Annotated in this window: 55 protein-coding genes (2 of these 55 cut by a window edge); 40 read left to right on the top strand and 15 right to left on the bottom strand. The window is 64.0% G+C overall.

The features are described from left to right. A protein-coding gene (locus tag L6639_RS17675) for a LysR family transcriptional regulator (RefSeq protein ID WP_237862999.1) crosses the window boundary here: on the bottom strand, nt 1–627 show its 5' portion. Its footprint begins 297 nt before the window's first position; 627 of the gene's 924 nt are visible here — the first part of the coding sequence; it begins with the start codon at nt 625–627; the stop codon falls past the left edge of the window. A 116-nt stretch (nt 628–743) separates the two neighbouring features. Between L6639_RS17675 and L6639_RS17670 the strand changes: the two genes are divergently transcribed. The 4 genes from L6639_RS17670 (at nt 744) to L6639_RS17655 (ending at nt 5,586) form a co-directional block, all read left to right on the top strand. Then, nucleotides 744–2,102 (top strand): MFS transporter, encoded by a 1,359-nt coding sequence (locus L6639_RS17670; protein ID WP_237862998.1) that lies wholly within the window; start codon nt 744–746, stop codon nt 2,100–2,102. Further along, the gene (locus L6639_RS17665; RefSeq protein WP_237862997.1) at nt 2,099–2,596 is read left to right on the top strand and encodes a GAF domain-containing protein; all 498 of its coding nucleotides are present in this window, start codon (nt 2,099–2,101) and stop codon (nt 2,594–2,596) included. The genes L6639_RS17670 and L6639_RS17665 overlap by 4 nt, the downstream gene beginning before the upstream one ends. A 14-nt stretch (nt 2,597–2,610) precedes the next feature. After that, nucleotides 2,611–3,858, top strand: a complete 1,248-nt coding sequence (locus L6639_RS17660) for a metal-dependent hydrolase family protein (protein ID WP_237862996.1) — start codon at nt 2,611–2,613, stop codon at nt 3,856–3,858. Nucleotides 3,859–3,993: 135 nt separating this feature from the next. Beyond that, nucleotides 3,994–5,586 (top strand): ABC-F family ATP-binding cassette domain-containing protein, encoded by a 1,593-nt coding sequence (locus L6639_RS17655; RefSeq protein WP_237862995.1) that lies wholly within the window; start codon nt 3,994–3,996, stop codon nt 5,584–5,586. A 238-nt stretch (nt 5,587–5,824) separates the two neighbouring features. Here the strand turns inward: L6639_RS17655 and L6639_RS17650 are convergent, their stop codons facing one another. Further along, nucleotides 5,825–7,153, bottom strand: coding sequence for a dicarboxylate/amino acid:cation symporter (locus tag L6639_RS17650; protein WP_237862994.1), 1,329 nt, complete (start codon nt 7,151–7,153; stop codon nt 5,825–5,827). Between the two features lie 124 nt (nt 7,154–7,277). Between L6639_RS17650 and L6639_RS17645 the strand changes: the two genes are divergently transcribed. Then, nucleotides 7,278–8,432 carry a solute carrier family 23 protein gene (locus L6639_RS17645; protein ID WP_237862993.1) on the top strand — a complete coding sequence of 385 codons (1,155 nt, stop codon included), beginning with the start codon at nt 7,278–7,280 and terminating at the stop codon, nt 8,430–8,432. A gap of 73 nt (nt 8,433–8,505) precedes the next feature. Beyond that, nucleotides 8,506–9,342: an SDR family oxidoreductase gene (locus L6639_RS17640; protein ID WP_237862992.1), complete on the top strand. Its 837-nt coding sequence runs from the start codon at nt 8,506–8,508 to the stop codon at nt 9,340–9,342. A gap of 52 nt (nt 9,343–9,394) precedes the next feature. Here the strand turns inward: L6639_RS17640 and L6639_RS17635 are convergent, their stop codons facing one another. Continuing rightward, nucleotides 9,395–9,655: a DUF1488 family protein gene (locus L6639_RS17635; RefSeq protein ID WP_237862991.1), complete on the bottom strand. Its 261-nt coding sequence runs from the start codon at nt 9,653–9,655 to the stop codon at nt 9,395–9,397. A gap of 434 nt (nt 9,656–10,089) precedes the next feature. On the opposite strand from L6639_RS17635, the gene L6639_RS17630 reads away from it, so the two are divergent. The 5 genes from L6639_RS17630 to L6639_RS17610 all read left to right on the top strand — a co-directional run bounded on the left by L6639_RS17630 (nt 10,090) and on the right by L6639_RS17610 (nt 16,130). Beyond that, nucleotides 10,090–10,869 (top strand): sensor histidine kinase, encoded by a 780-nt coding sequence (locus tag L6639_RS17630; protein ID WP_237862990.1) that lies wholly within the window; start codon nt 10,090–10,092, stop codon nt 10,867–10,869. Nucleotides 10,870–10,921: 52 nt separating this feature from the next. Then, nucleotides 10,922–11,326, top strand: a complete 405-nt coding sequence (locus L6639_RS17625) for a hypothetical protein (RefSeq protein WP_237862989.1) — start codon at nt 10,922–10,924, stop codon at nt 11,324–11,326. 86 nt (nt 11,327–11,412) lie between these two features. Then, nucleotides 11,413–12,234: an NAD-dependent protein deacetylase gene (locus L6639_RS17620; RefSeq protein WP_237862988.1), complete on the top strand. Its 822-nt coding sequence runs from the start codon at nt 11,413–11,415 to the stop codon at nt 12,232–12,234. 141 nt (nt 12,235–12,375) lie between these two features. Further along, a complete protein-coding gene (locus tag L6639_RS17615) occupies nt 12,376–14,469 on the top strand; it encodes a hydantoinase/oxoprolinase family protein (protein ID WP_237862987.1) in 2,094 nt (697 codons plus the stop codon). A gap of 2 nt (nt 14,470–14,471) precedes the next feature. Continuing rightward, nucleotides 14,472–16,130 (top strand): hydantoinase B/oxoprolinase family protein, encoded by a 1,659-nt coding sequence (locus L6639_RS17610; protein ID WP_237862986.1) that lies wholly within the window; start codon nt 14,472–14,474, stop codon nt 16,128–16,130. Between the two features lie 59 nt (nt 16,131–16,189). Here L6639_RS17610 and L6639_RS17605 read toward each other — a convergent pair whose 3' ends face one another. Continuing rightward, the gene (locus L6639_RS17605) at nt 16,190–16,834 is read right to left on the bottom strand and encodes a glutathione binding-like protein (RefSeq protein ID WP_237862985.1); all 645 of its coding nucleotides are present in this window, start codon (nt 16,832–16,834) and stop codon (nt 16,190–16,192) included. A 107-nt stretch (nt 16,835–16,941) separates the two neighbouring features. Between L6639_RS17605 and L6639_RS17600 the strand changes: the two genes are divergently transcribed. Next, the gene (locus L6639_RS17600; RefSeq protein WP_237862984.1) at nt 16,942–17,604 is read left to right on the top strand and encodes a TetR/AcrR family transcriptional regulator; all 663 of its coding nucleotides are present in this window, start codon (nt 16,942–16,944) and stop codon (nt 17,602–17,604) included. A gap of 5 nt (nt 17,605–17,609) precedes the next feature. Here the strand turns inward: L6639_RS17600 and L6639_RS17595 are convergent, their stop codons facing one another. Next, nucleotides 17,610–19,577 carry a methyl-accepting chemotaxis protein gene (locus L6639_RS17595; RefSeq protein WP_237862983.1) on the bottom strand — a complete coding sequence of 656 codons (1,968 nt, stop codon included), beginning with the start codon at nt 19,575–19,577 and terminating at the stop codon, nt 17,610–17,612. A 142-nt stretch (nt 19,578–19,719) separates the two neighbouring features. Further along, nucleotides 19,720–20,637: a LysR family transcriptional regulator gene (locus L6639_RS17590; RefSeq protein WP_237862982.1), complete on the bottom strand. Its 918-nt coding sequence runs from the start codon at nt 20,635–20,637 to the stop codon at nt 19,720–19,722. A gap of 125 nt (nt 20,638–20,762) precedes the next feature. Between L6639_RS17590 and L6639_RS17585 the strand changes: the two genes are divergently transcribed. The 4 genes from L6639_RS17585 to L6639_RS17570 are packed head-to-tail and all read left to right on the top strand — an operon-like array spanning nt 20,763 to nt 24,784. Then, on the top strand, nt 20,763–22,139 hold the full coding sequence (locus L6639_RS17585; RefSeq protein ID WP_237862981.1) for an MFS transporter: 1,377 nt from the start codon (nt 20,763–20,765) through the stop codon (nt 22,137–22,139). A 31-nt stretch (nt 22,140–22,170) separates the two neighbouring features. Continuing rightward, on the top strand, nt 22,171–23,277 hold the full coding sequence (locus tag L6639_RS17580; RefSeq protein ID WP_237862980.1) for an amidohydrolase family protein: 1,107 nt from the start codon (nt 22,171–22,173) through the stop codon (nt 23,275–23,277). Continuing rightward, entirely contained in the window at nt 23,274–24,374 is a 1,101-nt protein-coding gene (locus L6639_RS17575) for an amidohydrolase family protein (RefSeq protein WP_237862979.1), read from the top strand. Before L6639_RS17580 ends, L6639_RS17575 begins: the two co-directional genes overlap by 4 nt. Further along, nucleotides 24,371–24,784 carry a Rieske (2Fe-2S) protein gene (locus L6639_RS17570; protein ID WP_237862978.1) on the top strand — a complete coding sequence of 138 codons (414 nt, stop codon included), beginning with the start codon at nt 24,371–24,373 and terminating at the stop codon, nt 24,782–24,784. Before L6639_RS17575 ends, L6639_RS17570 begins: the two co-directional genes overlap by 4 nt. A 21-nt stretch (nt 24,785–24,805) precedes the next feature. Here L6639_RS17570 and L6639_RS17565 read toward each other — a convergent pair whose 3' ends face one another. Then, entirely contained in the window at nt 24,806–25,771 is a 966-nt protein-coding gene (locus L6639_RS17565; protein ID WP_237862977.1) for a 2-hydroxyacid dehydrogenase, read from the bottom strand. A gap of 144 nt (nt 25,772–25,915) precedes the next feature. Between L6639_RS17565 and L6639_RS17560 the strand changes: the two genes are divergently transcribed. From L6639_RS17560 to L6639_RS17545, 4 genes are all read left to right on the top strand, one after another. Continuing rightward, the gene (locus tag L6639_RS17560) at nt 25,916–26,284 is read left to right on the top strand and encodes a YciI family protein (RefSeq protein WP_057759198.1); all 369 of its coding nucleotides are present in this window, start codon (nt 25,916–25,918) and stop codon (nt 26,282–26,284) included. After that, a complete protein-coding gene (locus L6639_RS17555) occupies nt 26,281–27,576 on the top strand; it encodes an RNA polymerase sigma factor (protein WP_237862976.1) in 1,296 nt (431 codons plus the stop codon). The genes L6639_RS17560 and L6639_RS17555 overlap by 4 nt, the downstream gene beginning before the upstream one ends. A 164-nt stretch (nt 27,577–27,740) precedes the next feature. Beyond that, on the top strand, nt 27,741–28,277 hold the full coding sequence (locus L6639_RS17550; RefSeq protein WP_237862975.1) for an SRPBCC family protein: 537 nt from the start codon (nt 27,741–27,743) through the stop codon (nt 28,275–28,277). Nucleotides 28,278–28,337: 60 nt separating this feature from the next. Beyond that, complete coding sequence (locus L6639_RS17545; protein WP_237862974.1) at nt 28,338–28,757, top strand: VOC family protein; 420 nt, start codon at nt 28,338–28,340, stop codon at nt 28,755–28,757. A 70-nt stretch (nt 28,758–28,827) separates the two neighbouring features. Here the strand turns inward: L6639_RS17545 and L6639_RS43470 are convergent, their stop codons facing one another. The 4 genes from L6639_RS43470 to L6639_RS17525 all read right to left on the bottom strand — a co-directional run bounded on the left by L6639_RS43470 (nt 28,828) and on the right by L6639_RS17525 (nt 32,902). Further along, on the bottom strand, nt 28,828–28,983 hold the full coding sequence (locus L6639_RS43470; protein ID WP_377818748.1) for a hypothetical protein: 156 nt from the start codon (nt 28,981–28,983) through the stop codon (nt 28,828–28,830). 670 nt (nt 28,984–29,653) lie between these two features. Further along, complete coding sequence (locus L6639_RS17535) at nt 29,654–30,091, bottom strand: hypothetical protein (RefSeq protein ID WP_237862972.1); 438 nt, start codon at nt 30,089–30,091, stop codon at nt 29,654–29,656. Nucleotides 30,092–30,215: 124 nt separating this feature from the next. Then, nucleotides 30,216–31,004, bottom strand: a complete 789-nt coding sequence (locus L6639_RS17530; RefSeq protein WP_237862971.1) for an SDR family NAD(P)-dependent oxidoreductase — start codon at nt 31,002–31,004, stop codon at nt 30,216–30,218. Nucleotides 31,005–31,237: 233 nt separating this feature from the next. Beyond that, the gene (locus tag L6639_RS17525) at nt 31,238–32,902 is read right to left on the bottom strand and encodes a methyl-accepting chemotaxis protein (protein WP_237862970.1); all 1,665 of its coding nucleotides are present in this window, start codon (nt 32,900–32,902) and stop codon (nt 31,238–31,240) included. Nucleotides 32,903–33,317: 415 nt separating this feature from the next. On the opposite strand from L6639_RS17525, the gene L6639_RS17520 reads away from it, so the two are divergent. The 19 genes from L6639_RS17520 to L6639_RS17430 all read left to right on the top strand — a co-directional run bounded on the left by L6639_RS17520 (nt 33,318) and on the right by L6639_RS17430 (nt 51,183). Then, on the top strand, nt 33,318–33,722 hold the full coding sequence (locus L6639_RS17520) for a YciI family protein (RefSeq protein WP_237862969.1): 405 nt from the start codon (nt 33,318–33,320) through the stop codon (nt 33,720–33,722). A 51-nt stretch (nt 33,723–33,773) separates the two neighbouring features. Further along, a complete protein-coding gene (locus L6639_RS17515) occupies nt 33,774–34,136 on the top strand; it encodes a hypothetical protein (protein ID WP_237862968.1) in 363 nt (120 codons plus the stop codon). A gap of 96 nt (nt 34,137–34,232) precedes the next feature. After that, complete coding sequence (locus L6639_RS17510) at nt 34,233–34,973, top strand: TetR/AcrR family transcriptional regulator (protein ID WP_237862967.1); 741 nt, start codon at nt 34,233–34,235, stop codon at nt 34,971–34,973. Between the two features lie 120 nt (nt 34,974–35,093). Next, on the top strand, nt 35,094–35,588 hold the full coding sequence (locus L6639_RS17505) for a DUF2852 domain-containing protein (RefSeq protein WP_237862966.1): 495 nt from the start codon (nt 35,094–35,096) through the stop codon (nt 35,586–35,588). 144 nt (nt 35,589–35,732) lie between these two features. After that, entirely contained in the window at nt 35,733–35,903 is a 171-nt protein-coding gene (locus L6639_RS17500) for a hypothetical protein (RefSeq protein WP_237862965.1), read from the top strand. 63 nt (nt 35,904–35,966) lie between these two features. After that, a complete protein-coding gene (locus L6639_RS17495) occupies nt 35,967–36,224 on the top strand; it encodes a hypothetical protein (RefSeq protein WP_237862964.1) in 258 nt (85 codons plus the stop codon). 193 nt (nt 36,225–36,417) lie between these two features. Continuing rightward, nucleotides 36,418–37,185, top strand: a complete 768-nt coding sequence (locus L6639_RS17490; protein ID WP_237862963.1) for a serine acetyltransferase domain-containing protein — start codon at nt 36,418–36,420, stop codon at nt 37,183–37,185. Between the two features lie 160 nt (nt 37,186–37,345). Continuing rightward, complete coding sequence (locus tag L6639_RS17485; RefSeq protein ID WP_237862962.1) at nt 37,346–37,864, top strand: flavodoxin family protein; 519 nt, start codon at nt 37,346–37,348, stop codon at nt 37,862–37,864. 506 nt (nt 37,865–38,370) lie between these two features. Next, nucleotides 38,371–39,087 (top strand): protein TolQ, encoded by a 717-nt coding sequence (gene tolQ, locus L6639_RS17480; protein ID WP_027532430.1) that lies wholly within the window; start codon nt 38,371–38,373, stop codon nt 39,085–39,087. A gap of 43 nt (nt 39,088–39,130) precedes the next feature. Continuing rightward, on the top strand, nt 39,131–39,583 hold the full coding sequence (tolR, locus tag L6639_RS17475; RefSeq protein ID WP_237862961.1) for a protein TolR: 453 nt from the start codon (nt 39,131–39,133) through the stop codon (nt 39,581–39,583). A gap of 4 nt (nt 39,584–39,587) precedes the next feature. After that, nucleotides 39,588–40,553 carry a protein TolA gene (locus L6639_RS17470; RefSeq protein ID WP_237862960.1) on the top strand — a complete coding sequence of 322 codons (966 nt, stop codon included), beginning with the start codon at nt 39,588–39,590 and terminating at the stop codon, nt 40,551–40,553. A 41-nt stretch (nt 40,554–40,594) separates the two neighbouring features. Continuing rightward, complete coding sequence (gene tolB, locus L6639_RS17465; protein WP_237863346.1) at nt 40,595–41,947, top strand: Tol-Pal system beta propeller repeat protein TolB; 1,353 nt, start codon at nt 40,595–40,597, stop codon at nt 41,945–41,947. A gap of 245 nt (nt 41,948–42,192) precedes the next feature. Next, nucleotides 42,193–44,520 carry a putative bifunctional diguanylate cyclase/phosphodiesterase gene (locus tag L6639_RS17460; protein WP_237862959.1) on the top strand — a complete coding sequence of 776 codons (2,328 nt, stop codon included), beginning with the start codon at nt 42,193–42,195 and terminating at the stop codon, nt 44,518–44,520. 170 nt (nt 44,521–44,690) lie between these two features. After that, nucleotides 44,691–45,431 (top strand): N-acyl amino acid synthase FeeM domain-containing protein, encoded by a 741-nt coding sequence (locus L6639_RS17455; RefSeq protein ID WP_377802947.1) that lies wholly within the window; start codon nt 44,691–44,693, stop codon nt 45,429–45,431. 266 nt (nt 45,432–45,697) lie between these two features. Further along, entirely contained in the window at nt 45,698–46,186 is a 489-nt protein-coding gene (gene pal, locus L6639_RS17450; RefSeq protein ID WP_237862958.1) for a peptidoglycan-associated lipoprotein Pal, read from the top strand. 184 nt (nt 46,187–46,370) lie between these two features. Then, entirely contained in the window at nt 46,371–47,405 is a 1,035-nt protein-coding gene (ybgF, locus tag L6639_RS17445) for a tol-pal system protein YbgF (RefSeq protein WP_237862957.1), read from the top strand. Nucleotides 47,406–47,486: 81 nt separating this feature from the next. Then, nucleotides 47,487–48,584 (top strand): tRNA lysidine(34) synthetase TilS, encoded by a 1,098-nt coding sequence (gene tilS, locus L6639_RS17440; protein WP_237862956.1) that lies wholly within the window; start codon nt 47,487–47,489, stop codon nt 48,582–48,584. Nucleotides 48,585–48,839: 255 nt separating this feature from the next. Further along, nucleotides 48,840–50,762: an ATP-dependent zinc metalloprotease FtsH gene (gene ftsH, locus L6639_RS17435; protein WP_237862955.1), complete on the top strand. Its 1,923-nt coding sequence runs from the start codon at nt 48,840–48,842 to the stop codon at nt 50,760–50,762. A 10-nt stretch (nt 50,763–50,772) separates the two neighbouring features. Further along, a complete protein-coding gene (locus L6639_RS17430) occupies nt 50,773–51,183 on the top strand; it encodes a DUF3052 domain-containing protein (RefSeq protein ID WP_237862954.1) in 411 nt (136 codons plus the stop codon). A gap of 144 nt (nt 51,184–51,327) precedes the next feature. Here the strand turns inward: L6639_RS17430 and L6639_RS17425 are convergent, their stop codons facing one another. The 3 genes from L6639_RS17425 to L6639_RS17415 form a co-directional block, all read right to left on the bottom strand. Beyond that, nucleotides 51,328–51,651: a hypothetical protein gene (locus L6639_RS17425; protein WP_237862953.1), complete on the bottom strand. Its 324-nt coding sequence runs from the start codon at nt 51,649–51,651 to the stop codon at nt 51,328–51,330. 282 nt (nt 51,652–51,933) lie between these two features. Then, nucleotides 51,934–53,739 (bottom strand): hypothetical protein, encoded by a 1,806-nt coding sequence (locus L6639_RS17420; protein WP_237862952.1) that lies wholly within the window; start codon nt 53,737–53,739, stop codon nt 51,934–51,936. Nucleotides 53,740–53,750: 11 nt separating this feature from the next. Beyond that, nucleotides 53,751–55,250 (bottom strand): hypothetical protein, encoded by a 1,500-nt coding sequence (locus tag L6639_RS17415; RefSeq protein ID WP_237862951.1) that lies wholly within the window; start codon nt 55,248–55,250, stop codon nt 53,751–53,753. Between the two features lie 307 nt (nt 55,251–55,557). Here L6639_RS17415 and L6639_RS17410 point away from each other — a divergent pair, with 307 nt between their 5' ends. After that, complete coding sequence (locus L6639_RS17410; RefSeq protein WP_057757281.1) at nt 55,558–55,722, top strand: Flp family type IVb pilin; 165 nt, start codon at nt 55,558–55,560, stop codon at nt 55,720–55,722. A 335-nt stretch (nt 55,723–56,057) separates the two neighbouring features. On the opposite strand, the gene L6639_RS17405 is transcribed toward L6639_RS17410, so the two are convergent. Beyond that, a protein-coding gene (locus L6639_RS17405; RefSeq protein WP_237862950.1) for a phosphatase PAP2 family protein crosses the window boundary here: on the bottom strand, nt 56,058–56,255 show its 3' portion. Its footprint extends 786 nt past the window's final position; the window shows 198 of its 984 coding nt (coding positions 787–984); its start codon lies beyond the right edge, outside the window; its stop codon occupies nt 56,058–56,060.

The raw sequence follows: 56,255 nt of genomic DNA, 5'->3' as shown, positions 1-56,255 counted from the left end.
CTTCCCCGCCAAGGTCACGTCGACATGCCCGGCGTTCAGGAAGGCGCGCGTGCTCAGCCGCTTCTGAGCCGCGAGCGGGTGGCCGCGCCGCATGAAGCAGGCATAATCGACGGTCCAAAGCGAGCGTGAGCGAATGGCCGTCGGTTGCTGCGCTTCGTTGACGTAGACGCTCAGTACGCAATCGACCCGGTTGCCCTCGAGCTGATCGGCGATCTCCAGGATGGTATTGGGCACGGTGTGGACCCGTGCCTTGGGTGCGACCTCGCCAAGATGGTTCAGCAGATTCGGCATCACCAGCGAGGCGACGTAGTCCGACATCGACAGGGTGAATTCGGTCTGCGCGCGGGCGGGGTCGAACACCTGCTCATCGAGTGCCCCCCGGACGCTTTCCAGTGCCTCGCCGATCGGCTCCCAGAGCACGACGGCGCGCTGGGTCGGGCGGATCCCGGTGCCGGACCGCACGAACAAGGGATCGCCGAGCGCGTCGCGCAGGCGTGCGAGCGCGTTGCTGACGGCGGGCTGGGTCATCGTCAGCGCGCTCGCCGCGCGCGTGACGCTGCCCTCGGTCATCAACGCCTCGAAGACTTTCAGCAGGTTGAGGTCGAGCGCGCGGAAGGACAAGAACATTCACCGTAGTGATGTATTAGATCATCATTATAAATTATGACGATAACGTCATTCTGTCTATGATTTCCTCCCGAACGACAAGCGGGTGCCGGCCCGCGGGGATCGAGGGGGTATTCATGTCGATGATATCGGCGCGCATTGAGCGCCTTCCGTTTGCACGCTTCCACATGCATCTGCTGCTGATGGGCGGGCTCGGCTACATGTTCGACGCGATGGACGCCGCGGTGCTGGCCTTCATTCTGCCGGTGCTGCGCACGGCGTGGAATCTGTCGAGCGTCCACATCGGCGTGCTCGGCAGCAGCACCTATATCGGCTTCCTGTTCGGCGCCCTGTTCGCCGGCACGCTCGGTGATCTCATCGGGCGCCGCGCGGTGATGATGTCGGCGCTGGCGTTGTATTGCGCGGCATCCATCGTCAGCGCGATGGTCGATACCTGGTCGGCCTTCTTCGTCGCCCGCATCGTCGCCGGCATGGGCACCGGCGCGGAGAGCGCGATCATCGCGCCCTATCTTGCGGAGTTCGTGGCGCGACGTTACCGCGGCAGTTTCACCGGCGCGCTCGCAGGCTTCTTCTCGTTCGGCTTCGTGGCCGCGGCCTTGCTCGGGTACTTCATCGTTCCCTCCTACGACAATGGCTGGCGCATCGTGCTTGTGATCACGGCGGTGCCTGTCGTCATGCTGCTGTGGTGGCGGCGGGCTCTGCCGGAATCGCCGCGCTGGCTGGAGAGCCGCGGACGGGAGAAGGAAGCAGCAGCCGTGCTCGACAAGATCGAGGCGGTCTTTGCGCAGGAGGGTCGTGTGCTGCCGCCGCCGGTGGTCGAAGCCGCCCCGCCCACCGGTACCGGTGGAACGCTGCTGACCAATTTCGCGGCGCTTCTGGCGGCGCGCCAGGCGCGCATCACCATCATGACCTGGATCATGTGGCTTGCGATCACCTTCAGCTACTATTCCTTCTTCGTCTGGATCCCCGGCCTCCTGGTCCAGAACGGCATGAGCATCACCAAGAGCTTTGGCTATTCGATCGCGATCTATTGCGCCCAGATACCCGGTTATTTCAGCGCCGCGTATTTCAACGAGCGCATCGGCCGGCAGGCGACGATTGCGACCTACATGGTGCTCGGCGGCGTCAGCGCGCTCGGCCTTGCCTTCGCGCAGACGGACCAACACATCATACTGGCGGGCATTCTGCTGTCGCTGTTCATGAACGGCACCTATGCCGGCGTCTATGCCTACACCGCTGAGGTGTTCCCGACGCCGATCAGGACCACCGGTGCCGGGCTTGCGTCGGCCATCGGCCGCATCGGCGCGATCGTCTCGCCGATCCTGGTCGGCTATCTCTATCCCAATTTCGGCTTCGCCGGCGTGTTCGGCGTCACCACCACGGTTCTGTTATTGGGAGCGGTCACCGTCGTCTTGATGGGCGTGCCGACGCGCGGCCGGTCGCTTGAAGAGATCGCCGCGGGTGAAACCGCATGAGGCCGACCAAACGTCCGGCCGATCCGCTGCTCTGCGCCGTTGCGGCGGCACACGACAGGGCGGATCAGCCGGGCGCGCTCTTTGCGGTGCTGGATGAGGCCCTGAAGTCGGCGATCGGGCACAAGCTGTTCACGATCCTGACCTATGACAGCGCCACCTTCGAAGCCGCGCGGATCTATTCCAATCTGCCGGGTCCATACCCCACCGGCGGTCGCAAGCGCCTCGCGCCGGGACCGTGGACAGAAGCCGTGCTCGATTCCGGCGAGGCCTATATCGGCCGGACGCAGGACGATCTGCGGACTGTCTTCCCCGACCATGAGCTGATCGCCTCGCTTGGCTGTGCCAGCGTGCTCAACATGCCGGTGCGCTGGCGCGGCCGCACGCTCGGCTCGCTCAATCTGCTTCACGAAGCAGGCTGGTACGACGAGGACGACGTCGCCGCGTGTCTCCCGTTCGCCCAGCTCGCGCTGCCGGCGCTGCTTCCAATTGCCTGACAGAGGAAATCTCAATGCCAAGCACTCTCTTCAAGAACGCCGCGCTGCTTGATCCGCTCCAGCCCGAATTGCTGATGGGCCATGATGTGCTGGTGGAGGATACCGTGATCAAGGAGGTCTCGGACCGTCCGATCCAGGCCACCGCAGATCGAACGATCGATCTCAAGGGTAAGACGTTGATGCCCGGCCTGATCGACCTCCACGTCCATACGATCGCGATCGAGCTCAACCTGGCGGCGCAGGCAAAAATGCCGAACGTCCTGGTAACGCTGCGTTCGACGCTGATTCTCAAGGGCATGCTGCGGCGAGGTTTTACGACCGTCCGCGATGCCGGCGGCGCCGGCCACGCGATGAAGCAGGCCATCGAGACCGGCCTCGCCGATGGCCCGCGGCTGTTTGTCTCGGGCCGAGCGCTCAGCCAGACCGGCGGGCATGGCGATGGTCGGGCCCGCTCGGACTATCTGGCCAGCGATTCCGTCTGTCCGTGCTGCGTGCGGGTCGGCGCCCTGGCGCGCGTTGCTGACGGTGTTGATGGCGTGCGCAAGGCGGTGCGCGAGGAGCTGCAGATGGGCGCCGACCAGATCAAGATCATGGCATCCGGCGGCGTGGCCTCCCCGACCGATCCGGTCGGCGCCTTCGGCTACTCCGAGGACGAGATCCGCGCCATCGTCGAGGAAGCACATGGCCGGCAGACTTATGTGCTCGCCCATGCCTACACGGCCGCGGCGATCGCGCGCGCCGTTCGTTGCGGCGTCCGCACCATCGAGCACGGCAATCTCGTGGACGATCAGACCGCCCGCCTGATGGCCGAGAAGGGCGCCTATGTGGTGCCCACCCTGATCACCTACGAAGCGCTCGCCAATGAAGGTGCGCAGTTCGGCCTGCCGCCGGAGAGCGTCGCCAAGATCGCCGACGTCCGCGATGCCGGCCTGCGCTCGCTCGAGATCTACCGCAAGGCCGGGGTGAAGATGGGCTATGGCAGCGATCTGCTCGGCCCGTCGCAACGCCTTCAGAGCGAGGAGTTCCGCATCCGCGCGGAAATCCAGGGCGCGCGCGAGGTCATCGCCAGCGCGACCGTGATCGGGGCCGAGGTGCTCGGCATGGAGGGCAAGCTCGGCCGCATCGTGCCCGACGCGCTCGCCGATCTGCTCGTGGTCGACGGCAACCCGCTTCGCGATGTTGGCTGCCTGCTCGGTCAGGGCGAGCACATTCCGCTGGTAATGAAGGCGGGAAAGGTTCAGTTCGACAGGCTGGCGGCGTAGCCGCTGGCCTCGCCGACGGCATGCCTTGATCTTGCCGCCCGGCCGGATTATGAGCGAGGCTCTCATCAAGGATATCAGCAGCCATGGATTTTACCCCGATCGCAACGCCCATCCGCATTGCTCACGGGGAATTCCATGCCTGCTTCAATCATCCTGTCACGCCTGTCGCTGTCCACACCTGACGGCCGCTCTCTTCTCTCCAACATCGATCTGACCTTCGGCGCAGAACGCGTCGGCCTCGTCGGTCGCAACGGCGTCGGCAAGACGACGCTGCTTGCGGTCATCACGGGCGAGCACGTTCCGCAGTCGGGGCGCGTCGTCGTCAACGGCACCGTCGGGCTGCTGCGGCAGGACGCCCAGCTGCGCGCCGGCGCTAAGGTCGTTGACCTCTTCGGCGCGCACGATGCCCTGGAGCTGCTTCGCCGGGCGGAGCGCGGCGAGGCCTCGGCCGAGGATGTCGCCGAGGTCGACTGGACTCTCGATACGCGGCTGGCATCCGCCCTTGCGCGCGTCGGCTTCGATATCGCGCCTGATACGGAACTGGACCGTCTGTCCGGCGGACAGGTCACGCGCGTTCGTCTCGCCGCGCTGCTGTTTGCCGAGCCGGACTTCCTGCTGCTGGACGAGCCTACCAATAATCTCGATCGCGACGGGCGTCGTGCCGTGATTGATCTGCTCGCCGCCTGGCGCGGCGGCGCCATCGTCGTCAGCCACGACCGGGCGCTGCTGGAGACCATGGACGCCATCGTCGAGCTGACCTCGCTTGGCGCGACACGCTATGGCGGCAATTGGAGCAGCTATCGCGCACAAAAGGCCGTCGAGCTCGCCGCCGTCAGCCACGACCTCGCACATGCCGAGAAGCATCTGTCCGAGATCGAGGGCAAGGCGCAGGAAGCAGCCGAGCGCAGGGCCCGCAAGGACAGCGGCGGCAGGAAGAAGCGCGCCAGGGGCGACATGCCACGGATCCTTGCGGGCGCACGCAAGGATCGCAGCGAAGACAGTGGCGGCAAGGCCGCAGAGATTGCCGAGCGGCGTCGCGCGGAAGCGGTGGATGCGGTCGACACCGCACGCCGGCGCATCGAAATCCTTCAGCCGCTGTCTGTAAAGCTGCCATCGACTCGGCTGCCGGCGGGGCGGGAGGTGGTTTGGCTCGATCGAGTCTGCGCAGGCTATCAGCCGGAGCGGCCGGTGTTGCGCGATTTGTCGCTCACCATCGTTGGTCCGGAGCGCGTCGCGATTGTCGGGCCTAACGGCTCGGGCAAGACGACGCTGCTGAAGCTGGTTGCCGGTGAATTGCGCCCCGTCGCGGGGACCGTGCGGGTCAGGCCGGACTTCGCGCTGTTCGACCAGAAGGTCAGCCTGCTCGATCCTGCGATCTCGATTCTCGACAACTTTGGACGCCTCAATCCGAGGGCAGGTGCGAATGAATGCCATGCCGCGCTGGCTCGTTTCATGTTTCGCGCAGATGCGGCGCTGCAGCCTGTCGGCAGCCTGAGCGGCGGCCAGCTGTTTCGCGCGGCCCTCGCCTGCGTGCTGGGCGGGGCGACGCTGCCATCGCTGCTGATCCTGGACGAGCCGACCAATCACCTCGACCTCGACTCCATCGAGGCTGTCGAAGCGGGTCTGCGGGCCTATGACGGCGCGCTACTCGTCGTCAGTCACGATGAGGCGTTCCTGGAAGCCATCGGGATCAGACGCCGGCTCGATCTGGCCGATTGTTCGGGCTGATGGAACAATGATAGCGGCTCGCGGCGTTGACCGACGCGGGCGATGCAAGCACTGACAGCCAGACTGCGTGATAATTTTCAAAAACCCGACGCTCTGCCCCCAGCGCGTCGGGTGGAATGGATGAGTATCAATCCGTGATCCCAACCCGGGTGTTGTGACTCCAGTCCTACCAAAATTCTACTCCGGGAAACTACCGCAAGGGAACCGGGCGTCTGGCTTCGATCTTAGCGGCGTGGCTCTACGCGCTGCCGCCGGGCTCCAGCGCTTCGCCGATCTCCAGCGGATGCGCCATGGTCTCGTGCAGTGCCTCGCGGTCGAGCTCGCCTTCGGAGATGCTGATGACGACGCAGGCGACGCCATTGCCGATGAGGTTGGTCAGCGCGCGGCACTCGCTCATGAACTTGTCGATGCCGACCAGGATCGCGATCGACTGGATCGGAATGTCAGGCACGATCGACAGTGTCGCTGCCAGCGTGATGAAGCCGGCGCCTGTGACACCGGATGCGCCCTTCGAGGTGATCATCGCGATACCGAGAATGCCGAGCTCCTGCCAGATCGTCAGATGCGTGTTGGTCGCCTGCGCCAGGAACAGCGTTGCCAGCGTCATGTAGATGTTAGTGCCGTCGAGGTTGAAGCTGTAGCCGGTCGGGATCACGAGGCCGACCACCGAACGCGAGGCGCCGAGATGCTCCATCTTCTGGATCATCTGCGGCAGCACCGTTTCCGACGACGAGGTGCCGAGCACGATCAGCAGCTCGTCCTTGATATAGGCGATGAAGCGAATGATGGAGAAGCCGGCAAGCCGGGCGATTGTGCCGAGCACGATCAGCACGAACAGGATGCTGGTGAGATAGAATGTGCCGATCAGAGCGGCGAGGTTGAGCAGCGAGCCGAGGCCATAGGCGCCGACGGTGAACGCCATCGCACCGAACGCGCCGATCGGCGCCACACGCACGATGATGCGGATGATGCCGAAGAACATCTTCGCGGCCTTGTCGATCGCCTCCGCGATCGGCTCGCCCGATTTGCCGAGGAAGGCGATGGCGAAGCCGGAGAGGATCGAGACCAGCAGCACCTGCAAGAGGTCACCGCGCGCGATCGCGCCCACATAGCTGTCGGGAATGATCGCCATCAGATGGGCGACGATGCCGTCTTCATGCGCCTTGGACACATAGGTCGCGACCGATTTCGGATCGATGGTGGCGGGATCGATGTTGAAGCCGTGCCCGGGCTGGAGGACCTCGCCCACCAGAAGACCAATGGCGAGCGCGACGGTCGAGACCGTCTCGAAATAGATCAGCGATTTCAGTCCGACGCGGCCGACGCGCTTGAGGTCGCCCATCGAGGAGATGCCGTGCACCACGGTGCAGAAGATGACAGGCGCGATCATCATCTTGATCAGCGCGATGAAGGCATCGCCGAGCGGCTTCAGGGCTTTGCCGAGGTCCGGATAAAAATAGCCGATGAGCACCCCGAGCACGATCGCGATCAGCACCTGGACATAGAGGATCTTGTACCAGGGCTGGTGCCGGCGGTGGACGGCTGGCTGGATCGCGATCTGCGTCATAAAGTTCAATCCCGGAACACATTGATCTTGCATGATTTACATCATGTGATGATCGCATCATAAGCAACAATCACATTTTTGTCGGATCGCACGAACATCAATCGCTGCACCGCAATGGGGGAGCATGTCGAACGCAAGGGGCGCGGACGAGCCATCGCAAGGCTATTTTCCGCGCTGGAAGCTGAAGACGTCGGGCGTGATCATGCCGGAGGAGCGGCTGCCATGGGGGCAGACCATCGTCTCCGGTCTGCAGCATTGCGTCGCCATGTCGGGCTCGACGATCATCGCGCCGCTGCTGATGGGATTTGATCCCAATGTTGCGGTGTTGTTCTCCGGCATTGGCACGCTGATCTTCTTGGTCATCGTCGCGGGGCGTGTGCCGAGCTATCTCGGCTCGAGCTTCGCGTTCATCGCCGTCGTCCTCGCCGCAACCGGCTACGCCGGGCACGGACCGAATCCGAACATCTCGGTCGCGCTCGGCGGTATCGTCGGCGCCGGGGTGCTTTACGGCGTGATCGCACTGATCGTGATGTGGTCGGGCATCAGTTGGGTCGAGCGTCTGATGCCGCCGGCTGTCACCGGCGCCGTGGTCGCCGCGATCGGCCTCAACCTTGCGCCCGTGGCGGTCAAGGCGGTGAGCGCGAACGCGTTCGAGACCTGGATCGGGCTTGCGACTGTTCTGATGATCGGCGTGGTCGCGGTGGTCGCGCCTGGTCTGTGGCGCCGCCTGCCGATCATCCTGGGGGCGATCGGTGGATATCTGTTGTACCTGCTGTTCGCGAACGGCCTTGGTTTCGGCAAGCCGATCGACTTCGCGCAGCTCTCGGCTGCGCCGTGGGTCGGCCTGCCGAACTTCACAACGCCGACCTTCCAGGCCGATGCCATCTTTCTGATCGCGCCGGTTGCGGTCATCCTCGTCGCCGAGAATCTCGGGCACATCAAGGCCGTTGGGGCCATGACGGGCCGGAGCCTCGATGCCTATCTCGGCCGCGCTTTGCTTGCCGACAGCCTCGCGACGATCCTGGCGGCCTGTGGCGGCGGCACCGGCGTGACCACCTATGCCGAGAATATCGGCGTCATGGCGGCGACGAAGGTCTATTCGACCCTGCTGTTTGCTTTCGCGAATTTGATCACCGTCGCCGTGGCGCTGACCGCAGGGGCCGGCGATCTCACGCTCAAATTCGGCGCTTTCACGATCGGAGGAATCGGCACCGCGACCTTCGGCGCGATAATCCTGTATCAGATCCTCACCTCACCGATCGCGCGCCACGCGGAATGAATCCCAGCGATGCGCCAACAGGGTGGAACAAAATCCCGGTTCCATCCATGATGAGGCATCCCGGAGAATACTCATGCCACAAACCGATCTCTCGCCCGCCTTTCCTTCACGCCTCAACGGCCGCTATGCGCTGGTGACCGGCGCCTCCCAGGGCATCGGCCGCGCCGTTGCCGTCAGGCTCGCCCAGGAAGGCGCGACCGTCGCCATCAATTATTTTGATCATCTCGGGAGGGCTGAGGAGACGCTTGCGCTGGCCACGACTGGATCGAGCGATCGCGGCCACGGCAAGCTCGACCATGTCATCGTCAAGGCCGACGTCAGCAATCAGCAGGAGGTCGCTGCGATGTTCGAGACGATCCTGGCGCGCTGGAAGCGTCTCGACTGTCTCGTCAACAATGCCGGCTTTCAACAGGAATCGCCGAGCGAGGCGCTCGACATCGAAGCCTATCGCCGAATCATCGACGTCAATCTCAACGGCGCCGTGCTCTGCGCGCAGAAGGCGCTGGCGCATTTCGTCGCCCGCGGCGGAGGAGGCAGCATTATCAACTGCTCGAGCGTCCACCAGATCATTCCGAAGCCCGGTTATCTCGCTTATTCGATCAGCAAGGGCGGCATGGCCAATCTGACCCGTACGCTGGCGCTGGAGTTTGCCGGCCGCGGCATTCGCGTCAATGCGGTCGGCCCCGGCGCAATCGACACGCCGATCAACGAGGCCTGGACAGGCGACGCCGAAAAGCGCGACGCCGTCGTCAGCCACATTCCGCTCGGGCGTGTCGGCACGCCGGAAGAGATGGCCGCGGTCTTCGCTTTCCTGGCCTCGGATGACGCTAGCTACATCACCGGGCAGACCATCTACGCCTGCGGCGGGCTGACGCTGTTTCCAGAATTCAGGGAGAACTGGTCGAGCTGAAGTTGGCTTGACGGATGAAACCCCTGCACCTGTCACGCCCGTGCTGGCAGCTTCAGAAATCTCCTGCGAGCAGGTCGTAGGAGCCCCGGCTGCCGCGGACATACTTCCTGGCCGCGGTGGCACATATCAAGTCGCGATTGGCATCGAACGCGTCCAGAAATCCTGATTCGCTGGAATGGGCGCTCGGTTGAATCCGCTTTAGCGCCCCTTCGTCGATGAAGAACGAGGCCTCGATGGCGCTGTCGTGTCCCCAGAACCGCACGGCATGCCGAGTCCGGTCATATGAGCGGCTATAATTCGGAAAGTCGATCATGATAAGGGCCGATCAAGTTGCGGGATTTGATGCCCGGGGACAAGGGAAGCCCAGCTGCCATACTCTTAGGTGAGAACCTGGCGCGCGATACAACGCGGTTGGAGGTCCATAGTTGCGTAAAGCTCTTGCCGGATCTCGTAATTCGGCGAACGGTCACTATATGCCATTTATCACCGCGCGCCCCTCGGCTGTTATCGGTGACTGAGAGCATCGCGCTCCCGCCGAAATCAACAGGCGGTCAATATGTCGGATTCTCCGGGATTTAGCTTTCGTGAGTGGCTCGTGCCTCCAGTCTTGCTGCCGATCTTCTTCGTGCTGCTGATCGCCGCTTCGATGCTCATACAATGGTAGCCGGGCCAGGCGCGCCGTCGCCACTTTCGTGACGGTACTGTCCATTGATCAGGTCCGGCAGCAACCGAGTGATATAGTCGCCAATGCTCGAGATCGACCTCCGAACGGGCCAGCACCCCGGCGGCAAAGAATCATACGAGGACGCTCTGGCGGCAGAGAATGTGAGCCTGCGCCTTCTCCTGGCCCAGGCGGAGATCAATGCGAATGGGCTGCTTGCCAGGGCGGGGATCGACGCCAAAGAGCGGGAGGCCTCCGACAAGCTGCAAAAGTTGATCCTTGAAGAGCTACACCATCGCGTCAAGAACACACTAGCGACCGTTTCCGCTATCGTCTCGCAGAGCCTGCGCAACGTGCAGGGCGTGGATCACGCGCAGCAGGCGATCGAGGGCCGGTTATTGGCGCTTGGCCGGGCGCACGATCTGCTTTTGCAGACAAGATGGTCAAACGCCGATCTCGGCGCGGTTGTCCGCAACGCGATCGAAGCTTTCGACGATCGCAATGAGTCAAGGTTTTCGATCTCGGGACCCGATATCCAGATCAATTCGGGCGCTGTCATCGCCGTCGCGATGACGCTCAACGAGCTCTGCACGAACGCCACGAAATATGGCGCCTTTTCGTTGCCAAAGGGGCGCGTGGATATCGGCTGGACGATCGATCGGCAGACGCAGCGTTTGCGCCTGAGCTGGACCGAGAAAGATGGTCCATCGATCAGGTCGCTCCCAAAGCGCAGCTTTGGAACGAGATTGATCGAAACCCTTGGCCGCCAGCTTCACGGCAACGTGGGATTGACCTATGCGAAGAGCGGCTTCGTATACACCTTCGACGCTCCGCTGGCCTCTCTGAATGTTCCGACGCCGACATAGCCGGCCAGCGGCATGGGGACGACACGCAAGACTTTCATCGAATGGAGCCGCCATGTTCAAATTCTTACAGTATCGCGCCAGAGCGGCCGAGTATGGCGAGCTTGCCAGAAATTCTTCCGGCCGGGAGGATACCCGCAAATTTGAGAAACTGCGGGACAGTCTTGCGTCGCGCGCGGACAACGAGCGGGTCCTCGCGGATCAATATGCGGATGCAGTCAACGCCGGAGGGACGGAGCGACCGCGCGGTGCAGCCCTCGCGGCGGAGGAGGAGCGCGTTTTGCGGTGTCTCGGCGCGGCAGTTATCATGCAATGGAATTCTCTGCCGACGCCCCTTCAACGGGAAATATTCGACACTGCCGGATCGGTCGGAACACTGTTGGATACAGCGGCGCTCCGCGGGCAGATCGCGCGGTTTCTTCACAAGCACAGGCACGACGCTGATCGCGGCAAGATCTGACCGGTAACGTGTTCGCGGCGGGGCGAGAAGGGCGCGGACGCGCGGTGATCTGGAAAAAGCGCGCGCCGTCGACTACATCTGCACCCATGGCAAACGCTCCGCTGGCAAACCACCCGCTCCAGGATTTCGTCGATCGGCACGACAAACTGTTCGTGCTGACCGGCGCCGGCTGCAGCACCAATTCGGGCATCCCTGATTATCGCGACAGCCATGGCAACTGGAAGCGGACCCAGCCGGTCAATTTCCAGGCCTTCATGTTGGAAGAGCGGACGCGCCAGCGTTACTGGGCGCGCAGCCTGATTGGCTGGCGGCGGTTCGGGCAGGCGAGGCCGAACGATGCGCATCATGCGCTGGCGCGGCTCGAGGCGAGCGGACGCTGCGAGATGCTGCTGACCCAGAATGTCGACAGGCTGCATCAATCGGCGGGCCACCGGCAGGTGATCGATTTGCACGGGCGGCTCGATCTGGTCCGCTGCATGGGCTGCGGGGCCAAGACGCCGCGTAATCAATTCCAGGATGCGCTTGGCCGCGCTAACGCGGAATGGCTGACGCTCGATGCTGCTGATGCGCCCGACGGCGACGCCGACCTGGAGCACGCGGATTTTTCGTCATTCAAGGTGCCGGCTTGTGAGGCCTGCGGCGGCCTCCTCAAGCCCGACGTCGTGTTCTTCGGCGAGAACGTCCCCCGCGACGTGGTCGCGACGGCGCAGGATCATCTGGCGCAGGCCGACGCCATGCTGATCGTGGGCTCGTCACTGATGGTCTATTCCGGTTTCCGCTTCGTGAAGGCTGCCGCAGAGCGGCAGATCCCGATCGCCGCCGTCAATCTCGGCCGCACCCGCGCCGATGATCTGCTGACGCTGAAGGTCGAGGAGCGCTGTGAAGCGGCGCTGGCTTTCCTGCTCTGATCCGGGAGCTCCGCGAGCACTCTCCTCTCGCATAGGTGCCACGCAAACCGGCCCTACCGGCTTCACCAATTGGGCCGTCGCTGGTATGGAAATTGCTGCGGTTTCGATCCCGATTTGACGATCAGCACGGAGAGATTTGGAATGTTTGAGGGAGCCGAAGTGCGGCTTGCCGTGGATATTGGCGGCACGTTCACCGACATCGTGCTTGATGTGGGCGAGGTGCGCAAAACCCGCAAAGTGCTGACGACGCCGCAACGGCCCGAACAGGCCGTGCTCGACGGGATGCGTCTGATTCTGATCGACGCACGTGCGCATATCAGCGACATCGACGTCTTCATCCACGGCACGACGCTGGCCACCAACGCCATCATCGAGCGGCGTGGCGCCAAGACGGCCCTGATCGCGACCGAAGGCTTTCGCGACGTGCTCGATATCGGCACCGAGAGCCGGTACGACCAGTATGACCTCACCATCGACAAGCCGAAGCCGCTGGCGCCGCGCAGCCTGCGTTTCACCGTGCCCGAGCGCATCGACGCCCATGGCGCCGTCCGTCTCCCGCTGGACGAGGCGGCAGTGCGCGCACTCGCGCCGAAATTGCGCGAATTGAAGGTCGAGAGCGTTGCCGTCGCCTTCCTGCACTCCTATGCCAACCCCGACCATGAGCGCCGCGCAGCTGCGATCCTAGCTGAGGAGATGCCTGGCATTTCGGTGACGGTGTCGTCGGCCGTGTGCCCGGAGATCCGCGAATATGAGCGAACGTCAACCGCTGTTGCGAACGCCTATGTGCAGCCGCTGATCGACGGCTATCTCGCCCGCATGGCCGATGCTTTGCAGGTCGAGCAATTCCGCGGTGCCATCTATCTCGTCACGTCAGGCGGCGGCGTCACCTCGATCGAGACGGCGCGACGCTTTCCGGTGCGGCTGGTCGAATCCGGTCCTGCCGGCGGCGCGATCTTCGCGGCGCAGATCGCAGCAAGGCTCGGCGAGAGCAAGGTGCTGTCGTTCGACATGGGCGGCACCACGGCAAAGATCTGCTTGATCGAGAAATACCAGCCCGAGACCTCGCGCGTATTCGAGGTCGATCGAGCTGCGCGCTTCCTGAAGGGTTCAGGCCTGCCGGTGCGAATTCCCGTGATCGAGATGGTCGAGATCGGCGCCGGTGGCGGCTCGATCGCCCATGTCGATGCGATGAAGCGCGTCACTGTCGGCCCGGAGAGTGCGTCTTCCGAGCCGGGTCCCGCCTGCTACGGCCGTGGCGGCCAACGTCCTGCGGTGACGGATGCGGACGTTGCGCTCGGCATGATCGATCCCGACGCCTTTGCGGGCGGCACTATCAAGCTGGACCCGGAGCTTTCGAAACAAGCGCTGCTGCAACACGTCGGCGCGCCGCTCGGCCTGTCGGCGGAAACCGCGGCTTATGCCGTGCACGAGGTGGTCTGCGAGAACATGGCCAGCGCGGCGCGTGTGCATGCGGTCGAGCGCGGCGAGATCGTCGGCCAGCACACGTTGATTGCCTTCGGCGGCGCTGCCCCGCTCCATGCGGCGCGCGTTGCCGAGAAGATCGGCGTCTCCCGCGTGATCGTGCCGTCGAATGCCGGTGTCGGTTCTGCCGTTGGATTCCTCGCGGCGCCCATCGCCTATGAACTGGTGCGCAGCCGTCACGTTCGGCTCGATGATTTCGACACCAAGGCCGTCTCCGATCTCTTGCAGGAGATGGTGACCGAAGCGCGCGCATTGGTCGAGCCCGGTGCGGCCGGTGCGGCCGGTGCGCCGGTGCGCGAGCGCCGCTCCGCCTTCATGCGTTACGTCGGCCAGGGCCACGAGATCACCGTTGAGCTGCCGAACCGGCCGCTGACGACGGCTGATCTCGCGGGACTCCGCCAGAAGTTCGAGGCGGATTATTCCGCGATGTTCGAGCGCCCGATCCCGGGCGCGGCGATCGAGGTGTTGAGCTGGTCGGTGCTTGCGACGACGGAGGCGCGCAATCTGCCTACGGTTGCCGCCGTCGCGCGCAAGCCCGCGGGCAAAGCGTCGGGTAGCCGAAAGTTCTTCGACGGCCGCGCGGGCGAGGTGATCGAGATCCCGCTCTATCGCCGCGAGGACATGGCGCCGGGCGCGACCATTGCCGGCCCCGCCGTGATCGCGGAAGACGAGACCTCGACCTTCGTCTCCACCAGTTTTGACGCCCATATCGACGGTGCCGGCAGCATCGTCATGGAACGGAAGGCGGCCTGATCATGAGCAAGGCAAACGGCGCGAGCCTGATCGACCTCCAGATCATGTGGCACCGGCTGATCGCCGTGGTCGAGGAGCAGGCGCAGGTGCTGCTGCGCACCGCCTTCAGCCCGATCGTGCGCGAATGCGGCGACCTCTCGGCCGGCGTGTTCGACCTGAAGGGGCGGATGCTGGCGCAGGCTGTGACCGGCACGCCCGGTCACGTCAACTCGATGGCGGAATCTGTCAAGCACTTCATCGCGCATTTCCCGCTGAAGACAATGAAGCAGGGCGACGCCTATATCACCAACGATCCCTGGATGGGCACCGGCCATCTCAACGACTTCGTCGTGACCACGCCGTGCTTCAAGGACGGCAAGATCGTCGCGCTGTTCTCCTGCACCAGTCATCTGATGGACATCGGCGGCATCGGCTTCGGCCCCGATGCCACCGACGTGTTCATGGAGGGGCTCTACATCCCCATGCTGAAGCTGATCGACCAGGGCGTCGTCAACGAGACGCTGATGGCGATGATCCGCACCAACACGCGGTTGCCTGTTGATACCGAAGGCGACACCTATTCGCTCGCCGGCTGCAACGATGTCGGCTGTGAACGCCTGGTCGAGATGATGACAGAGTTCGGTATCGACGCACTCGACGAGCTCGGCGACTACATCTGCGACCGCTCGCGTGAGGCCGTGCTCGCAGAGATCGCCAAGCTGCCGAAGGGCAGCTGGCGCAACACCATGGTCGTCGACGGCTACGACGCGCCCGTCACGCTGGCGGCGACGCTGACGATCTCGGATGCGGGCATTCACGTCGATTTCGACGACACGTCGGCGGCGTCAAAATTCGGCATCAACGTGCCCTTGTCCTACACCACGGCCTATACCGTGTTCGGTCTTGGCTGCGTCGTCGCCTCGCAGATTCCGAACAATGCCGGCTCGCTCTCGCCGTTGACGGTGTCGGCGCCCGCGGGGGCAATTCTCAACGCGCCGAAACCGGCGCCGGTCGCCTCGCGCCACATCATCGGCCAGATGCTGCCCGATGTCGTGTTCGGCTGCCTGCGCCAGATCATTCCCGAGCGCGTGCCCGCCGAAGGCACCTCGTGCCTTTGGAATCTGAACGTGCGCGGCCAGACCCGTTCCGGCGTCGGCGGCAATTACGGGTTCTCGATGGCGGTGACGTCGAACGGCGGCACGGGCGCGCGCTTTGCGAAGGACGGGCTGTCGGCGACTGCCTATCCCAGCGGCGTGCGCGGCACGCCGGTCGAGATCGCGGAGACGCAGACCCCGCTGATCTTCTGGCGCAAGGAGCTGCGTCCTGACTCCGGCGGGGCAGGGCGCACCCGCGGCGGCCTCGGCCAGATCATTGAAGTCGGCAGCGGCGTCGACGCGCCCTTCGACATTCTCGCGGCATTCGACCGCATCGATCATCCGCCGCGCGGCCGCGATGGCGGCAAGAACGGTGAGGCCGGCTATGTCGGCCTCAAGTCCGGAAAGAAGCTGCGTGGCAAGGGTTTTCAGCAGGTACCGCCGGACGACCGGTTGGTGGTGCACACGCCCGGCGGCGCCGGCATTGGTGCACCCGCCGAACGTGATCGCGCCGCGGTCAGGGATGATGTCGAGAGCGGTCTCGTGTCGTCAGCCAATGCGGCCGCAGTGTACGGCTTCGCGGAATGAGCCACCGAAGCAATTCGTCCCGGCCTCACCGGCCGGGACGATGTCTTGATGAGCTGAAATTACGCCGCCGCCTTCCTCCGCACCTGCTCGGCCTTGTACAGCTCGAACTCCTCCGCGATCGCCTTTGCGAACGATGGACGCTGGCGCAGGCGCTCGTAATACGCCTTCAGGTTCGGCCATTTCGAAAGCTCGATCGGCGGCGTCGCCATGGTCCAGTTGATGACCGTGACGAGATAGGCGTCCGCCACGCTGAAATGGTCGAGCAAGTAGTCCCGACCCTTCAGGTAGTTGTCGACATAGTCGAGCCGCGACAGGTTCTTCTCCAGCGCGTAGGCCTTGGTCTCCTGCGGCGCCTTGCGGTCGAGCACGGGGATGAACAGGCCCTTGTGCAGCTCGGTGCCGATGAAGCAGAGCCATTGATGCAGCCGCGTGCGCTCGATGCCTTGCGTGGCGCCAAGCCCGGATTGCGGAAAACGGTCCGCGACATATTGCAGGATCGCCGCGTTCTCGGTCAGCACCACGCCTTCGTCGGTGCGCAGCGTCGGCACCAGACCGATCGGGTTCACTGTGCGGAAGTCGGAGCCGTCCCTCAGCACCGTCTTGGTCGGGGAATCGACTTCGAGATAGTTCGCATTTGCGCCGGCTTCATAGAGCGCAACGCGGGTCGCCATGGAGCAGGCGAGCGGCGAGAAATAAAGATCCATCATGGGCCTCCTTGGGCAAGTCCTCTTGTGAGTGTCGCTCAACCTGGCCAGATTGATTTTTGTACCATCTTGCATAATATGGGGCAGGTCAAGGATTAATTTGCGAAATGGTACAAAAATCGAAGCCACCAGCTGCTGCCAACAAGCCCGAACGCCGCGACGAGCCGAAACGACGCGGCCGGCCGCGTGCCTATGAGCCTGAAATCGCCCTCGGCAGGGCGCTCGATCTGTTTCGCAAGCAGGGCTTTGCCGCGACCTCGCTCGACGATCTCAGCGAAGCCACCGGCATGAACCGGCCGAGCCTTTACGGCGCCTTCGGCGACAAGCGCGAGCTCTACATCAAGAGCTACCAGCGTTACCGCGAGGACGCCCGTGCATCGATGGTCGAGATCTTTCGCGAGGAGATGCCGGTGCGCGAGCGGCTGACGCGCATCTACGCCGCGGCGCTCGATATCTATCTCTCCGGAGAGACCGGCCCGCGCGGCTGCTTCACGGTGGTGACGGCAGCTTCCGAAGCGGTCAGCGATCCCGAGATCCGCGCCATGGTGGTCGAGGGACTCACCGAGCTCGACAAGGCTTTTGCGAATTGCTTCCGCCGCGCCAAGGAGAAGGGCGAACTGCCCGCGAACGCCGATCCCGCCGCACTGGCGCAACTCGCCTCCGCCACCGTCCACACCATCGCCATCCGCTCCCGCGCGCGCGTACCGCGCAAGGAATTGGAAGCGATCGTCAAGGGCGCGATCGACGTGATGGTGGGGTCTAAGGGGTAGGCTGACTACGCTGCGCGAATCTGCGCGAGGAAGCGATCTACCTCATCGCGCAAGCGTTGCGACTGTTTCGACAGCTCGATCGCCGAGACCAGCACCTCTTCCGCGGCCGTGCCGGTCGCGGCGATGCCGTCGGTAACGCCGGCGATGTTCTGCGAGACCTCGCCGGTACGGGCGGCAGCCTGCTGAACGTTTTGCGCGATCTCCTGCGTCGCGGTGCCCTGCTGGCCGACGGCTGCTGCGATCGCGGCGGAGATTTCATCGACCTGCTGAATCGTGGCGCAGATCGACTGGATGCCTTCGACCGCCCCTGATGTCTCGCCCTGGACGGCTGTCACCTGCGCGCCGATCTCTTCCGTCGCCTTCGCGGTCTGGGTCGCGAGCGCCTTGACCTCGGAGGCGACCACCGCAAAGCCGCGGCCGGCTTCGCCCGCGCGCGCCGCCTCGATCGTCGCATTCAGCGCCAAGAGATTGGTCTGCCCGGCGATGCCGTTGATGAAGGAGACGACATCACCGATTTTCTGCGCGGCATCTGCGAGGCTCTGGACGCGCGCATTCGACGCCTGTCCGTCGCTCGCGGCCTTGCCCACCACCTCGGTCGCATGCGCAAGCCGCCGGCTGATCTCGGTCATCGACGAGGACAATTCTTCCGCGGCGGCCGCAACCGTCTGCACGTTCTCCGAGGCGAGCGCCGAAGCCGACGACACCGCGCGGGTCTGATTGCGCGACTGGTCGACGATGGCAGACATCGAGCGCGCGGTGTGTTCCATCTCGACGGCGGCCGACGAGACTGTGGTGACGACGTCGCGGATGCTGGCCTCGAAATTGTCGGCGAGCGCGGCGAAGGCGCGCCGTTTCTCCGCCTCGGATTGTGCTTTGGCCTCGAGTTGACCAGCCTGGAGCTTGCTGAAGTTGACGGCATTGTCGCGGAACACTGCGACCGCCTTCACCATCGCGCCGACCTCATCATTCGCCTTGCTCTCGGGGATGGCGACGTCGAGATGGCCATCGGCGAGCTCGCGCATCACTGATGTGATCGATAGAATCGGGCGCGAGATCCCGCGGGCGATGAGGTAGCCGACGATGGCGGCGAGGATCAGACCGAGGGCGGCAATGCCCAGCGAAAGCCACCAGGCGCGGTCGGCGGAAGCCACATAATCGGCGTTGTCCATCACCAGCTCGACGGCGCCGAGCGGTTTTCCGGAGAAGTCCTTGATCGGCCCGAGCAGCGCAGCGACCGGCCTGGTGTCGAGCTTCGACTGCCGTACCGTAAAATCGCCACCGGCGGCGCGGCCGTAATCGGCGGCATCGAAGAAGCTCTGCCCCTTCAGCGTGCCGGCAAACAGCTTGAAGCCCGCGCCGTCGGCGAGATGGAAGGCGATGTCGACATGGCGGTTGGCCTTGAAATCGTCGAGGAAGGACTGGCCGAAGGTCAGGCCGAATTCCACTGAGCCGAGATGCTTGCCCGCTTGCGCGATTGGCACCACGCCGCGGATGCCGAGCCCGGCGACCCCGCCTTCGAGTCCGACGATGACCTTGCGCTCCTGATTGGCGTCGACGACGGTCTTGCGGAAGCTCGAGAGGTCGTCGCCGAACTTCGCCGGCTGGTGCACCCGCAGGAAGGAGGTCGCGGGCGGCGTATGGAACTGGAACTGCTCGACGCCGTACTCCGACTTGGTCGCCGCGAACACCGGCCCGAACAGACGCATCAGGGCGTCGCGATCCTGCTTGGCCATCGCTTCCTGCGTCGCCGGCATCGCGGCCACGACCGTGCTCATGGCGGCGGCGCGGTGGGACTCCTCGGCGATGCGCGACAGCAGCGCATCATAATGGCTGCGCAACTCGCGCTGGTCGGCGCGGTCGATGATGCCCGCGATGATCCACATGGCGCCGAGCACGGCAATCAGCGCGGTCGCCGCCGCCGTCACGGCCAGCGCCACCGTGATCCGCATCCTGAGGCCGAGGCTCATTCGCATGTCCGACTCGTTTGTTGCGCGTTCATTAACGACGCTTATCAACTTCTCGCTAAAAGAGGGTGAACGGGATACCGGCGATACGGGTTGGCGTTGGAGGGACCGCCAAGGCCACGGCCGACATACATGGTGTCGTCCCGCCGGGTTACGTCTCCCGCGCGAGCGCCGGCGCCGATGCCGCGGCTTCCCGGAAGGCGTCGCGCAGGGAACCCAACAGCGTTTGCACGCGTGCGAGGTTGGAGCGCGTCGCTGGGACCAGTGCCTTGACCCAGAGATCGGGGACCTGCAGTTCCGGGAGCAATTCGACCAGCGCGCCGGACTTGAGCCGATCCGCCACAGCTGTACGCGAGGCGATCGCGACGCCGCTGCCCGCGCACAGGCTGTCGATGACCAGTGCGCCGTTGTTGGTCACGAGATGCGGCCGGACCGTCACCGTCGTCACGCCGTTACGCCCCTCGAAGGTCCAGGACGGCCCGATCGGTGAAAACACGATGCAGTCGTGATTGACGAGATCGCGCGCGTGCCGGGGATGGCCGCGCCGCGCCAGGTAAGAGGGCGCAGCACACAGCACGCGTTCGAACACATGCAAGGGCTCCTCGAGCACGCCGTCGAAGGATGACGGCATCATGGTGAGAACGATGTCGAAGCCTTCCTCGACCGGGTTCACCGTGCGGTCCACCAGCACCGCGTCGAGCGTCACCCGCGGATATGTGATCTGAAACGACGACAGCAATTGCGCGAGGTTGATCACCATTGGCGATGCCGGCGCCTTGATGCGCAACTGGCCCCCGAGCTCGTTGGGCGATCGCATGATGCCCTTCGCCATCTCATCGTAGTCGCGCACGATCTGCCTGATGACGTCGAGATAGCGCTCGCCGATTTCGGTCAGCGCGAGGCGCCGCGTGCTCCGCCGCAGCAGCGTGGCCTTCAGCGACCATTCCAATTGTCCGACCCGCTTGGTGATGACGGATGGCGCCACCCCCAGCTGCCGGCCTGCCTCGGAGAAACTGCCGGTTCGGGCCGTCGCCAAAAACGCCTTCATATTCAAAAGGCTATCGGCCATTTAATCCAATCCGGAAAAGATGATCGCGCGAAATAGCTTATTCTCCCCCATTCCTGAAGGAAATAGGCTTCCTCCGCTACCACAAGCCGTCACCAAAAAACGAACGGCAACTGGGAGGAATGAGCATGAGTGCATCAGACATCATCGATGTCACCGATGTCATCGAGCGCCAGCGCCGCAATGGCCTGGTCCTGACAGTCCTGATCCTGTCGACGACGATGATGTTCCTGGACGGTTACGACCTCCAGGCCATGGCCTTCGCCGCCCCATCGATCATCCGCGCCTGGGGCGTCGAGCGGGCTGCGCTCGGAATCGTCTTCAGCGCCGGAATTTTCGGCATCCTCGTCGGCGGCCTCGTGTTCGGATCGCTCGGCGACCGCATCGGCCGTCGCCTGTCGATCGTGGCCTCGATGCTGGTGTTCGGCGGCTTCACGCTGGCGACGGTGTGGGCGAACGACATCACGAGCCTGATCGTGCTTCGGTTCCTCGCCGGCATCGGCATCGGCGGATTGTCGCCGCTATGCTACGCGCTCAACCTCGAATATGCGCCGAGCCGATATCGCGGCACGGCGGTCGCGATCATCATGGTCGGTTATGTCGCGGGCAGCAGCATCGGCGGCTTCATCGCTGCCGGTCTCGTGCCGCAGTTCGGCTGGACCATCGTGTTCTGGATCGGCGGCGTGCTGCCGCTCCTGGGCGCCGCGCTGTGCTACTTTGCGCTTCCGGAATCGATCAAATATCTCGTGGTCCGCAATCGCGAGCCCGCGGAGATCGCGCGCATCCTCAATCGGATCGAGCCAGGGCTCCAGGCGCAGGCGACGACACGCTTCGTGCTGCGCGATGAAGAGTCCGCCGGCAGGGCCGGCACGGGATCCCTGTCGCAACTCGCCTCGCTGTTCGACGGACGGCTTGCGGTCATCACGCCGTTCCTGTGGGTGGCCTATATCGCGAGCTCGATCACGATGTTCTTCCTCAACAGCTGGACGCCGATCCTGGCTGAGGCATCCGGGCACACGCCTGCGCAGGCTGCCATAGGCCTGACCGTGTTCAGCCTGGGAGGCGCCGTCGGCGGCCTCACCATCGGCCGGGTGCTCGATCGTTTCGGCGTCATCGCCATTGCGATCGTGCCGCTGATTGCCTCCCCGCTGGTCGCTTCGCTTGGCTGGGCCGGGCTTGGTGACAGCACCTACCTTGGAACGATGGCGTGTGTCGGCTTCTTCGTCGTGGGAGGCCATCAGGGACTGAACAGTTCGGTCGGCCAGTTCTATTCCAGCGCCAACCGCACGACGGCCGTGGGCTGGGCGCTGTCGGTCGCCAAGATCGGCTCGATCAGCGGACCGTTGGTTGCCGGCATCCTGATCGCACAGCATCTGCCGTTCTCGAACCTGTTCCTGCTGGCCGCTCTGCCGCCGCTGGTGGTGGCGGCCTGCGTCCTGGTGCTGGGAATTTCGCAGCGCAAGCACATGGCCGCGCGGAAGATCGATCAGACAGCGGCGGCCTAGTCGCATCGAGCGAAGCAATGGAGTGCGAAAGATGAAGATGCCCTTCGCAGGCGCAATCGATTGCGACCTGCATCCGCCGATGCCGAGCACGGCGCAGCTGCTGCCTTATCTCGACGACTACTGGCGCGACCAGATCACCAACCGGGCGATCGACCGCATGTCGTTCGCCATGATGAGCTACCCGCCGAATGCGCCGATCAGCGTACGCGCGGATTGGCGCGCGGCGCAGGCCGGGCGGAGCGATCTCGATAATTTGCGCACCCAGGTCCTCGATGCCTTCGACCTCCAGCTTGGCATCGCCAATGTCATGCATGGTGCGATCGCACTGTACAACGACGACATGGCGGCGGCGATCTGCCGCGCCGTGAATGACTGGTTGCGGGCGGAGTGGCTGGATCGGGAACCGCGGCTGCGCGGCACGATCCTGGTGTCGCCGCAGGATCCGGCGCAGGCCGTCGCCGAGATCGAGCGCCTCGCATCGGACCCGCGTTTCGTGCAGGTGCTGCTGCCGGTGATGGGCGAAAAGCTGCTCGGCCGGCGCGAGTTCTTTCCGGTCTACGAGGCGGCAGAACGGCACGGGCTGGTCATCGCCGTTCACGCGGGCAGCACCTATCGGTATGCGCCGACGATCGTGGGCTGGCCGTCCTATCAGTTCGAGGACTATGTCGCGCAGGCACAGGCCTTCGCCAACCAGACCATCAGCCTCGTCGCCGAGGGCGTATTCCGCCGCTTCGCCCGGCTTAAGGTCGTGATGCTGGAGTCCGGCGTAAGCTGGCTGCCGATGACCGTGTGGCGCACCGACAAGACCTGGCGTGGCGCACGCCCGGAGGTGCCCTGGGTGGACCGCTGGCCGTCAGAGATTATCCGCGAGCATCTGCGCCTGTCGATCCAGCCGTTCGATGCGGCCGATGCGACGGCGGTCGCGCAGACGCTCGATCGAATCGGGTCGGACGAGATGCTGCTGTTCGCCACCGACTATCCGCACTGGCAGTTCGACGGCCAGGACGTGCTGCCGGACGGGTTGCCGCCGGACTCACTTCAAAAGATTCTCATCGACAATGCGCTCGCGACCTATCCCCGCCTGGCACAGGGTGCGGCCGTCGGCGCGGTCGAGCGCGCGAAGGAGGACGTGAGATGAACGCACCCTTCGTCGAACAGAAGGCCCGGCAGACGTTCGCGGTGGTCGATTGCGACATCCATCCGGCGCACCGCACACCCGGCGAGCTCTTGCCCTACCTCGAGCCGCGCTGGCGCGAGCACTATGAGACCCATGGCGTCCATGTGCGGCAGGCGCTCCCGAGTGCGCTGATGTATCCGCGGATGATGGCCGGCGGCATGCGCGCTGATTCGCTTCCCGAGAAGGGCGGCCCTGCGGGATCGGATCTCGATCTCCTGCGCAAGCAGCATCTTGATCCCGTCAATGTCGAGTTCGGCCTGCTGATGGCGCTCAGCAAGGGCGGCATGGAGGAGCGCAATCCCGGTCTTGCGGCAGCGTTGTCGCGCGCCACCAATGACTGGCAGATCGATCGTTGGGTGCGCGAGGAGCCGCGCCTGCGCGCCGGCATCGTCGTGCCGCAGGAGTTTCCCGAGGCGGCTGTGGCCGAGATCGAACGTTGCGCCGGTGATCGACGCTATGTGCAGATCATGCTGTCGTCGAGGCCCTCGGACCCGCTGGGCCATCGGCGCTATTGGCCGATCTATGAGGCGGCGGAGCGCGCCGGCCTGCCGATCGGTCTGCATCCGGTCGGCTACAATGGCGGCCATCCCTCCACGGGCTCCGGCTGGCCGACCTTCTATTTGCAGGAGCACTATGTTTTCGTCGCGTGCATGGAAGCGCTCGCCAGCAGCCTGATCATCGAGGGCGTGTTCGAGCGTTTTCCGAAGCTGAAGGTCGTGCTGGTCGAAGGCGGCTTCGGCTGGGCCCCGGCGCTTGCCTGGCGCATGGACAAGCATTTCGAGAAATTCCGCAAGGAGGTCGCACATCTCAAGCGGCGTCCCTCCGAATATCTGCGCGAGCACATCTGGTGGACGACGCAGCCGATCGAGGAGCCGGCGCAGTCGCGCCACATCGTCGAGATCATCGATTGGATCGGTTGGGATCGGCTGCTCTATTCATCCGACTATCCGCACTGGGACTATGACAATCCGTCCTTTGCCTTCAAATTTTCGATGACCGAGGCGCAGCGCCGCATGATCTTCAGGGACAATGCAGTGGCATTGTATCGCCTCGCATGAGCCGCCATGTGGTCTGCCCGGCAGCCGAGTTGCCGCCCGGCGCGCGCAAGGTCGTTGTGGTCGACGGGCGCGAGATCGGCGTGTTCAATGTCGAGGGGCGCTTTCATGCGCTGCTCAATCGCTGTCCGCACGGCGGAGCTGCGATCTGCTCCGGCGTCGTCACCGGCCTCAGCCAGTCATCGGGCCCGGGCGATTACCGCCTGGAACGACGGGGTGAATTTTTGCGCTGCCCCTGGCACGGCTGGGAATTCGACATGGCGACCGGACAATCCTGGTGCGATCCGCGCCGTACCAAGGTGCGGAGCTTCGAGGTCAAACTCGAAGCCGGCTCCGACCTCGTGATGGGACCGTATGTGGCGGAGCGATATCCGGTCACGGTCGAGGACGCCTATATCGTGGTCGATCTCTGAGAGGGTGGCGCGCGTGGTGCATCAATATCCACGCATCCGATCCACCACATTCTCCAGCGCCTCACCGGCCTCAAACCTTTCGATCTGCTCGGCGACATAGGCCGAGATCGCGTCTGCGTCAGTGTCGGCGGCGTTGTGCGGGGTCAGCACCACCTTGGGATGGGTCCAGAACCGGCTGTCCGCGGGCTGCGGTTCCCGCACGAAAACGTCGAGCGAGGCGGCGCCCAGCGTGCCGTCGTCGAGGCAGGCCAGGATGTCGGCCTCGTTCTGAAGACCGCCTCGGCCGGCATTGATCAGCACGGGCGCACCGAGTGGGCTTGTGCGGTTGAGCTTGGTGAAGACCTCGCGGTTGAGAATGCCGTGCGTGTCCGGCGTCAGCGGCAGCAGCGACACCAGGATGTCGGTCTTGCGCAGGAACGCGACCATCCCGGCGGTGCCGTGGAAGCACTCGACGCCCGCGATGCTGCGCGGGCTGCGGCTCCAGCCGGCGACGCGGAAGCCGAGCCGCCGCAGCACGTCGGCTGCATCGGCGCCGAGCGTGCCCAGGCCCATGACGCCGACCGTCACCGCGCTCGCCGGCCACTGATATTTCGGCTCCCAGTGTTTGTCGCGCTGACACTGGCGCAGGTACAGTTCCTGGCGATGGTGCATCAACACGTGCAACACGACATATTCGGTCATGCGGTTGGTGAGGTCAGGCACCGCGACGCGCACCAGCGGCACGTCGGGCAGGCTGTTGTCGGCCATCAACGCATCGACGCCGGCGCCGAGATTGAAGATCGCCCGCAGATTGGGAAAGGAGCCGAGGTCGCCCGGCACCGGCTTCCACACCGCGGCGTAATGCACCTCGGCGGGATCGAGGGAGGCATCCGGTAGCAGCACCACGCGGCGGCCGTCGCAGACCGCATCGAACCGGGCCTTCCAGCGCTCCGGCAGCCAATTCTGCTGCGTGCTGTTGATCAGGACGGCCAGTGTGCCCTTGGTCATTCGAAGTGCCTCATAAGGTTCCGCTTCTGCAGGTCCTCCTTGGCACGATCCGACGGATTTTTCTCGCAATTTTTTTCCGCAGCCCTGTCGGGGCGAGGCATAGTGGATCGTCTTCAAATCAAGCGTTCCCGGAAGGTACTGCCCATGCTTTATGCGATCCTTTGCTATCATGACGAAGACTTCGTCGGCTCCTGGAGCAAGGACCAGGACGAAGCCGTGATGAAAAAGCTCGCCGTGGTGCAGGACAAGCTCACGAGCCAAGGCCGGCTCGGCCCGGTGGCGCGGCTGCTGCCGACCACCGCTGCGGCGACCTTGCGCAAGGAAGACCCGCCGCTGGTGCTCGACGGCCCCTATGCCGAGACCAAGGAGCAGCTGCTCGGGTTCTATATCGTCGACTGCAAGAATCTCGACGATGCGCTCGACGTCGCGCGCGACCTCGGCGCTGCCAATCCCGGCGGCGCCTATGAGGTGCGTCCCGTCGGCGTGTTCAGGCCGGGAGGAATTTCGGCGTGAGCGAGGCCGACACTGGCTGGATCGAGACCGCGCTGACCTCGGCGCGACCTCAGGCGGTCGGCGCGCTGCTGCGCTATTTCCGCGATCTCGATACGGCCGAAGAAGCCTTCCAGAACGCGTCCTTGCGCGCGCTCAAGAACTGGCGGGAGAATGGGCCGCCGCGCGATCCCGCGGCCTGGCTGATCATGGTCGGCCGCAACGTCGCCATCGACGAGGTTCGCCGCACACGCAAGCAGCAGCCGCTGCCGGAGGACGACCAGGCGATCTCCGATCTCGACGATGCCGAAGGCGCGCTCGCCGAGCGTCTCGACGGCTCGCATTATCGCGACGACATCTTGCGGCTGATGTTCATCTGCTGCCATCCGCAACTGCCGGCGACGCAGCAGATCGCGCTGGCGCTGCGTATCGTCTCCGGTCTCACCGTGAAGCAGATCGCGCGCGCCTTTCTGGTTTCGGAAGCCGCGATGGAGCAGCGCATCACCCGGGCCAAGGCCAAGGTCGCGGAAGCCGGGACGCCGTTCGAGACGCCCGGCGCCGTCGAGCGCTCGGAGCGGCTCGCTGGCGTCGCCGCGATGATCTATTTGATCTTCAACGAGGGCTATTCGGCGAGTGGCGATACCGCAGAGATCCGCAAGCCGCTGTGCGAGGAGGCGATCCGCCTGGGGCGACTGTTGTTGCGCCTGTTCCCGAGCGAACCGGAGATCATGGGGCTGACGGCGCTGATCCTGTTGCAGCATGCCCGCAGTGCCGCGCGCTTTGCCGAAGACGGATCGCTGATCCTGCTGGAGGACCAGAACCGCGCCCTGTGGAACGGCACCATGATCGCGGAAGGCCTCGCCTTGATCGACAAGGCAATGCGGCACCGCCGCAGCGGGCCCTACCAGATCCAGGCTGCGATCGCCGCGCTGCATGCGCGCGCGGCGACGCCTGACGAGACCGACTGGGCCCAGATCGACCTGCTCTATGGTGCGCTCGAAGTCGTGCAGCCTTCGCCGGTGGTGACGCTCAACCGGGCGGTCGCGGTGGCCAAGGTGCGCGGGCCCCAGGCCGCGCTCGATCTGATCGAGCCGCTGGCGCCGAAGCTTGCCAATTACTTCCATTTTTACGGCGTGCGCGGCGCCTTTTTGATGCAGCTCGGCCGCAGCGACGAAGCGCGCGTTGCCTTCGACCGCGCCATCGCGCTCGCCAACACCTCCGCTGAAGCCGCCCACATCCGCATGCACATCGATCGCCTGATCCGGGATAGCCAGCCGAAGGACAGCGGCGCCAAGCAGGGCGTGAAGGCGAAATGACGGCGTAGCCGTTGTTCCGGGGCGGTCCGCAGGACCGAGCCCGGAATCTCGAGATTTCGGGTTCACCCTTCCGGTGCCTCGGAATGACGGGCAAGAAAATCTCTTCCAGATTGTCGGTCCGCGCGGCTCTCCTTCGTCTTAATCCCGTATCAAGGGAGCCATTCATGCTGAAAGCTGTTGCCATCATCGCCATCGTGGTCGCCGTCGGGATCGCGGGCATCGTCGTCTTCGCCCTCACAAAGCCCGACACGTTCCGTGTTGAACGTTCGCTCGCGTTGAAGGCGCCGGCCGATGCGATCTATCCGATGGTCGCCGATTTCCACTTCTGGACCAGTTGGTCCCCCTATGAAAACCGGGACCCCGCGATGAAGCGCACCTACGGTGGAACCGAGTCAGGGAAGGGCGCGACCTATGCCTGGGACGGCAACAACAATGTCGGCGCCGGCCACATGGAGATCCTCGAGGCGAACACGCCGTCGAAGCTCCGCATCAAGCTCGATTTCGAGCGTCCCTTTGAGGGGCACAATACCGCCGAGTTCACTTTTGTGCCGCAAGGCGATGCTACGCTGGTCACATGGGCGATGTACGGTCCAGCGCCCTTCATGTCCAAGATGATGCAGGTCTTCGTCAACATGGACACCATGATCGGCAAGGACTTTGAGGTCGGCCTCGCCAGCCTGAAGAAGCTCACCGAGAAATAACGCCAACTGCCGCCCAAGGACTGGCAGGAAACGGTCAGCGAAACGAAGAGGAGAGAAGCGATGCTCAGTACCTATCTGTTCTATCAGGACACCTGCGAAGCGGCGTTCAACTATTACGCCAAGGTTCTCGGCGGCAAGATCGACGCCTTGATGCGCCTCTCGGACGCGCCGCCATCGGACATGCCTCCTGGACCGCCCGGCCGGGAGAAGACGATCATGCATGCGCGGATGACGTTGCCCGGCGGTGGCGTGCTGATGGCCTCCGACACGCCGGCTGAGCATTTTCACAAGCCGCAGGGCTTTTCGATTTCGATCACGGTCATGGACCTGGCTGAGGGCGAGCGCAAATTTAACGCGCTCGCCGACGGCGGCACCGTCACGATGCCCTTCAGCAAGACTTTCTGGGCCAAGGGCTTCGGCATGTGCGTCGACAAGTTCGGCATCCCCTGGATGGTGAATTGCCCGGCCGAGGGAATGTGAGCGTGTCGTTCCGCTGATACACCGCGCTGCGCCTTCCTCTCTCCTTTGCCGCGAGAGAGGAGGGTGCATGTCAGCGGATCGATCCGGTCGTCTCTTCGTTCGGCGGCCGTGTCACGCAGCTGGGGCAGATCACGAGCTTCGAGCCGAGCTGCCTGTCGTTCTCGGCCTCGATCTCGTCCTGTACCGCCCACCATGCGTCGGAATAAGGACGCAACGTGGCCAGCACTCGTTGCCTCTCAAGATTAGGATCGGTCTCTGGCGTTGCGCGACCGGCAACGCGACGCTTTGTGACGGCAGGACGATTTGGATCCTGACCGAGCCCGTCCCACGCGATTGATCGCCGCTCCGCCGCCGGCGCGGCCGCGCATCCCACGAGCACTGCGCAAAAACTAAGCAAGACGAAGATGTGTCGTATCATGCTGGACTTTCGGTGTTCCACGCGACAGGCAAAAGCTGCGCAGGACGTTCTGCTTCGCGCCAATCAAATGGAACCCAAAGAAATGACACCGCCGGCGAGGCTGAATCTGAAATCTTGATTCGCATCACATTGCGAGAGCAGTGAGGCCGCTTCGTGAATGAAGAGGATCGCAACGCACAACAACTGGCGCAATATTAGGCTGTGCACGTCGCGCGAGAATCCGCTAATAATTCCTTCATAAAGTTTAAAAACCAGGGTGGACGTAACTCGGAAGGGAGCGACCGATGGTGGCGGCGCTACAAATCAACTTTGCACTGTGGGGAATGCTCATTTGCGCGAGCTTGGAGCTGGCGCAGACGATCGAGAGATTCTTCTAGGCATCACTTTGGTCAGTTCGCGAGCGATGCTGCGAACGACAATGACCCGTACGACGACAATCTCGCGGTAGCGATGACCCGCGCCTCATAGTCGCTGATCCTCACCGGCAGCGAGGATAGATTGCGGCGAGGTCGCGGCCCCTCAGCAAGAGCAATCGAGAGGTGAGGCCGCCGCGGCGGCTGATCCAGTCACGCACCGGGCCGGGATAGGCTTCGAGCACGGCTTCGGATGCTTCCGGTTCGGCGTAGAAGCGTCCACGCCGGTCAACCGAACGCGCGGCATGGAAACCGAGCACGGCGCGCCTGGTAACGCAAATCCGCTCGCCCGGTACGATGCTGAGCACCAGTGTGCAGGCGGACAGGCACGGACCGTCGATCACGACACGCTCGCCGCTCGCGCGCACCTTCTCGAACAGATCAAGGAACGGTCCGACCTGCCCGCCTGGGCTCTGGATGATGCGGATCTCCGCCTTGGCGGGTGCGGAGGCGAACAGTGCGGATGCGAGCATCAGGGCACTGAAGAAGGTGACGCGTCGCATGAAGCACTCCACCAACTCGGTTTCGTAGTGGGCATAGCGTAGCGTGCCCACCATTGTCACAGCAACTCCTGTGACGATGGCGGGAACGGCGCATCGCGACTTTGTCCACCCGACAAGTCTGCGCCTACCCGTTCCGTCGTTGCCCTCGCAACGTCGGCAGGCCGATGCCCGCGGCATCGAAACCGCCATCGACGGCCAAAATTTGGCCGGTGATGTAGCTCGCGCGCTCCGAGCACAGGAAGTAGATCGCCTCCGCCAGTTCCTCCTCCAGCCCATAGCGGTTGAGCGGGATGGCGTCGTGATAGTCCGCGCGGATTTCCTTGGTGTGCACTTGCTTTGCCATAGCAGTGTCGACCGGCCCGGGCGCGACCGCGTTGACGCGGATGTTGAGCGAGGCGAGCTCGACCGCGAGCTGTTTTGTCAGGTGCGCGAGCCCCGCCTTGCTGGTGCCGTAGGCCGAGCGCAAGGTCGAGGCACGGACGGCCGAGATCGAGGTGATATTGACGATGGCACCGCCGTCGGCCTCGCGCATCAGCGGCACGGCCGCCCTGGTGCAGAGGAACGGCCCGGTGAGATTGACCTCGAGCACGCGGCGCCAGTCGGCCTCCGACGTCTCCATCAGCGGCGCGAACACGGCAATGCCGGCATTGTTGACCAGGGCATCGAGCCGGCCGAAGCTCTGCTCGAGCGCCGTCATTGCGGCACCGACCGCGGTCGCGTCCGAGACATCGCAGGTGAGTGCCAGCGTCGCCTCGCTCCGGTCGATCTCGGCGACCGCGCGGCTCAGCAATTCGCCCTCGATGTCGAGCATCGCCACGCGCCAGCCCTCGGCTAGGAATTTTTTGGCTGTCGCAAGCCCGATGCCACGCGCGGCTCCGGTGACGAGGGCGACTTTTTGCGGGGCTTGCGGCATGGATTGTTGTGTCCTGTGTAGAAGAGAGGCGCGTGAGCGCGCGCTCCTTTTACTGCGCTTTAGCGCCGGTGAGGAAGGGCTATGTTGATCGAGCCGCTCCGTCATTGCGAGCGTAGCGAAGCAATCCAGAGTCTTTACTATGCAGGGATTCTGGATTGCTTCGCTACGCTCGCAATGACGCTGTAGGGACAGCGAGCGCTCAGGATGACGGGGATAGCGAAACAGCGAGCGCCTTAAGCCAGCTCCGCCGATGCCCGCTGCATGTTGGCCGACATGTCCGCGGTCACCGCACTCTGTTCCTCGACCGCGGCGGCCGTGGTGGCGATGAACTCGTTGACGCCGGCGATCGCGGCCTTGATCGCAGTGAGCGAGCTAGCGACGTCGCCTGAGATGGTGTTCAGCGCGTCGATTTCGGAGGTGATGGTGTCTGTGGCTTGCTTGGCCTGGTTGGCGAGGTTCTTCACCTCGGAGGCGACCACCGCGAAGCCCCGTCCGGCTTCGCCTGCACGTGCCGATTCAATCGTGGCGTTGAGCGCCAGCAGATTGATCTGGCTGGTGATGCCGGCGATCATCTCGACGATCCCGCTCATGGCCTGCGCGGCCGCATTCAACCTCTGCGCCTGGCCGTCGGCGGCCTCGACCCTGGAGGCCGCGACCTTGGAGTTCTCGCGCGACTTCGCCATGGTTTCGGAGATCTCGCGGATCGATGCGCTCATTTCTTCGCTGCCGGCCGCGACCGCCTCGATCAGTCCACGCGCATTGTCGGCTTTCTTGCGGCCGATGACCTGCGCGGTGACGTCGGTGGCATATTTCACCACCTTGTAGGGTTTGCCGTTGAGATCGAGGATCGGGTTGTAGGATGCCTGGATCCAGATCTCGCGTCCGCCCTTGGCGATGCGTTTATATTCGGCGGCCTGGAATTCGCCGCGGCCAAGCGTTTCCCAGAACTGGCGGTAGGCCGGCGCGTTCTTCTCGCTCGGCTCGACAAACATCGAGTGGTGCTGGCCCTTGATCTCGGCCAGCGAATACCCCATCGCCTTCAGGAAATTCTGGTTTGCGGTGCGGATCGTGCCGTCCATGTTGAACTCGATCACCGCCTGCGATTTCTGGATTGCGGCGAGTTGGCCGTCATTGTCGGCGGCCTTCATCTTCTGTGCGGTGACGTCGGTCGCGAACTTGACCACCTTGAACGGCTTGCCGGTCTCGTCGAGGATCGGATTGTAGCTGGCGAGAATCCAGATCTCGCGGCCGCCCTTGGCGATCCGCTTGAATTCGGCGGCCTCGAACTCGCCGCGGTTCAGCTTGGCCCAGAACGCGCCATAGGCCGCGCTGGCGCGGTCCTCCGGCGTCACGAACATGCTGTGGTGCTTGCCCTTGATCTCGTCGAGCGAATAGCCCATCGCGCCGAGGAAATTCTCGTTGGCGGTGATGATGGTGCCGTCGACCTGGAACTCGATCACGGCCTGGGCGCGATTGATCGCCGCGATCTTGCCGGCATCTTCCATGGTCTTGATCTTGTACGCCGTGATGTCGGTGGCGAACTTGATGAAGGAGACCACCTTGCCGTTCTCGTCGAGCAGCGGCGCGTAGGAGGCATGGACCCAGACTTCCTTGCCGTTCTTGCCGAACCGCTTGTACTGCGTGGTCTGGAACTCGCCGCGATTGAGGCTGGCCCAGAAATCACGATAGCGGGCGCTCTCGCGCTCGGTCGGGCTGACGAAGATGCTGTGGTGCTTGCCTTTGATCTCGGCGAGTGAATAGCCGCTCATCTTCAGCAGGTTTTCGTTGGCATCGAGGATGGTGCCGTCGAGACCGAACTCGATCACGGCCTGCGACCGATCGAGCGCCTCGACCTCTGCGACCGCGTGCCTCACCTTCTTGCTTTGAAAATTGAACACGTTTGCTCCGCAACGTTCCCAACCCGAATCGGCTGGATTGCCAGACCGTTTGTCTTGTTCCGAAAAGTTGCATGGGCTTCTTGAGCAACCGTAAACACTTGCCATGAGCCGCATCGGCTCCGCAGTTGGACGTGCTGTGGCCATGTCCTTCAGCAAGCACACGTTCCCGATTCATATGCACGGCGGAATTCATTGGCCGACACGTATTTGTACGGGACCCATTGGCATTATTTTGCGCGGCGTGTTGACGCAGCGCGGGCCTGGGGCGGGGCCCGCACGGATGCCTCCGCCATGCGCCGTGCCGGTTCCGGACCGTGACGTCCGCAATAATTTTCGCGGCCATGTCGGCCTCGGAGAAGGTCGTTCGTCTTAGAAGTGAGCGCGGGTCAGAAGGCGCGCTTTGGTGAGGAACCGCATGCGATTCATGATGCTGATGATCCCGCTCGGCTACGAGACCGCGCCGGCGGACGTGCAACTCGATCCCGAACGCGTCGCCGCGATGATGCGCTACAATGAGGCGCTGAAGGATGCCGGCGTGCTGATCACGCTGGACGGCCTGCATCCGCCGTCGATGGGCGCCCGCGTCTCGTTCGCGACCGGCCTGCCTGTCGTGACCGACGGCCCCTTCACCGAAGCCAAGGAAGTGCTGGGCGGCTACTGGATGATCGAGGTCGGCTCGCGCGAGGAGGCGATTGCGTGGGCGAAGAAGTGCCCGGCCTCCGCCAATGAAATCATCGAGATCCGCCAGGTGCAGGAGATGTCCGACTTTCCCCCTGACGTGCAGGCAGCCGCTGCCGGCTTCGAAAACCTGAAGAACTAGCCGCCGCCAAGACTTCGCGGCTTCGTCCATCCATCAACAGGGAGCAAACCAATGAGCAACGATACCTATCTCGCCGTCTTCCTCGGCAGCAAGACCAGTCCGAAAATGGCTGCGTGGAATGCGATGTCCGACGCCGAGCGCAAGGCGAAGGAGATGGAGGGCATGGCGGCCTGGAAGGGCTGGGTCGAGAAGCATCAGGGCGCGATCCAGGCGATGGGCGGTCCGCTCGGCAAGACCAAGAAGGTTGACGGCAAGGGCATTGCCGACATCGCCAACGAGATGGGCGCGTTCACGGTCGTTAGCGCCGCCTCGCACGAGGCGGCCGCAAAAATGTTCGAGAACCACCCGCATTTCGCGATCTTCCCCGGCGAGCGCGTCGAAATCATGCCGGTGCTGCCGATTCCGGGCGGCTAGCGCCCTCTGATTGTTCCGGGGTGGCTGGCGCATCGCCCCGGAATGACGGGCAGGGCCTAGTGACCTTCACGCCCAGCTCATGTAAAGATCGTTCACATGAGCTGGCGCAAGGAGCAGCGCCGCGCCGAGCGCGGCTATCACCACGGCAATCTGAAGGAAGCACTTCTGCAGGCCGCCCTCGGGCTGATCGCCGAGAAGGGGGCGGCCGGCTTCACGTTCGCCGATGCCGCGCGCATGGCCGGCGTCAGCGCCGCGGCGCCTTACCGGCATTTTCGTGACCGTGATGAGTTGCTGTCCTCGATTGCGCAGCGCGGCTTCGAGCAGTTCGAGGCGCGGCTGACCGAGGCCTGGGACGACGGGCGTCCCGACACCGTCACCGCGTTCGAGCGCGTCGGCCGGGCCTATCTCGCCTTCGCCCGCGAGGAGCCGGCCTTCTACAACGCGATGTTCGAATCCGGCCTGCCGGTCGATGCCAATGCAGCGCTACAGGCTGCAAGCGAGCGTGCTTTTAACGTCATTCGCGCCGCCGCGGAGCGTCTTGCGGCGCTCGCCTCGCCCGGCACGCCGCGGCCGCCGGCGATGATGATGGCGCTCCACATCTGGTCGATGGCGCACGGCGTCGCCTCGTTGTTCTCGCGTGGTGATGCTGCGCGACGCAAGCTGCCGATGTCGCCGGACGAACTGCTGGAGGCCGAGGTGCTGATCTATCTGCGCGGCCTCGGCTTCCCGACCGACCGCAGGCCACAGGCGAAGAGCGCCGAGCCACCGCCGGTGCCGCCGGAGGCATCCTCTGGTTTCGGGGTCCCGCCGGGCGGCTCCTGGGGCAAGCCGAAATAAAGTTGCGCAAATAATCACGCGGGCTTGTCAGGCGGTCAGCTTGACAAAATCGCGGGATGGTCTAGCTATGTAAATGTTATTTACATTCACAACGGCGCGATGCCGTGATGGAGATGGGAAATGGCCTACACCGCTGACGTCAATCGCTGGCGCGGCCCCTCGGACCAACACCAGCAGTATGAGCGGCCTCACATGCTCGATACGCCCTGGCATCCTGGTTGGATTGCCGTGACCATTCTCGGCTTCATCATTTGGTGGCCGATCGGACTCGCACTTCTCTTTTTCACACTCGGGAGCAGAAGAATGTCGTGCTGGAGCAACTCAGATCGCTGGCAGAACAAGATGGAGCGGATGCAGTACAAGATGGACCGCATGCGCGATCGCATGGAGCGCCGCGGCTTCGGCGGCTTTGGTTTCGGTCCGCCGACCTCCGGCAACCGCGCCTTCGACGAGTATCGTAGCGAAACGCTGCGCCGGCTCGAGGAAGAGCAGGTCGAGTTCAAGAACTTCCTCGACCGTCTGCGCCACGCCAAGGACAAGGAAGAGTTCGACCAGTTCATGGCCCAGCACAAGACGCGGCCGACCCCGCCGCCGACCGACCAGCCGCAGGGTTGATCTCTAACTCAAAGCCTTCAGGCGCATGCCCCCAAAGTCCTGATGGCCCCGAGCCGCCCGCCCGCGCACCCCGCAGGCGGGCGGTTTGGTTTTTGGGGAAGCTTGACCTCCGAACCAGCGCACGGTCGGCCGACACCAAAGCCTATGGACCTCACCACCCGCCTGCTGCTCGGCGTGACCGCGTTCGCGGTGCTGGCCTTTATCAGCTCCGTCTATGGCGGATGCGCAGGCGACCCCGACTGCCATTTCCGCGTCTGCGGCCATCGGTTTTGCGGCGTCGTCTACGACCATCCTGAGAACCGCCCGACGCCGTAGAACCCGATCGGTCCGTGGCGCGACCAATCGCCGACAGCGCCTGCCGCGCCGACGGGTCTGACCATGACCAACGCCGAACGCAAAGAGATCGATCAGCGCATTGCGCTGCTGGAGCGCGGCAGCGCGCTGTTCGGCCGGTTCGGTGGCTCCATTCCGCTGGTGATCGCATTTCTCAATCGATGGCCGACCACGGTCGAGCTCTATCCGCACTGGCAGGTCGGCGAGTCCTGGAAATTCTTTCTCAGTTGCCTGCTCTATTTTCTGGCCTCGCTCGCGCTCGACCGCGCCATCAGTTTTGCCAAAGCGAGCCTCGACCCATGATCCTGCTCCGTGATTTTGCGCTCTTCATCCTTCCTGCCGCGATCGCTGCGGGCGGCTGGTTCTACGCGATCGACGTGCGCAAACGGGTCCGGCCAGGCCGCGCGCCCCGGCGGAGCGCCATCCCGCCTGCATCCCTGGCACCTTGATCGGGACGGCCTATATCCGTCGTCGTGGGCAGGGCGCGGAGGCGACGATGGCACAGGCTGCGATCATGACGAGCGAGAGCCTCTGGCGGACCATTCGCGGCGAGGCGCAGCGCGCGGCGGATGCCGATCCGGTGTTTGGCCAGGCCCTTGCCCGTGCCATTCTCGCCCATGATGATTTTGCAGCTGCCCTCGCCGATCTGATCGGGCATCGCCTTGGCCGCAGTGCCGCCGAGCGCACGCGCTTCACGGCCCTTTCGCGCAATGCTTTTCGCGACGAGCCGGACCTGATCGCAGCGGCCGGGCGCGATTTGCGTTCGATCACACTGCGCGATCCGGCCATCACCTCCTTGTTGCCGCCGCTGCTGCATTACAAAGGCTACGTCGCATTGCAGGCCTGGCGCATCTCGAACTGGCTCTGGCGTCAGGGCCATGGCGACGCGGCGCTATTGTTTCAAAACGAGGCCTCGAACGTTCTTCAGGTCAGCATCCATCCCGCAGCGGCAATCGGATCGGCCGTCTATCTCGACCACGCCACCGGCATCGTCATCGGCGCCAATGTCGTGATCGGCGACGAGGTCACCATCCTCCAGAACGTCAGCATCGGTCGCGACAGTGAGCTGCCGGCACGCTCGCCGCGGATCGGCCGTGGCGTCTACATCGGCGGCGGCGCGACCATTCTCGGCGATATCAGGATCGGTGATTTCGCCAAGATTGGCGCCGATACGGTCGTGACATCGGACGTGCCCGCCGGCTGCACCGCGGTCGGCAATCCCGCGCGATTGACCAATTGTCCCGAGCCTCTCCCGGCGGCGTGACGGGCGGATCGGATCATCCCGCAGCTTTCAATCTCGGGAGACGAAGCTTCAGGATGTTTCGCTCAAATGGCCCATTCAATTGCCTGCTTGTTGACGAGGATCAAACCGCCATCAACACAATCGAGATGTAGTTCCTTGTGCACGAGGGAGGAGCGCATCAATGGCGGATGCAAGGATTCTCGTGGTCTACTATTCTCGGACCGGAACGACACGCAAGGTTGCCAAATCACTCGCGGCTGCATTGCATTGTGACAGCGAAGAGGTCGTCGAGACCAGCAGCCGAAGCGGGATGTTTGGCTATCTGCGGTCCGTGATCGATGCGCGACGGCAGGTTCCATCGCGCATCGTCGCGGGCGCTAGCGATCCATCGCTCTACGATCTCATCGTGATCGGAACTCCGGTCTGGGCCTGGTCACTATCTTCGCCCGTCCGGGCTTACCTGCTGGCAAACAAGCCAAGACTTCCTGCCGTGGCGTTCTTTTGTACGCTCGGCGGGGGTGGCAGCGATCAGGCCTTCGGCCAGATGCAGGAGGTCGTCGGCAAGCGTCCCGTCGGCTGTCTCTCCATCACGGCCCGCGATGTGGCATCCGAGAAATATGCGCCGCAGCTCGTAACCTTCGTTGAGACATTGCAACGGACGCTTGCGGAAGATCGCAGCACAGCGACGAGCGTGGCCTGAGTGGGTCCCGCAGATTCCTCGAAGAAGGTCCGCCAACGAGGGACCGCTTCGGAGTTCGTTGGGTAGTAGATCTCGAAATCGAGTTCCGGTCCCGGGTCGGCCGGGCCTTGGAGCACGACGCCCTGCACATGGGTCAGCCGGGTCGCAGCAATCGTACCGGCCAGCGGCGGGATTGCTGGCGGGCAATGCCCCTCCCATCCCCCTGCACCGTAACCCTTTTCCGCAGCCAAATTTGCCCCTGGTAACCCCGCATTAACCATCGCCGGGCTCTGGTAACGACGGACAATCGCGCCCGGAGCTGTCGTCGAGGCCCATAGTTTTGACATCTTGGCAGGGAATGCAGGCGGCGGCTTTGGACGAGCCCCTGCACCCCAGAAAGACAAGGCTTTGAGCGGGCTTGCCGGCCGCGCCGATGTTAGCGCGGGCATTGGGGAACCGGCCGCCATAAGCGGGCCGGGACATAGGTAACGATCGCCAAAAACGGTCACCTTGAGAGGATATTTCTAATGAATCCGGCCGACGTGGCTCAGTCTGCCCTTCCGGTTGCCGCCTCCGCCGACGTGTCGCTGATCGCGCTGTTCTGGCAGGCTCACTGGATCGTGAAATGCGTCATGCTGGGCCTGTTGTCCTGCTCGGTCTGGGTCTGGGCCATCGCGATCGACAAGATCTTCCTCTATGCCCGCACCCGCCGCTCGATGGACCGGTTTGAGCAGGCCTTCTGGTCCGGCGAGTCGATCGAGGAGCTCTATCGCACGCTCTCGGCCAAGCCGACCCATTCGATGGCGGCCTGTTTCGTTGCGGCGATGCGTGAGTGGAAACGCTCGTTCGAGAGCCATGCCCGCTCGGTCGCAGGGCTCCAGATGCGCATCGACAAGGTCATGAACGTCTCGATCGCCCGCGAGGTCGAGCGGCTGGAACGCCGCCTGCTGGTGCTCGCGACCGTCGGCTCCGCCGGCCCCTTCGTCGGCCTATTCGGCACGGTCTGGGGCATCATGTCGAGCTTCCAGTCGATCGCGGCGTCGAAAAATACCTCTTTGGCGGTGGTGGCGCCCGGTATCGCGGAGGCGCTGTTTGCGACCGCGGTCGGCCTTATTGCCGCAATTCCTGCCACTATTTTCTACAATAAGTTCACTTCCGAGGTGAACCGGCAGGCCCAGCGGCTCGAGGGCTTCGCTGATGAATTTTCAGCCATCCTGTCCCGCCAGATCGACGAGCGGGGCTGACGGACGGCATGTATAGTGTGAAGGCGAGATTGGGCACCAAGCCATGGGCATGAACGTTGCCAGTTCGTCCGGAGGCGGCGGGCGCCGCAGCCGGCGCAAGCCGGTCATGGCCGAGATCAACGTCACGCCGATGGTCGACGTGATGCTGGTGCTGCTCATCATCTTCATGGTGTCGGCACCGCTGCTCACCGTCGGCGTGCCGCTCGACCTGCCGCAGACCCAGGCCAAGAGCCTCGAGCAGAACGACCAGAAGCCGATCCAGATGTCGGTCGATATCAAGGGCAAGGTGTTCATCAACGACCAGGAGATCGCGATCAACGAACTGATCCCCAAGCTGAAGGCGATCACGGACGCGCGCGGCGGCCTCGAGGAGCGCATCTATCTCCGCGCCGACAAGAAGGCGGATTACGGCACGGTCGCCAAGGTGATGGGCCTGCTGTCGGGCGCGGGATTCAAGAAGCTGGCGCTCGTCACCGAAGCGGATCAGGGGTCTTAGGCCAGTGAAGGTGAACGTCGACAAGACACTCGTTGCGTCGATTGTCCTCCACGTCCTCGTGCTGGGATGGGGCCTGCTCACCTTTAGCAGCAAGGCCTACATCGCGCCGGAGGAGTCGCTCCCGGTCGACATCATCTCGACAGATCAGCTCGCGCAGATGATGTCGGGGCAGAAGACCGGCGACAAGAAAGAGCCGAAGCCCAAGGTCGAGAAGGTCGCCGAGGCCAAGCCCGAGGAAGATTCCGTCGGCAAGGTCACCGAGAAGAAAGAGCTGATCAAGACCAACTCGACCCCGGATACGCCGCCGCCGCCGAAGCCTGTCGAAAAGCCGGTCGAGAAGAAGCCCGATCCGCCGAAGCCCGTTGCGGAGACCAAGCCGAAGGAAGAGCCGAAGCCGCAGGAGAAGAAGCCTGACCCGGCCAAGGAAGATCCGATCGCCGAGCTCCAGAAGAAGCTGGACACCAAGAAGCCGCCGCCCAAGCCCGTGGAGCAGAAGGTTGCCGCGGTGCAGCCGCAGCAGCAGCCGAAACCGAAGGAGCGCACCTTCGATCCCGCGCAGATCGCCCGCGACCTCGACAAGCGTGCCGCGACCCGGCATGAGCTCACGGGCTCAGCGCTGAATGCGTCGGCGTCGCTGGGCTCGACGTCTGGGACAGCCGCCAACAACATCGCGACCTGGCAAGGTGCATTCCAGGGCGCGGTCAAACGCTGCTTCACGCCCACCTATAACGGGCAGGACGCCAATTTGTATGAAGCCGACATCGACATTCCCATGAAGATCGACGGATCGCTCGCCTCCGAGCCCGTCATCGTCGCGGTGCGCGGACCGTCGCGGTCCATCGCGCAGGCCGTGGCAGAGAGCGCCAAGCGCGCCATCGTGCAGTGCCAGGTCTATTCGTTCCTGCCGAAGCAGCAATACGACAGCTGGAAGCTCATTCCGATGACTTTCGGCCTGAAAGACATGTTGTGACATCCGGACAAAAGAATTTTGCAATGAATGACGTTCGATCGATGAACCGCCGCCGCTTCATGACTCTGACCGGGTCTACGCTTGCGTTGCTCGGGGGTGGACAGGCCTTCGCCCAGCAACCGCAGCAAGGCCGTCTCCGCATCGATCCCACCGAGTTTCGGCCGATCCCGATCGCGATCACGAATTTCGTGCCCGGCTCGCCCGCTGACGGCGAGGTCAGCAATGGCGTCACCCAGGTCATCACCAACAATCTGAAGCGCTCGGGCCTGTTTGCCCCGATCGACCAGGCCGCCTTCATCGAGCGCATCAGCAACATCGACGTCGCGCCGCAATTCCAGAACTGGAAGACGCTCAACGCCCAGGCCCTCGTCACCGGCCGCATGACGCGGCAGCAGGACGGCCGCCTCAAGGCCGAATTCCGCTTGTGGGACGTGGTGACCGGCCAGCAGCTCGCGGGCCAGCAATATTTCACCTCGCCGGAATATTGGCGCCGCATCGCCCACATCATCTCCGACCAGATCTACGAGCAGATGACCGGCGAGAAGGGCTATTTCGATAGCCGCGTCGTGTTCGTCGACGAGACCGGGCCGAAGGAGCGCCGCGTCAAGCGGCTCGCCATGATGGACCAGGACGGTGCCAATGTGCGCTACCTCACCCGCGGCTCCGACCTCGTGCTGACGCCGCGCTTCTCGCCGAACTCGCAAGAGATCACATACATGGAGTTCGGGCAGGGCGACCCGAAGGTCTATCTGTTCAACATTGAGACCGGCCAACGCGAGATCGTCGGCAACTTCCCAGGCATGACCTTTGCGCCGCGCTTCTCGCCGGACGGCCAGCGCGTCATCATGAGCCTGCAGCAGGGCGGCAATTCCAACCTGTTTGTGATGGATCTGCGCTCGCGCTCGACCACGCGCCTCACCGATACGCCGGCGATTGACACGTCTCCGTCCTATTCGCCCGACGGCACCCGCATCTGCTTCGAATCCGATCGCGGCGGCCGTTCGCAGATCTATGTGATGGCGGCGGGCGGCGGACAGGCGCAGCGCATCTCCTTCTCGAAGGACGACAACAATGCCACCTATTCGACGCCGGTGTGGTCGCCGCGCGGCGACTACATCGCCTTCACCCGGCAAGGTGGCGGGCAGTTCTCGATCGGCGTCATGAAGCCTGATGGCAGTGGCGAGCGGCTGCTCACGTCCGGCTTCCACAACGAAGGCCCGACCTTTTCGCCGAACGGACGCGTCGTGATGTTCTTCCGCGATCCCGGCGGCAATTCCGGACCGTCGCTGTTCAGCGTCGATATCTCCGGTCGCTTTGAACAAAAGGTGCCGACGCCCGGCTTCGCCTCCGATCCGGCGTGGTCGCCGTTGCTCTCAGCGACCGCGGGCCAGTAGCTCGATCGCGCGCTGGGAAGCGCGCGATCTATTTCGAAAAATCCGCGAACTTTTCGGCTTTCTGCATGCGCGGCAAGCTTTCCTTCATCTTGTGCCCGGCAAGGCTTGCCTAGTTGCTTGATTTTTCAGCAGAAACAGTTTCGCTATTGCCGAAAAACAACTCGACTTTAACGATGTTCCCTCAGAAAGGCTTCATCTGCTGTGGGTAAAAGTACGCGCCAAACAGGACGCGCGTACAAACCAAAATGCAGTTCGCAGACCAGACCGGCGGGATTGATCAAAAGCCCACGAAGCTTTCGGCGGCGCTGATCGATTCGCTGTTCGAGGCGTCCGGCCCGTTGCTGGCCGGCATCGTCTTCGTCGCCTTTGCGGCGGGCATGACCGCGCTGAAGACGGGACAAACCCTGCTCTGGGGATGCGTCCTGTTTCTTGTCGTTGCGGGCGCGATCCGTGTGTTCGATCTTCGACGCTTCGATCCCCGCAAGTCGGATCTCACGGCTGAAGAAGCCGGCAAGTGGCAGCAGCGCTATCGCATCGGAGCGCTGATTCAGGCGGCTGCGATCGGCACCTGGTGCTCGACCGCCTTGTTGAGCAACGACGATGCCGTCGTCCATCTCATTGCGCTGTCCGTCACCACCGGGATCGTGGCGGGAGGCGCGGGCAGGGCGTACGGACGGCCATCGATATTTCACCAGCAGGCGCTGCTGCAATTCGGTCCCGCGGTGATCGCCCTCGCGGTCCGCGGCACGCCCTATTACATCGCGATGGCGTTCGTGAGCGCGGCGTTCCTGCTGGCGATCATGCAGCTTTCGGGCAATCTGCACAAAATCTTCATGCGGGCCGTCGTGGCCCGCGAACGAGAATCGGCGCTCGCCGGCCAGTTCGATACTGCCCTGAACAACATGCCGCACGGTCTGTGCATGTTCCGCGTCGACCGGCAGCTCGCAGTGATGAATCACCGGTTCAGCGACATGCTGGATCTCCCCGATGGTCTCGTCCGGAGCGGCTCGACCGCGCGTGACATCCTGTCCGCGTGCGTCAGCTCGGGCTCCATCTCGGCCGCAAGCGGCGAGATGATCGTCGCCGAGATCGAGAACGCGCATGCGAACCAGATCGTGACTGTCGATCCCGATGCTGAGAGAAACCGGTCATTGTCCTGGACGGTCCAGCCGATGGCCGACGGCGGCGCGGTGGTCCTTCTCGAGGACGTCACCGAGCGGCGCAATGCCGAGGCCAAGATCACCCATCTGGCTCGTTACGACGAATTGACCGCGCTTCCCAATCGCGTGCATTTCCGCAACGAGATCGAATCGCTGCTGGCGGCCTCGCACCATAGCGCGCGGCTGTCCGCGCTTCTGTTCATCGACCTCGACCAGTTCAAGCAGGTCAACGACACGCTCGGCCACCCCTGTGGCGACCAGCTCCTCTGCGCGGTTGCCAACCGCCTGCGCGAGATGCTGCGGCCGGAGGATTTCGTCGCCCGCTTCGGCGGGGACGAGTTTGTCGTATTCCAGCAGAATATCAGCGTGCCAGAGGATGCCGCGAGCCTTGCTCGCCGTATCGTCGAGCGCCTGAGCGAGCGCTACCGCATCGACAATCATCTGGTCGAGATCGGCGCCAGCATCGGCATCGCGCTGACCTCGCCGGAGGGCGCCAGCGCCGATACGCTGCTCAAGAACGCCGACATGGCGCTTTACCGTGCCAAGGCCGACGGCCGCGGCACGTTCTGTTTCTTCCGCGACGAGATGGCGGCAACCGCGGAAGCGCGACGCATCCTCGAACTCGACCTGCGCAAGGCCCTCGCCAACGAGGAATTCGAGCTGTTCTACCAGCCGCTGGTCAATCTGAAGTCCGGCAAGATCTCCACCTGCGAGGCGCTGCTGCGCTGGAATCATCCGGTGCGCGGCACGGTCTCGCCGGTCGACATCATCCCGGTTGCCGAGGACATGGGCCTGATCGTCGATCTCGGCCGCTGGATCCTGCGCCGTGCCTGCATGGAATGCATGAAGTGGCCGGAGGGTGTCAGCGTCGCCGTCAACTTCTCGCCGCAGCAATTCCACCAGCGCGACGTGCTGAGCGAGATTCGCTACGCGCTCGAAGTGTCGGGCCTGCCGGCGCATCGGCTCGAGATCGAGATCACCGAATCGTCACTGCTGCGCAATACGCAGCTCACGCACGACATTCTCTCGCAGCTGCATGCGCTCGGCGTGCGCATCTCGCTGGACGATTTCGGCACCGGCTATTCGAGCCTCAGCTATCTGCACAACTTCCCGATGCAGAAGGTCAAGATCGACCGGTCCTTCCTGGAAGGGATCGACACCGACCGGCCGCTGACGCTGTTGCGCGGCGTGGCGCGGCTGTCGGCCGACCTCGGCATGGCCGTGGTGGTCGAGGGCATCGAGACCAACGAGCAGCTCGAGCTGATCAGCGCCGACGGCACCGTGTCCGAAGGGCAGGGCTACCTGTTCAGCCGACCGGTTCCGGCCGTCCGTATCAGGCAATTGCTCAGTGCCTCGCATGGCAAGCGCGTGCAGGAGCAGCTGATCGTCGTCTCCTCACGCTCGCTCGGGTAAGTTCCCGCGCATCCGCTCATCGCTATTTTCCCAATATTTCCAAGTATTTCGCGAAGCAGTTGCGAGCCACAACCCTTAACCCTAACAGTTCTAACCCTTTGCAATTGTGTTAAGGAACCTTTAATCTTTTGCGTACTCGCGGAAGTTGATTGGAAGTTTTGGAGTAGCGGATGTCGTCTCAACCCGAGCTGCGCAGGCCGTCGCAAATGCGCGGAGCAGCGTTGTTCGATCGCACCGACTACAGGCTGATCGAGACTCCCGAAGACAGAGCTGAGATCTACCATCTGCGCTACAAGGCGTATTTGAACGGCGGATTGATCTTGCCGTCCGAGTCGGAGCAGGTCCGCGACGTCTATGATGACGCGCCCAATGTCTGGATCTTCGGCGTTTACGTCGATGGACAGCTGTGCAGCTCGGTCCGCATCCACGTCCTGACGAGCGAATGCAGGATGTCCTATTCGACCGAATTGTACGGCGATCATCTCCACGCGCGCCTCGATCGGGGCGAGGTTTTCGTCGATCCGGCGCGACTTGCCGCCGATCCCGAGAAGGCCAGGCGGCTTCCGGAACTGCCCTATCTCACCCTGCGGCTGGCCTATCTGGCTTGCGAATATTTCAATGCCGATACCGGTCTTGCGATGGTGCGGCCCGATCACCAGCCGTTTTACCGGCGCGTGTTCTTGCATGAGCCGGTCGCCGAACCTCGCGCATTTCCCGGCTGGCACACGATGAAGACGTCGTTGATGGCGTCCGATTTCAAGAATCTTCGGGAGAAGGTGCTGACGCGCTTTCCCATCATGCGCTCAAGCGCGTTCGAACGGCGGATGCTGTTCGAGCGCAATAGCCAGCCCCAGGCTCTGTCCCGGCCTGTGCTCGTTCAAGCGCCGCTCAGTCCCGCCAGCCTGGTCTGACCGGCACTGTTCCGGGCCGTTGGCGCGCCTTGCGCAGCCCGCCAAAGCCCGTAATGGCCCGGAATTCGATGATTTTGCCGGCTCATGCGGCTTGCCTTCACCCTTGCGCCACATTTACAACCCATTAACCACAATGGGTGCTTTTCGCTGGTTGGGGGCATTTGACCGGCCGAGGCAAGGTTCCGATAAGGTTGACGGAACGTTCGCTTAACCAACCCCCTGTAGACCGGACAGCAGTGGACGAACGTGAGCGTGGAGGCTCCGGAATGACTAATCCTATGCGTATCCTCCAGGGATTGAAGCTGGCCGCGGTGGTTGCCATCGCGCTGTCGATGGGGGCGTGTGCCAAGACCAATGCAGGTCTGGACGCCAATGCGAGTGCGGCGACCCCGGGCAGCCAGCAGGATTTCGTGGTGAACGTGGGCGACCGCGTGTTCTTCGAGAGCGACCAGACCGATCTGACCCCGCAGGCGATCGTGACCCTGGAGAAGCAGGCGCAGTGGCTGCAGACCTATCCGCGCTACTCCTTCACCATCGAAGGTCACGCCGACGAGCGCGGCACCCGCGAATACAACATCGCGCTCGGCGCCCGCAGAGCCCAGTCGGTGCGTTCGTTCCTCACCTCGCGCGGCATCGATCCGAACCGCATGCGCACGATCTCCTACGGCAAGGAGCGCCCGGTCGCCGTGTGTAACGACATCTCCTGCTGGTCGCAGAACCGTCGTGCTGTGACCGTGCTGAACGCGAGCTCCTGACGTCCAGTCAGCCGCTGTTCATCTTTGGAAACCGAATATGCCGGCGCCCTCACGGGCGCCGGTTTCGTTTCAGCCAACTGTGACCGAAAGGGCGTGGTGCCAGTCACATTTTTGGCGTAGTGCCTTTCAATGTGTCGCGCCTCGCGTGATCCGTCGCAGATTTTGTTTTCGTCGTCAGGGCAAGATGTCATCCAGATCCAAGGGAATTACCGGCATCGTGGCATTGGCCGCGCTGCTCTCTTTGTCCGCGCCCGCATTCGCGCAGACCGACGATGATCCTGAGATGCGGATCGAGCGGCTGGAGAACCAGCTGCGCCAGCTCACCGGCCAGAACGAAGAGCTGCAATATCGCAACCGCCAGCTCGAGGATCGCATCCGGCAGCTCGAGGGCGGCGCGCAAGGTGCTGCGCCCGGCCAGCCGCCGGCCCAGCCCAATGTCGCGGGCGTCCCGCCGGCTCAGGTCACCCCCGGCTATCGCCAGCAGCCGCCGCAGCAACAGGCGGTGCAGCAGCCGAACTATCAGCAACCGAATTACCAGCAGCCTCCGGGCGCGGCGCCCGCGCCGATCGTTCAGGAGCAGCCGGGCCCGGGTGCTCCCGGCACGCGCCGCCGCGGCGACGCGTTCGACCCGAGCCAGACCCCGAATGCGCCCGGTGCGCCGCGCGCGCTCGGCGGCGGCCAGCAGCCGATGCCGGCGGGTGCGCCGCTCGATCTCTCCAACAACGGACAATATCCGCAAGGAGCAGCTCCCGCACAGCCCGGCTATCCGCCGGCCCAGCAGCAGGGCTATCCCGCGCAAGGTGGCGGTCCTGCGCTCGCGACCCTGCCGCCCTCGGCCACGCCCCGCGACGAGTTCGACCTCGGCATCGGCTACATGCAGCGCAAGGACTACGCGCTCGCCGAGCAGACCATGAAGAATTTTGCCGCGAAATATCCTGGTGACCCGCTGCTTGGCGACGCGCAATACTGGCTCGGTGAAAGCTATTTCCAGCGCCAGCAATATCGCGATTCCGCCGAGGCCTTCCTTGCCGTCACCACGAAGTACGACAAATCGGCCAAGGCGCCGGATGCGCTGTTGCGGCTCGGCCAGTCGCTCGCCGCGCTGAAGGAAAAGGAAGCTGCCTGCGCCGCCTTCGGCGAGGTCGGCCGCAAATATCCGCGTGCCTCCGCCGGCGTGAAGGCCGCGGTCGACCGCGAGCAGAAGCGGGTGAAGTGCTGATCTGCGGCGTTTGCGGACTGACAACGCGGCCGATGCTGCGCTAGATTTGACGGCCATCCGCCGCGATTGCCGGGCCGCGTCATGTCAGACGACGACAATTCTCCGATCTCCGCGCGCGCGGCGAAGCAGCTCTTCGCCGAGCTCCGAAGCGCGTCGGCGCTCGTGCTCGCGGTCTCCGGCGGGCCTGATTCGGTCGCGCTGATGTGGCTGGCGGCGCGCTGGCGGCGCAGCCTCGCCCGCGGCCCTGATATCACCGTCGTCACCGTCGATCACGGTCTGCGCAAGGAGGCGGCGCGCGAAGCGCGCGAGGTCAAGCGGCTCGCCACTGAACTTGGCCTTGCGCACCGGACCCTGCGCTGGCGCGGCACAAAGCCGAAGGCAGGATTGCCCGCCGCCGCGCGCGAGGCCCGCTATCGCCTGCTGGCGCAAGCCGCGCGCGCTGCCGGCGCAAGCCACGTGCTGACCGCGCACACCCGCGATGACCAGGCCGAGACGCTGCTGATGCGGCTCTTCCGCGGCAGTGGCATCGCCGGACTGTCGGCGATGGCGCGCTTCACCAGGCGCGACGGCCTCGTGCTGGCGCGCCCGTTGCTCGATGTTCCGAAATCGCAACTGATCGCAACCTTGAGGCGGGCCCGGATCGGCTTCGCTGAAGATCCCACCAACGGCGACACGGCGTTCACGCGCCCGCGGCTGCGCGCGCTGCTGCCGCAGCTTGCCGCCGAGGGCGGCGATATCAGAACCTTGGCGCGGCTCTCGGCGCGGCTCGCCCGCGCCAACGCGGCAGTCGATGTGCTGACCGACGGTGCCGAGCACTTCCTCAGCTTGCGGGATCGCGGCCAACGGCCGCAGCCGGGCATTCGCAGTTTTGAGGCTTCGGCCTTCGCCGCCCTGCCGGAGGAAGTCCGGCTGCGGCTCCTGCTGCGGGCCATCGACGCGATCGGGCACGAAGGACCGGCGGAACTCGGCAAGGCCGAAACCCTGCTGGCCGCACTTGATCAGGCGATGGGGGCGGGGTCCCGTGCACCCGCCAATGGCCGTGCCATCCTGAAGCAGACCGTTCTCAAGCAGACCCTTGCGGGAGCCTTGATCAGCCTTGCCGGGGGGCGTATCCACATCGCGCCTGCGCCGGCCCGGCGGTCCCCAAGGAGATCTCAAAGGGACGTAAAGGGCAGATGAGGGCGGATCATGACACCGGCCATTTGCCTGATCTGCTGTCAGGACACCTTAACCAGGCAGGAAAAACCCCGGCTCTGGTGCCATTATTTCAGCGGGAATCGCTCTAAGATGGGCTAAATAGTCCCATCTCGTTCCCTTGGCAGCGAGCGGGGCGGCACCTAAATTGTATACGTCTAACGATGAGGATTCCTTGGGGATTTCCTCGTACTGCCCCAAGGATGAGGCCGCGATCCGCGCGACCACGAAGGAAGATCGATGAACGCCAATCTGCGCAATTTCGCCCTCTGGGTCATCATTGTTTTGCTGCTGTTGGCGTTGTTCACGCTCTTCCAGAATCCGGGTCAACGCACGTCCTCGCAGGACATCGCGTTCTCGCAGCTCTTGAGCGAGGTCGACCAGGGCCATGTCCGCGACGTCGTGATCCAGGGCCCCGATATTCACGGCACCTTCACCAACGGCTCGAGCTTCCAGACCTATGCGCCGAGCGATCCGACGCTGGTGAAGCGCCTCTATGACAGCAAGGTGCAGATCACCGCGAAGCCGCCCGGCGACAACGTGCCGTGGTTCGTCTCTCTGCTGGTCTCCTGGCTGCCCTTCATCGCGCTGATCGGCGTGTGGATCTTCCTGTCGCGGCAGATGCAGGGCGGCGCCGGCAAGGCGATGGGCTTCGGCAAGTCGCGTGCGAAGATGCTGACCGAGGCGCATGGCCGCGTCACCTTCGAAGACGTCGCTGGCGTCGACGAGGCCAAGCAGGACCTGCAGGAGATCGTCGAATTCCTCCGCGACCCCGGCAAATTCCAGCGCCTCGGCGGCCGCATTCCGCGCGGCGTGCTGCTGGTCGGCCCTCCCGGCACCGGCAAGACCCTGATCGCGCGTGCGGTCGCGGGCGAAGCCAATGTGCCGTTCTTCACCATTTCGGGTTCTGACTTCGTCGAGATGTTCGTCGGCGTCGGCGCCTCTCGCGTGCGCGACATGTTCGAGCAGGCCAAGAAGAACGCGCCCTGCATCATCTTCATCGACGAAATCGACGCGGTCGGTCGTCACCGTGGCGCCGGCCTCGGCGGCGGCAACGACGAGCGCGAGCAGACGCTGAACCAGTTGCTGGTCGAGATGGACGGCTTCGAGGCGAACGAGGGCGTGATCCTGATCGCCGCGACCAACCGTCCCGACGTGCTCGATCCCGCGCTGCTGCGTCCGGGCCGCTTCGACCGCCAGGTCGTGGTGCCGAACCCCGACGTCGTCGGCCGCGAGCAGATCCTCAAGGTGCATGTCCGTAAAGTTCCGCTGGCGCCCGATATCAACCTCAAGACCATCGCGCGCGGCACTCCGGGCTTCTCCGGCGCCGACCTCATGAATCTCGTCAACGAAGCAGCCCTCACCGCTGCGCGCCGCAACAAGCGCATGGTGACCCAGGCCGAGTTCGAGGAAGCCAAGGACAAGGTGATGATGGGCGCCGAGCGCAAGTCGCTCGTCATGACCGAGGAAGAGAAGCTGCTGACGGCCTATCACGAAGGCGGCCACGCCATCGTCGGCCTCAACGTGCCCGCGACCGATCCCATCCACAAGGCGACCATCATCCCGCGCGGCCGTGCGCTGGGCATGGTCATGCAGCTTCCCGAGCGCGACAAGCTGTCGATGTCCCTGGAGCAGATGACCTCGCGCCTCGCCATCATGATGGGCGGCCGCGTCGCCGAAGAGCTGATCTTCGGCCGCGAGAAGGTCACCTCGGGCGCCGCCTCCGACATCGAGCAGGCCACGCGCCTTGCCCGGATGATGGTGACGCGCTGGGGCCTGTCGGAAGAGCTCGGCACCGTCTCCTACGGCGAGAACCAGGACGAGGTGTTCCTGGGCATGTCGGTGTCGCGCACGCAGAACGCCTCTGAAGCGACCGTGCAGAAGATCGACTCCGAGATCCGTCGTCTGGTCGAGGAAGGCTACAAGGAAGCGACCCGCATCCTCACCGAGAAGCACGCCGACCTCGAAGCGCTGGCCAAGGGCCTGCTCGAGTTCGAAACGCTCAGCGGCGATGAGATCGTCGACCTGCTCAAGGGCAAGAAGCCGAACCGCGAGTCCGTGCTGGAGCCGGCCACGCCGCGCGCCTCCGCCGTGCCCCCGGCCGGCAAGTCGCGGCCGCGTCCCGATCCGGATCCCGGCCTGGAGCCCCAGCCGCAGGCGTAACGCTTCGGCGATGGCCGGATATTCCGGTAAACCCGTTGTGCAAAAGCTCGGCATCAAGCCGGGCTTTTGTATTTTGGTGGACGGCCTTGCGACGCCTTATCGCGACGTCGTCGGCGAGCTCCCTGACGGAGTGAGCATCGCAAAAGCCGTCAAGGCCCCGCTCGACATGGTGCATCTCTTCGCCGCCGAGGCCAAAGGCCTCGCCGCCAAGCTGCGCCTCTACCGCAAGGCGATCGCGCCCAACGGAATGATCTGGGCATCCTGGCCGAAGAAGGCGTCGGGCGTCACGACAGACGTCACCGAAGCCCTGGTGCGCGAGACCGCGCCTGCCACCGGCCTCGTCGATATCAAGATCTGCGCGGTCAACGACGTCTGGTCCGGCCTCAAGCTCGTGATCCCCGTGAAGGACCGAGCGAAGTAGCACCGCTTTCGTAGGGTGGGCAAAGGCGAGGAGCGCCGTGCCCACGATCTCTCGCCAATCGCGACAGGTGGTGGGCACGCTACGCTTTGCCCACCCTACGAGGGTGATTGCTCGCACTGACGATGTGAGCCCTATCGCGGCCCCTCACTCGGCAAGCCGAAGCCAGACGTCCTTGCTCGCTAGCGTGCCGTCGGGGGTGGCGATCTCCAGGTCCACGACGTGCAAGGAGTGGTCTCCGTAGACATATTTCAGGTGCCAGATCAGGCCCAGGTCGGGCGTGATGACGAAGTCATCGAGCCCGTCGGTCATCGCCCGAACGGCTTCCCGGTGCGTCAGCGGCGCCGAAAACATCGCATCGATCAGATTGGCGAGGCTCATGCCTTCGACCAGCATCATGCGCGCGATGTCGTCACCATGGACGTGGCGGAGCGCTGATACGATAACGGCGATGGCGTCCGGGTTTTTCATGACACAGTTTACTTCAGGCCATTTGCGTAGCCCCGATCTGGCTGCATTGAGCCGCGTCAGGCACGAGGCCGACGTAGCCCGGATGGAGCGTAGCGTAATCCGGGATCGGTACTCTAGAGAAGGCCCCGGATCGGGCGGAGCCTGTCATCGGGCGGCGCTTCGCGCCGACCCGTTGGATCCATCCGGGCTACGGCCGCTCCTCTGTTGCTGCGCCTTCCATATCGTCCCGCACATGCGCAAGAGGCCCGGCCGATCGGGATCGAATCTGCGGCACGCGCTCTCTCACTTGCGCACGCGCCACACCGTCCAGCCGGGTTTTGACACGGCCTGTATGGGCTCCAGATAGTCCGGAGCTTCGCCGCGGCCGAGATGTGCGGCAAGGCCCTCCGGTGCGATGCGAACGAGATCCTCCTGATCGAAGGAGCCGTTGCACGTCAGGATGTAGTCGACCTGCCGCGCGCGGAGCAGGGCGCGGGCGGCCTCAGGTGTTGCCGTCATCGCATGCACCATGGCGAGGTTGCCGTCATTATTGCGGTGGTAGGGACCGGCGAAGACGGAGTGCTCCGTCGCGGCCAGGATCGCAGAACCGGAATCGATCGGCGCCATCACGCGTCCGGGAGGCAGGCCGGCGAGCGGCGCGGCGCTGGAGATGGTCTGACAGGACGCGGCGGGATCGGGCATCGCGATCTTCTGTCCGCTCGTGCCGGCGGCGAGCGCCGGCCAGACCGCAAGTCCGATGCCTCCAAGTGTGGCGGGCGACACCAGCAACGCCACACGCACCAGCCGCCAACCGGCCACGATGTCAGTGCGAAGCCCGACAATTCCGGCGACGCATAGCGGAGCGGCAACGATATTGGCCGCGGCAGCGCCACGCAATTCCCACAGGCTCTCGCCGACCAGCGCTGCAAGCGTGACGGTCGAAACGATCCAGCGAAAGCGCGTTTGCGGCGTGCAGCCGATCATGGCAACAACACACAGGCCGAGCGTCAGCAAGGGAAACGCATAATAGCCGAGCAGCTTTTGCGGCTGCATCTGTGCCAGTTCAGTCAGCGGCATGGTCTCGACGACGCGGTCAAGCCAGAAGCTGACGAGCAGGGGATCGACCTGCGCATAGGGCGACGCAACGCAGCTCGGATACGATCTGTAGAATGCGCCCAGCAGCAGCGCGCCGGCGAGCGCGCTCGCCGCCAGCCGCGCCCACAAGGGCCCGCGTATGCGGGCAACACCGGCAACCGCGAGCAGGGCGACGCCGCCGCCCGCACACAACAGCAAGATGGGCCCGCCAAAGGCATCGCAGACGGGCCTGGCGAGACTGTTCATCGGGAGCAGCAGCAGCGCCAGCAGCAGCGACGACCCGGCAAGGCCTGCACCAAAGGCACAGGCGGGGCGCAGGACTTCACTGCCTTTCCACACCAGCAGCCCCACAACGGTCGCGCTCGCCAGGGCGATGGCGGGCAGCATTTCCAATCCGACCGACAGCGAAAGCGCGGCGCACAACCCAGCCAAAGCCGCCTTGTCCGCGCGGTGTTCCAGGTCGGAGATGCAGAGCACGAAGCCGAGCAGCAGCACGATCTGCAGATTGTGATGATCGATCGCGCCGGAGCGGAAATGGATCAGGGCGGGGATCGACAGCGCCGTGATCAGGATCGCCGCAAGCTTTGCCCGCTTCCTGTCTGCAGGGGCGCATGCCTGACTTGCGATCGTCGCTGCGAGCCATAGCGCGGCGCCCATCAACAGCGACGGCCACAGCACCAGCGTAAGCCCTTCGGCAAGGTGCTGGCCGAGCAGCGGACGGAACAAGAGGATCAGCATGGCCAGGGGCGCATCGACGATGCGGGACCAGTGCATGGCAATTCCGGGCGGGTCGAGCCGGTATTGGGTCAGGTCGAACCAGCCCTGGCCGGCCAGAAGATCGCGGACTTCGACCAGACGCAGGGCGTCGTCGGTCGACAGCGTGTCGAACACGCCGGTCTTGATCGCGGGAAGGCCGAGCGCGACCACGATCGTTGCCCAGGTTATCGCGAGCACGATCGCAGGCGTCGGCTCCGTGGTCGATCGTGGCACGGTCGGTGGGACGAACGGCGACATTGTCCGGCGTCTCAATTTGAGTGTGCGGGCATGGGCGTCTCGCCCGTGCTCGCCTCGTCATCCCGCACATGGATCACGGCGATGTCGTCGGCATAGAGCCGCTTCCATCCCTTGATGTGATCGAGCACCTGGGCGGCGGGGCTGTCGGCGACCAGCAGCGTGGCGTCGATCTTGTACTCTTCGAGCAGCCGCGTCAGGTTATCGAGCTTCTTGACCTCGATCGCCTTGAAGAAGTCCATCACGAACTTCTCGCCATAGAGCTCGGCGCGACCGTCGACGAAAACAGGAATGTCGCGCGAGATCAGGTAGCCGCCGAACTGGTAGGCATTGAAGATGCGCTGCGCCTTGCGTTGCTGCAGCAGGTCGACCGCGGTAACCGGCGTCTGGTTCATCGTGAATGTGAAGCGGTGATGCGACATGTAGATCGAGGTCGAGGTCCAAGCCGCGGCCGCGATCATCAGCGCCCCCATCACCGTGACATAGCGCGCGGCTCCGCTCTCGGTGCCTTGCGTGAGCTGCGGCAGCGGCGACTTCTCGCCCAGCGGCTTTGCCAGCACCAGCGGCACAAGGAAGGCAAAGGCCTCGATGCTCCTGACATGGGTGAGGCCCATCCAGGTGAACAGCAGGATCAGCAGAATGCGTGGCACCGACAGTGTGAGGCCGCGAAACAGGCCGAGGGCGATCAGGCCGAGAATCGCGCCTTCAAACGCGGAGAAGGAGGCGAAATTCGCCGGCATCCATTCCGAGATGACCGAGAGCAGCTCGCCGAGGTTGAGGATGTTGGTGGCGCCCAGCAGCGTCCGCCAGCCATAGGGCGTGACGCAGGCAGCCAGCATCGCGGCGACGCCGAACAGGAACCAGCGTCCGAGAAGCCGGATCTGCTTGGCCGAATCGAGCGTCCAGATGGCTTCGAGCGCCATCGGGCCGATCAGCGCGAGGCCGAGCACGAAGCCGCCATGCAAACTCGCCCACAGCGACATCAGCGGCAGCCAGACCCAGGACGGCGTCACCTTGCGATCGGCCGCGTTCATCAGCACGCCGACCCATGCGATCATCACCGGCAGCGCCAAAATGTGCGGCCGCGCCAGGATGTGATGCAGCGACAGCAGCACTGCCAGCATCGCGAACAGAACCGAGCGCGGAATTTCAAGATGGGCGTCGAGCAGGTAAACGAAGATCGCGGCCGAGGCGGCGATCGCGAGCGCGGTGAGGATCACCGGCCCCGCCCAATCCCATCGCGCGTAGGTGATGGCGTACAGAATTTGCGACAGCCAGGAGGTCGAGATCCAGGGCTCCCCTGGCCGCGTGAACGAATAGAAATCGGTGTAGGGCAGGGCGTGGTGATCGAGGATCCACTGTCCGATCTTGATCTGCCAGAACGAGTCGGAGTCCTGAAGCAGCGTGTCGCCGACATAAAGGAAGAAGAGATAGGCACCCGCGCCGACACACAGCGGCACCAGCGCTCGCGCGCGGCTCTGCACGGTGATGCTGTTGGTGAAGGAAAGCGACATGCCGCCTCGTGTTGTTCTTGGGAGCGTTGGCCGAGCGGGCGGCATTGGACCACGGCGGTCATAACTTCCAGTAAATCGGCGGGGCGATCGCGTCTGGCGCGGCATTGTTTCCGCGCAATTTAACCGATTGTTTTAGATTTCGGTTTACCATCGGCGAATACGTGTAGACCCTTCTCTGTTTGCGCAGTCGAATTAACTGCGGCGCAATTCTTTGCCCTTACGTTCGGTTCCATGGTCAGGCGGCGCTGGGAAGCCGAAGAAACCAGACCAGACCAGTTGAAGCCTCGTGTATCTTTTGGAGCAGTCTATGAAGAACCTCGTTTCGCGTTTCGTGAAGGACGAATCCGGCGCCACCGCCATCGAATACGGCCTGATCGCTGCCGGCATCGCGCTGGCGATCATCACCGTCGTCAACAACCTCGGCTCGACGCTGAACACCAAGTTCGGCTCGATCTCGACCAGCCTCAAGTAAGCTGAGACGAATTCAGAGTTCAGAGAGCCCCGTCCTCGGACGGGGCTCTTTTCGTTTGGGGGGCGCTGCGTTGAAGGTTTCGTAGGGTGGGGCAAAGCGAAGCATGCCCACGTCAAGTAGATGGCACGGCGTATCCCCCGCGTCATTGCGAGCGCAGCGAAGCAATCCAGGCTGTCTCCACGGAGGGATTGCCGGATTGCTTCGCCGCGCTCGCAATGACGAGGAAGCGGGAGCCACTTTTCGCGATTGCAAAGAGAGTGTGGGCACGGCGCTACGCGCCTTTGCCCACCCTACGAGAGCTGTGGATTTGATTGATCGCGGCGCTACTCGCGCGCTTATTCCGCAAGACTCGGCTGCCACACCGCCGATGTAGCCGGCGCTGCCGAGACCCGCGCCGTGCGGTTCATCCATTCCAGATAGGCCTTCGCGGCCCAGATCGAAGCTGCCGCCAGCGCAACACCGCCGGCGACGTCGACGATGTAATGCGCGCCGATGACAGGCGTCGCCGCGATCATCATGAGGTTGAGGGCCGC

It is taken from the genome of Bradyrhizobium zhengyangense (genome assembly GCF_022012555.1).
GTDB lineage: Bacteria > Pseudomonadota > Alphaproteobacteria > Rhizobiales > Xanthobacteraceae > Bradyrhizobium > Bradyrhizobium zhengyangense.
Note: the sequence above shows the minus strand (reverse complement) of the source record. Positions and strands in the feature narration are given on the sequence as shown.

Excerpts from the sequence above, each read along its gene's own strand:
- L6639_RS17670 (WP_237862998.1), top strand. The coding sequence starts at position 744 with ATGTCGATGATATCGGCGCGCATTGAGCGCCTTCCGTTTGCACGCTTC.
- L6639_RS17665 (WP_237862997.1), top strand. The coding sequence starts at position 2,099 with ATGAGGCCGACCAAACGTCCGGCCGATCCGCTGCTCTGCGCCGTTGCG.
- L6639_RS17660 (WP_237862996.1), top strand. The coding sequence starts at position 2,611 with ATGCCAAGCACTCTCTTCAAGAACGCCGCGCTGCTTGATCCGCTCCAG.
- L6639_RS17655 (WP_237862995.1), top strand. The coding sequence starts at position 3,994 with ATGCCTGCTTCAATCATCCTGTCACGCCTGTCGCTGTCCACACCTGAC.
- L6639_RS17650 (WP_237862994.1), bottom strand. The coding sequence starts at position 7,153 with ATGACGCAGATCGCGATCCAGCCAGCCGTCCACCGCCGGCACCAGCCC.
- L6639_RS17645 (WP_237862993.1), top strand. The coding sequence starts at position 7,278 with ATGTCGAACGCAAGGGGCGCGGACGAGCCATCGCAAGGCTATTTTCCG.
- L6639_RS17640 (WP_237862992.1), top strand. The coding sequence starts at position 8,506 with ATGCCACAAACCGATCTCTCGCCCGCCTTTCCTTCACGCCTCAACGGC.
- L6639_RS17635 (WP_237862991.1), bottom strand. The coding sequence starts at position 9,655 with ATGATCGACTTTCCGAATTATAGCCGCTCATATGACCGGACTCGGCAT.
- L6639_RS17630 (WP_237862990.1), top strand. The coding sequence starts at position 10,090 with ATGCTCGAGATCGACCTCCGAACGGGCCAGCACCCCGGCGGCAAAGAA.
- L6639_RS17625 (WP_237862989.1), top strand. The coding sequence starts at position 10,922 with ATGTTCAAATTCTTACAGTATCGCGCCAGAGCGGCCGAGTATGGCGAG.
- L6639_RS17620 (WP_237862988.1), top strand. The coding sequence starts at position 11,413 with ATGGCAAACGCTCCGCTGGCAAACCACCCGCTCCAGGATTTCGTCGAT.
- L6639_RS17615 (WP_237862987.1), top strand. The coding sequence starts at position 12,376 with ATGTTTGAGGGAGCCGAAGTGCGGCTTGCCGTGGATATTGGCGGCACG.
- L6639_RS17610 (WP_237862986.1), top strand. The coding sequence starts at position 14,472 with ATGAGCAAGGCAAACGGCGCGAGCCTGATCGACCTCCAGATCATGTGG.
- L6639_RS17605 (WP_237862985.1), bottom strand. The coding sequence starts at position 16,834 with ATGGATCTTTATTTCTCGCCGCTCGCCTGCTCCATGGCGACCCGCGTT.
- L6639_RS17600 (WP_237862984.1), top strand. The coding sequence starts at position 16,942 with ATGGTACAAAAATCGAAGCCACCAGCTGCTGCCAACAAGCCCGAACGC.
- L6639_RS17595 (WP_237862983.1), bottom strand. The coding sequence starts at position 19,577 with ATGCGAATGAGCCTCGGCCTCAGGATGCGGATCACGGTGGCGCTGGCC.
- L6639_RS17590 (WP_237862982.1), bottom strand. The coding sequence starts at position 20,637 with ATGGCCGATAGCCTTTTGAATATGAAGGCGTTTTTGGCGACGGCCCGA.
- L6639_RS17585 (WP_237862981.1), top strand. The coding sequence starts at position 20,763 with ATGAGTGCATCAGACATCATCGATGTCACCGATGTCATCGAGCGCCAG.
- L6639_RS17580 (WP_237862980.1), top strand. The coding sequence starts at position 22,171 with ATGAAGATGCCCTTCGCAGGCGCAATCGATTGCGACCTGCATCCGCCG.
- L6639_RS17575 (WP_237862979.1), top strand. The coding sequence starts at position 23,274 with ATGAACGCACCCTTCGTCGAACAGAAGGCCCGGCAGACGTTCGCGGTG.
- L6639_RS17570 (WP_237862978.1), top strand. The coding sequence starts at position 24,371 with ATGAGCCGCCATGTGGTCTGCCCGGCAGCCGAGTTGCCGCCCGGCGCG.
- L6639_RS17565 (WP_237862977.1), bottom strand. The coding sequence starts at position 25,771 with ATGACCAAGGGCACACTGGCCGTCCTGATCAACAGCACGCAGCAGAAT.
- L6639_RS17560 (WP_057759198.1), top strand. The coding sequence starts at position 25,916 with ATGCTTTATGCGATCCTTTGCTATCATGACGAAGACTTCGTCGGCTCC.
- L6639_RS17550 (WP_237862975.1), top strand. The coding sequence starts at position 27,741 with ATGCTGAAAGCTGTTGCCATCATCGCCATCGTGGTCGCCGTCGGGATC.
- L6639_RS17545 (WP_237862974.1), top strand. The coding sequence starts at position 28,338 with ATGCTCAGTACCTATCTGTTCTATCAGGACACCTGCGAAGCGGCGTTC.
- L6639_RS17535 (WP_237862972.1), bottom strand. The coding sequence starts at position 30,091 with ATGCGACGCGTCACCTTCTTCAGTGCCCTGATGCTCGCATCCGCACTG.
- L6639_RS17530 (WP_237862971.1), bottom strand. The coding sequence starts at position 31,004 with ATGCCGCAAGCCCCGCAAAAAGTCGCCCTCGTCACCGGAGCCGCGCGT.
- L6639_RS17520 (WP_237862969.1), top strand. The coding sequence starts at position 33,318 with ATGCGATTCATGATGCTGATGATCCCGCTCGGCTACGAGACCGCGCCG.
- L6639_RS17515 (WP_237862968.1), top strand. The coding sequence starts at position 33,774 with ATGAGCAACGATACCTATCTCGCCGTCTTCCTCGGCAGCAAGACCAGT.
- L6639_RS17510 (WP_237862967.1), top strand. The coding sequence starts at position 34,233 with ATGAGCTGGCGCAAGGAGCAGCGCCGCGCCGAGCGCGGCTATCACCAC.
- L6639_RS17505 (WP_237862966.1), top strand. The coding sequence starts at position 35,094 with ATGGCCTACACCGCTGACGTCAATCGCTGGCGCGGCCCCTCGGACCAA.
- L6639_RS17500 (WP_237862965.1), top strand. The coding sequence starts at position 35,733 with ATGGACCTCACCACCCGCCTGCTGCTCGGCGTGACCGCGTTCGCGGTG.
- L6639_RS17495 (WP_237862964.1), top strand. The coding sequence starts at position 35,967 with ATGACCAACGCCGAACGCAAAGAGATCGATCAGCGCATTGCGCTGCTG.
- L6639_RS17490 (WP_237862963.1), top strand. The coding sequence starts at position 36,418 with ATGGCACAGGCTGCGATCATGACGAGCGAGAGCCTCTGGCGGACCATT.
- L6639_RS17485 (WP_237862962.1), top strand. The coding sequence starts at position 37,346 with ATGGCGGATGCAAGGATTCTCGTGGTCTACTATTCTCGGACCGGAACG.
- tolQ (WP_027532430.1), top strand. The coding sequence starts at position 38,371 with ATGAATCCGGCCGACGTGGCTCAGTCTGCCCTTCCGGTTGCCGCCTCC.
- tolR (WP_237862961.1), top strand. The coding sequence starts at position 39,131 with ATGGGCATGAACGTTGCCAGTTCGTCCGGAGGCGGCGGGCGCCGCAGC.
- tolB (WP_237863346.1), top strand. The coding sequence starts at position 40,595 with ATGAACCGCCGCCGCTTCATGACTCTGACCGGGTCTACGCTTGCGTTG.
- L6639_RS17460 (WP_237862959.1), top strand. The coding sequence starts at position 42,193 with ATGCAGTTCGCAGACCAGACCGGCGGGATTGATCAAAAGCCCACGAAG.
- L6639_RS17455 (WP_377802947.1), top strand. The coding sequence starts at position 44,691 with ATGTCGTCTCAACCCGAGCTGCGCAGGCCGTCGCAAATGCGCGGAGCA.
- pal (WP_237862958.1), top strand. The coding sequence starts at position 45,698 with ATGACTAATCCTATGCGTATCCTCCAGGGATTGAAGCTGGCCGCGGTG.
- ybgF (WP_237862957.1), top strand. The coding sequence starts at position 46,371 with ATGTCATCCAGATCCAAGGGAATTACCGGCATCGTGGCATTGGCCGCG.
- tilS (WP_237862956.1), top strand. The coding sequence starts at position 47,487 with ATGTCAGACGACGACAATTCTCCGATCTCCGCGCGCGCGGCGAAGCAG.
- ftsH (WP_237862955.1), top strand. The coding sequence starts at position 48,840 with ATGAACGCCAATCTGCGCAATTTCGCCCTCTGGGTCATCATTGTTTTG.
- L6639_RS17430 (WP_237862954.1), top strand. The coding sequence starts at position 50,773 with ATGGCCGGATATTCCGGTAAACCCGTTGTGCAAAAGCTCGGCATCAAG.
- L6639_RS17425 (WP_237862953.1), bottom strand. The coding sequence starts at position 51,651 with ATGAAAAACCCGGACGCCATCGCCGTTATCGTATCAGCGCTCCGCCAC.
- L6639_RS17420 (WP_237862952.1), bottom strand. The coding sequence starts at position 53,739 with ATGTCGCCGTTCGTCCCACCGACCGTGCCACGATCGACCACGGAGCCG.
- L6639_RS17415 (WP_237862951.1), bottom strand. The coding sequence starts at position 55,250 with ATGTCGCTTTCCTTCACCAACAGCATCACCGTGCAGAGCCGCGCGCGA.
- L6639_RS17410 (WP_057757281.1), top strand. The coding sequence starts at position 55,558 with ATGAAGAACCTCGTTTCGCGTTTCGTGAAGGACGAATCCGGCGCCACC.